This is a genomic window from Streptomyces sp. C36, assembly GCF_040932295.1.
GTDB lineage: Bacteria > Actinomycetota > Actinomycetes > Streptomycetales > Streptomycetaceae > Streptomyces > Streptomyces triculaminicus.
Map to the genome: position 1 here is coordinate 338,791 of NZ_JBFQGI010000005.1, position 57,671 is coordinate 396,461.

At 72.0% G+C, this 57,671-nt stretch carries 44 protein-coding genes, 1 pseudogene and 1 riboswitch (2 of these 46 only partly in view); of the genes and pseudogenes, 24 read left to right on the plus strand and 21 right to left on the minus strand.

Annotated features, from left to right (window positions below):
• The 9 genes from AB4K12_RS17930 to AB4K12_RS17970 form a co-directional block, all read right to left on the minus strand.
• Positions 1-837, minus strand: the 5' portion of a protein-coding gene (locus AB4K12_RS17930) for an adenosylhomocysteinase (RefSeq protein ID WP_368435111.1). It extends 285 nt beyond the left edge of the window; only the first 837 of its 1,122 coding nucleotides appear in the window; it begins with the start codon at positions 835-837; its stop codon lies beyond the left edge, outside the window.
• Positions 838-1,030: 193 nt separating this feature from the next.
• Positions 1,031-1,879, minus strand: a complete 849-nt coding sequence (locus AB4K12_RS17935) for a helix-turn-helix domain-containing protein (RefSeq protein WP_368435112.1) — start codon at positions 1,877-1,879, stop codon at positions 1,031-1,033.
• 12 nt (positions 1,880-1,891) lie between these two features.
• Positions 1,892-2,410: a DUF6879 family protein gene (locus AB4K12_RS17940; RefSeq protein WP_368435113.1), complete on the minus strand. Its 519-nt coding sequence runs from the start codon at positions 2,408-2,410 to the stop codon at positions 1,892-1,894.
• Complete coding sequence (locus tag AB4K12_RS17945; protein ID WP_368435285.1) at positions 2,391-2,708, minus strand: hypothetical protein; 318 nt, start codon at positions 2,706-2,708, stop codon at positions 2,391-2,393. The genes AB4K12_RS17940 and AB4K12_RS17945 overlap by 20 nt, the downstream gene beginning before the upstream one ends.
• A gap of 136 nt (positions 2,709-2,844) precedes the next feature.
• Complete coding sequence (glgB, locus tag AB4K12_RS17950) at positions 2,845-5,100, minus strand: 1,4-alpha-glucan branching enzyme (protein WP_368435286.1); 2,256 nt, start codon at positions 5,098-5,100, stop codon at positions 2,845-2,847.
• Positions 5,101-5,231: 131 nt separating this feature from the next.
• A complete protein-coding gene (locus AB4K12_RS17955) occupies positions 5,232-6,746 on the minus strand; it encodes a maltokinase (RefSeq protein ID WP_368435114.1) in 1,515 nt (504 codons plus the stop codon).
• 372 nt (positions 6,747-7,118) lie between these two features.
• Positions 7,119-8,831 (minus strand): maltose alpha-D-glucosyltransferase, encoded by a 1,713-nt coding sequence (gene treS / locus AB4K12_RS17960; RefSeq protein ID WP_368435115.1) that lies wholly within the window; start codon positions 8,829-8,831, stop codon positions 7,119-7,121.
• Complete coding sequence (locus AB4K12_RS17965) at positions 8,828-10,822, minus strand: alpha-1,4-glucan--maltose-1-phosphate maltosyltransferase (protein ID WP_368435116.1); 1,995 nt, start codon at positions 10,820-10,822, stop codon at positions 8,828-8,830. Before AB4K12_RS17965 ends, treS begins: the two co-directional genes overlap by 4 nt.
• 486 nt (positions 10,823-11,308) lie before the next feature.
• The gene (locus AB4K12_RS17970) at positions 11,309-12,214 is read right to left on the minus strand and encodes a helix-turn-helix domain-containing protein (RefSeq protein ID WP_368435117.1); all 906 of its coding nucleotides are present in this window, start codon (positions 12,212-12,214) and stop codon (positions 11,309-11,311) included.
• Between the two features lie 172 nt (positions 12,215-12,386).
• Here AB4K12_RS17970 and glgP point away from each other — a divergent pair, with 172 nt between their 5' ends.
• The gene (glgP, locus tag AB4K12_RS17975; RefSeq protein ID WP_368435118.1) at positions 12,387-15,014 is read left to right on the plus strand and encodes an alpha-glucan family phosphorylase; all 2,628 of its coding nucleotides are present in this window, start codon (positions 12,387-12,389) and stop codon (positions 15,012-15,014) included.
• 121 nt (positions 15,015-15,135) lie between these two features.
• On the opposite strand, the gene AB4K12_RS17980 is transcribed toward glgP, so the two are convergent.
• From AB4K12_RS17980 to glgX, 4 genes are all read right to left on the minus strand, one after another.
• A complete protein-coding gene (locus AB4K12_RS17980) occupies positions 15,136-17,412 on the minus strand; it encodes a M4 family metallopeptidase (RefSeq protein WP_368435119.1) in 2,277 nt (758 codons plus the stop codon).
• Positions 17,413-17,681: 269 nt separating this feature from the next.
• On the minus strand, positions 17,682-19,475 hold the full coding sequence (locus AB4K12_RS17985; protein WP_368435120.1) for an ABC transporter ATP-binding protein: 1,794 nt from the start codon (positions 19,473-19,475) through the stop codon (positions 17,682-17,684).
• The gene (locus tag AB4K12_RS17990) at positions 19,472-21,280 is read right to left on the minus strand and encodes an ABC transporter ATP-binding protein (RefSeq protein WP_368435121.1); all 1,809 of its coding nucleotides are present in this window, start codon (positions 21,278-21,280) and stop codon (positions 19,472-19,474) included. Before AB4K12_RS17990 ends, AB4K12_RS17985 begins: the two co-directional genes overlap by 4 nt.
• A gap of 34 nt (positions 21,281-21,314) precedes the next feature.
• Positions 21,315-23,600, minus strand: a complete 2,286-nt coding sequence (gene glgX / locus AB4K12_RS17995; RefSeq protein WP_368435122.1) for a glycogen debranching protein GlgX — start codon at positions 23,598-23,600, stop codon at positions 21,315-21,317.
• Positions 23,601-23,783: 183 nt separating this feature from the next.
• Between glgX and AB4K12_RS18000 the strand changes: the two genes are divergently transcribed.
• From AB4K12_RS18000 to AB4K12_RS18025, 6 genes and pseudogenes are all read left to right on the plus strand, one after another.
• A complete protein-coding gene (locus tag AB4K12_RS18000; RefSeq protein ID WP_368435123.1) occupies positions 23,784-24,992 on the plus strand; it encodes an Ig-like domain-containing protein in 1,209 nt (402 codons plus the stop codon).
• A gap of 217 nt (positions 24,993-25,209) precedes the next feature.
• Positions 25,210-26,454, plus strand: a complete 1,245-nt coding sequence (locus tag AB4K12_RS18005; RefSeq protein WP_368435124.1) for an Ig-like domain-containing protein — start codon at positions 25,210-25,212, stop codon at positions 26,452-26,454.
• Positions 26,455-26,706: 252 nt separating this feature from the next.
• Entirely contained in the window at positions 26,707-27,474 is a 768-nt protein-coding gene (locus AB4K12_RS18010) for an enoyl-CoA hydratase/isomerase family protein (protein ID WP_368435125.1), read from the plus strand.
• Positions 27,475-27,698: 224 nt separating this feature from the next.
• Complete coding sequence (locus tag AB4K12_RS18015; RefSeq protein WP_368435287.1) at positions 27,699-28,256, plus strand: ATP-binding protein; 558 nt, start codon at positions 27,699-27,701, stop codon at positions 28,254-28,256.
• Between the two features lie 317 nt (positions 28,257-28,573).
• Positions 28,574-29,026, plus strand: a pseudogene (locus tag AB4K12_RS18020) (N-acetylmuramoyl-L-alanine amidase); the annotation flags it as partial.
• A 51-nt stretch (positions 29,027-29,077) separates the two neighbouring features.
• Complete coding sequence (locus tag AB4K12_RS18025; protein ID WP_368435288.1) at positions 29,078-29,290, plus strand: EF-hand domain-containing protein; 213 nt, start codon at positions 29,078-29,080, stop codon at positions 29,288-29,290.
• 30 nt (positions 29,291-29,320) lie between these two features.
• On the opposite strand, the gene AB4K12_RS18030 is transcribed toward AB4K12_RS18025, so the two are convergent.
• The 5 genes from AB4K12_RS18030 to gcvT form a co-directional block, all read right to left on the minus strand.
• Entirely contained in the window at positions 29,321-29,629 is a 309-nt protein-coding gene (locus AB4K12_RS18030; RefSeq protein WP_368435126.1) for a hypothetical protein, read from the minus strand.
• Between the two features lie 97 nt (positions 29,630-29,726).
• Positions 29,727-31,109, minus strand: coding sequence for an L-serine ammonia-lyase (locus tag AB4K12_RS18035; protein ID WP_362250520.1), 1,383 nt, complete (start codon positions 31,107-31,109; stop codon positions 29,727-29,729).
• Positions 31,110-31,343: 234 nt separating this feature from the next.
• Complete coding sequence (gene glyA / locus AB4K12_RS18040) at positions 31,344-32,606, minus strand: serine hydroxymethyltransferase (protein ID WP_362250517.1); 1,263 nt, start codon at positions 32,604-32,606, stop codon at positions 31,344-31,346.
• Positions 32,607-32,647: 41 nt separating this feature from the next.
• Complete coding sequence (gcvH, locus tag AB4K12_RS18045; protein WP_368435127.1) at positions 32,648-33,025, minus strand: glycine cleavage system protein GcvH; 378 nt, start codon at positions 33,023-33,025, stop codon at positions 32,648-32,650.
• Positions 33,026-33,092: 67 nt separating this feature from the next.
• The gene (gene gcvT, locus AB4K12_RS18050) at positions 33,093-34,208 is read right to left on the minus strand and encodes a glycine cleavage system aminomethyltransferase GcvT (RefSeq protein ID WP_368435128.1); all 1,116 of its coding nucleotides are present in this window, start codon (positions 34,206-34,208) and stop codon (positions 33,093-33,095) included.
• A 169-nt stretch (positions 34,209-34,377) separates the two neighbouring features.
• Positions 34,378-34,482: riboswitch (glycine riboswitch) on the minus strand.
• A 275-nt stretch (positions 34,483-34,757) separates the two neighbouring features.
• Here gcvT and AB4K12_RS18055 point away from each other — a divergent pair.
• The 10 genes from AB4K12_RS18055 to AB4K12_RS18100 all read left to right on the plus strand — a co-directional run bounded on the left by AB4K12_RS18055 (position 34,758) and on the right by AB4K12_RS18100 (position 46,251).
• Complete coding sequence (locus tag AB4K12_RS18055) at positions 34,758-35,336, plus strand: AAA family ATPase (protein WP_368435289.1); 579 nt, start codon at positions 34,758-34,760, stop codon at positions 35,334-35,336.
• 366 nt (positions 35,337-35,702) lie between these two features.
• On the plus strand, positions 35,703-36,473 hold the full coding sequence (locus AB4K12_RS18060; protein ID WP_368435129.1) for an enhanced serine sensitivity protein SseB: 771 nt from the start codon (positions 35,703-35,705) through the stop codon (positions 36,471-36,473).
• Between the two features lie 107 nt (positions 36,474-36,580).
• Complete coding sequence (locus AB4K12_RS18065; protein WP_086571222.1) at positions 36,581-37,369, plus strand: enhanced serine sensitivity protein SseB C-terminal domain-containing protein; 789 nt, start codon at positions 36,581-36,583, stop codon at positions 37,367-37,369.
• Positions 37,370-37,676: 307 nt separating this feature from the next.
• Positions 37,677-38,675: an ABC transporter permease gene (locus tag AB4K12_RS18070; RefSeq protein WP_362250507.1), complete on the plus strand. Its 999-nt coding sequence runs from the start codon at positions 37,677-37,679 to the stop codon at positions 38,673-38,675.
• 115 nt (positions 38,676-38,790) lie between these two features.
• The gene (locus AB4K12_RS18075) at positions 38,791-40,563 is read left to right on the plus strand and encodes an ABC transporter substrate-binding protein (RefSeq protein ID WP_368435130.1); all 1,773 of its coding nucleotides are present in this window, start codon (positions 38,791-38,793) and stop codon (positions 40,561-40,563) included.
• A 117-nt stretch (positions 40,564-40,680) separates the two neighbouring features.
• Positions 40,681-41,679: an ABC transporter permease gene (locus AB4K12_RS18080; protein ID WP_086571215.1), complete on the plus strand. Its 999-nt coding sequence runs from the start codon at positions 40,681-40,683 to the stop codon at positions 41,677-41,679.
• Positions 41,676-42,755, plus strand: a complete 1,080-nt coding sequence (locus AB4K12_RS18085) for an ABC transporter ATP-binding protein (protein ID WP_368435131.1) — start codon at positions 41,676-41,678, stop codon at positions 42,753-42,755. The genes AB4K12_RS18080 and AB4K12_RS18085 overlap by 4 nt, the downstream gene beginning before the upstream one ends.
• Positions 42,756-42,766: 11 nt before the next feature.
• Positions 42,767-43,837 carry an ABC transporter ATP-binding protein gene (locus AB4K12_RS18090; RefSeq protein ID WP_368435132.1) on the plus strand — a complete coding sequence of 357 codons (1,071 nt, stop codon included), beginning with the start codon at positions 42,767-42,769 and terminating at the stop codon, positions 43,835-43,837.
• 105 nt (positions 43,838-43,942) lie between these two features.
• Entirely contained in the window at positions 43,943-45,505 is a 1,563-nt protein-coding gene (locus tag AB4K12_RS18095) for a M1 family metallopeptidase (RefSeq protein WP_368435133.1), read from the plus strand.
• Positions 45,506-45,582: 77 nt separating this feature from the next.
• Entirely contained in the window at positions 45,583-46,251 is a 669-nt protein-coding gene (locus AB4K12_RS18100) for a trimeric intracellular cation channel family protein (protein ID WP_368435134.1), read from the plus strand.
• Positions 46,252-46,341: 90 nt separating this feature from the next.
• On the opposite strand, the gene AB4K12_RS18105 is transcribed toward AB4K12_RS18100, so the two are convergent.
• Positions 46,342-46,932, minus strand: a complete 591-nt coding sequence (locus AB4K12_RS18105; protein ID WP_368435135.1) for a TIGR03086 family metal-binding protein — start codon at positions 46,930-46,932, stop codon at positions 46,342-46,344.
• A 136-nt stretch (positions 46,933-47,068) separates the two neighbouring features.
• Here AB4K12_RS18105 and AB4K12_RS18110 point away from each other — a divergent pair, with 136 nt between their 5' ends.
• The 3 genes from AB4K12_RS18110 to mnmA all read left to right on the plus strand — a co-directional run bounded on the left by AB4K12_RS18110 (position 47,069) and on the right by mnmA (position 50,538).
• The gene (locus tag AB4K12_RS18110) at positions 47,069-48,097 is read left to right on the plus strand and encodes a helix-turn-helix transcriptional regulator (protein ID WP_368435136.1); all 1,029 of its coding nucleotides are present in this window, start codon (positions 47,069-47,071) and stop codon (positions 48,095-48,097) included.
• A 13-nt stretch (positions 48,098-48,110) separates the two neighbouring features.
• The gene (locus AB4K12_RS18115; protein WP_368435137.1) at positions 48,111-49,280 is read left to right on the plus strand and encodes a cysteine desulfurase family protein; all 1,170 of its coding nucleotides are present in this window, start codon (positions 48,111-48,113) and stop codon (positions 49,278-49,280) included.
• 100 nt (positions 49,281-49,380) lie between these two features.
• Positions 49,381-50,538 (plus strand): tRNA 2-thiouridine(34) synthase MnmA, encoded by a 1,158-nt coding sequence (gene mnmA, locus AB4K12_RS18120; protein ID WP_368435138.1) that lies wholly within the window; start codon positions 49,381-49,383, stop codon positions 50,536-50,538.
• A gap of 34 nt (positions 50,539-50,572) precedes the next feature.
• Here mnmA and AB4K12_RS18125 read toward each other — a convergent pair whose 3' ends face one another.
• Positions 50,573-51,178 (minus strand): hypothetical protein, encoded by a 606-nt coding sequence (locus AB4K12_RS18125; RefSeq protein ID WP_368435139.1) that lies wholly within the window; start codon positions 51,176-51,178, stop codon positions 50,573-50,575.
• A gap of 198 nt (positions 51,179-51,376) precedes the next feature.
• Positions 51,377-51,820 carry a hypothetical protein gene (locus AB4K12_RS18130; protein ID WP_368435140.1) on the minus strand — a complete coding sequence of 148 codons (444 nt, stop codon included), beginning with the start codon at positions 51,818-51,820 and terminating at the stop codon, positions 51,377-51,379.
• Between the two features lie 236 nt (positions 51,821-52,056).
• Between AB4K12_RS18130 and AB4K12_RS18135 the strand changes: the two genes are divergently transcribed.
• From AB4K12_RS18135 to AB4K12_RS18150, 4 genes are all read left to right on the plus strand, one after another.
• Entirely contained in the window at positions 52,057-52,755 is a 699-nt protein-coding gene (locus tag AB4K12_RS18135; protein WP_368435141.1) for an SDR family oxidoreductase, read from the plus strand.
• Positions 52,756-52,787: 32 nt separating this feature from the next.
• Complete coding sequence (locus AB4K12_RS18140) at positions 52,788-53,810, plus strand: methionine synthase (RefSeq protein ID WP_368435142.1); 1,023 nt, start codon at positions 52,788-52,790, stop codon at positions 53,808-53,810.
• A gap of 8 nt (positions 53,811-53,818) precedes the next feature.
• Positions 53,819-56,074 (plus strand): NAD-dependent DNA ligase LigA, encoded by a 2,256-nt coding sequence (gene ligA / locus AB4K12_RS18145; protein ID WP_368435143.1) that lies wholly within the window; start codon positions 53,819-53,821, stop codon positions 56,072-56,074.
• Between the two features lie 173 nt (positions 56,075-56,247).
• A protein-coding gene (locus AB4K12_RS18150; RefSeq protein WP_368435144.1) for a putative bifunctional diguanylate cyclase/phosphodiesterase crosses the window boundary here: on the plus strand, positions 56,248-57,671 show its 5' portion. Its footprint extends 694 nt past the window's final position; only the first 1,424 of its 2,118 coding nucleotides appear in the window; its start codon is at positions 56,248-56,250; the stop codon falls past the right edge of the window.

The following is a 57,671-nucleotide window of genomic DNA, read 5'->3' on the forward strand; positions in this document are numbered from 1 at the left end:
CTCGTCCTCGGAGCTGGTCACGGTGGCGACGTACGCACCGTTCCTGAGCAGCGGGAAGTCCTCCCCACGGAGCGAGAGCGCGCCCGTGGCACACAGGATGAGTCCCGCACCGGCCAGTGCCTGGTCCCGGTCCCGGGCGACCCCGAACCCTTGCGAGAGCGCTTGTGCCCGTCGCACGGGGTCGATGTCGTACACCGTGACATGCACGCCCTTGGCGTGCAGGAGTCGGGCAATGCTTGACCCGAGCTTGCCGAACCCGATCACGAGCGCGGGACGCCCGTGCAAGATGTCGCCCCGCCCCCGCAACAGCGCTTCGGCGGAGAAAACGACACTTTGCCCCACGAGGAAGTCCTCCGGATCCTTGAGGGGACTCCGCGCGACCGAGACGACGGGGCACGGCAGCTTCCCGAGCTCGGCGTACCGCTTGTGCCCGTTCTCGGTGTCCTCGACCACGCCGAGTACCCGTCCGGAGAACCGAGCGCACAGCATGTCCAGCGCGGGGGCGAAGTATCCGCCCACATCGAGCAGCACCACATCTTCGCCCGCCGCCCTGGTCTCCAGGTACGTGACCGCGGTGTCCGGATCGGCGAAGGTCTCGCGGGACAGCGCGTCGCACGGTGTCGTCTGTTCGATATCGCGCCGCGCGGCGAGGTTGATGGACTTCGGCTTGGGGAGTACGGCCCGCAGGTCCGACACGGTGCCCACGGCCCGGACGAACGCGGGGCGCTCCGGCAACAGGTGCGTCACCAGTAGCGAGGACGGACGCTCGGGCGGTGCGAACGCCTTTGCGATTTTGCCGAAGTACGTATCGAGCCGTGCACGTTCTGAGGCCTCCACCGGACCCCTCCTTCGTCGGGATGGGACGACGTGCCCCGTCAGCTCTCTCCGGCAAGGGCGAAGGCGCGCGGCAAGTACCGACAGACAGTGCGCGTGGTCACTGGTGAGCGTCCCGCCCTCGCTCGTCCGGACAACGACACGCAGGGAGGGTGGAACCCCGGCCACCAGGAAGTTCTACGAGATTGCACGACGGTTACCGGAGCGCATCCATGGCAGCCGTGACCAGGGTCCGAGCCTTCGCCCCGTAGACTGCCAAATCGGACAGCTCGGCGAAGGTGTCGGCGTACATGGCCACCTCGGTCGGTTGCGTGATGGTCAGGTAGCCGGAGACCAGCTCCACATTGACCTGCGTTTTATCGTAGATCCAGAACCCTTCCACCGGCCAGCGGGCCCGGTCGGATCTCATGGGGACAACACCCACGCTGACGTTCGGGAGTGAACTCACAGCAATGAGGTGGCCAAGTTGACCGATCATGACGTCAGCGCCACCTATGCCGGAACGCAAGACCGATTCCTCGATGAGGAACGCGAAGAGCTTGTCCCCCTCATGCAGGATGCGCTGCCGTTCCATGCGTGCGGCCACTGCATCGGCTACGTCATCAACAAGTCCTCTTCGCCGCTGGATCGCGCGCAGAGCTGCTGCTGTATATGCGTGCGTCTGGACTATTCCAGGAACCAGCCACGACGAGTACGAGCGGAAACGGCGTGTGCGCTCGTACACAGGCAGTCGGGCTTCTTGAGCTTGCCTGAGGCCGGCGCGCTCCATGCGTCGCCATGCGACCCACATGTCTTCAACAGTCCGCAGCGAGGCGATCAGGTCGCCGGTCTGGTTCTCCGCTCCGCATGCCCGGCACCACGCCCGGACGTCTTCCGCTGACGGGGGCGTGCGGGCATTCTCGATGCGAGACGATTTGGACGGATGCCATCCGCACATACGAGCGATGTCGCGTCCGGTCAGCCCGGCATCCCGGCGCAGTTCAGCGAGGCGATTCGCCAACCCTTGCCGGGCCTGCTGGGCACTGGACGATGCGGATGCGGGCATGATGCGTGTTCGTCAGGCGGGCCGGTATTCCTCGTGCGGGATGGCACGTTCCCACGCGGCTTCGTAGGCGGTCGCGTACTGCTTGGCCAAGGCCGGATCGGTGCAGATTTCCATGCCGGGGCCGGTCCACTCCCCATCGCCGCTGAAGTGGTGGAGGATCAACACTTGGTCGTCCATCAACCACCCGTCCAGAGCGGGCAACAGGAGGTCGCGAGCACGGGAGCGGGGCAGCCAGCGAACGATCTCGCCCGCTGTGACGTTGCTGAACGTACCGTCGTACTCGTACCGTACGTAGTCGCTCAACGGCTCCGACACAACTCGCAGACGACGCATGACCACACCCCTGCTGGTTGCCTCGGCCACCACATCCAGCCATGGACGCCACCAGGAAGCCCGGTCCTCCGGGTCGTATCGGCGTCCCGTCTGCCACCGGACGAACTCGGGATCGTCCCGCATGTAGCTGTCTCGCATCTCCAGGTGCATTGCCGAGCGCTGCGCCTTCGCGAGTGCGTCACGTACCGCTGTTGCCACCGTCGTCCTCGCTGTCGTTGTCGCCAGCCTCGCCGGTTGCCTTGTCGGTACGGCTCCCGGCGTCTTCGTGGCATGGGATGAACCGGAGCATGTTGAAAGGCAGGCGGATCACGGTCTCATGCTCGGGAACGTCTGTTGAGTGCCCAGGGACAGACCCAACCTCCTGCGTCTCACGAATCGTTGCCTCGTCAGCCTTCCATGACTGGATGATCAGGTCACCCGTCGCTTCGTCCTGCCAGATGGTCGGTGATCCGTCGTCCGGGGTGTTGGGCCAGATCCCCAGAAACTTCAAGGCCATCGTGCGCTCCTCATCCGAGTAGGTTGCATCGATGAACGCGGTTCCCACAGCCGCAGTTGCTCTCCTTCGACCTGAACCATGACTTCGGAGCTTCGGAGCTTCGGGGCTCCGACCGCCGGGACACGACGGCCCCCCGTCACACCGGCCGCAGCCACACCGTGGCCAGCGGCGGCAACGTCAGGGTGACGCTCGCGGGGCGGCCGTGGCTGCGGACGGCCTCGCCCTTGACCGGGTCCGTGTTGGTGACACCGCTTCCGCCGTAGCGCGCGGCGTCCGTGTTGAGGACCTCCTCCCACACCGTGTCCTGGGCCGGCACGCCCAGCCGGTAGGCGCCGCGGACGACCGGGGAGAAGTTGCTGACGCACAGCAGCGGCGAGCCGTCGGCGGCGTGACGCAGGAAGGCGAAGACGTTGTCCTCGGCGGCGTTGCCGTCGACCCAGGAGAAGCCCTCGGGGACGGTGTCCCGCTCCCACAGCGCCGGGGTCGCGCGGTATCGGGTGTTGAGGTCGCGCACCAGGTCGCGTACGCCGCGGTGGTCGGCCTCGGCGGCGTACGAGGGGTCCAGCAGCCACCAGTCGGGGCCATGGCTCTCCGACCACTCCGCGCCCTGCGCGAACTCCTGCCCCATGAACAGCAGCTGCTTTCCGGGGTGGGCCCACATGAAGCCCAGGAAGGCCCGGTGGTCGGCCCGCTGCCGCCACCAGTCGCCCGGCATCTTCGACACCAGCGAGCGCTTGCCGTGCACGACCTCGTCGTGCGAGATCGGCAGCACGTAGTTCTCGCTGTACGCGTAGACCATGGCGAAGGTCATGTCGCCGTGGTGGTACTTGCGGTGGACCGGCTCCTTGGAGACGTACTCCAGCGAGTCGTGCATCCAGCCCATGTTCCACTTCAGGCCGAACCCCAGCCCTCCGAAGCCCCCGGCGCCCAGCAGGTGGGTGGCACGGGTGACCCCGTCCCAGGCGGTGGACTCCTCGGCGACGGTCACGACGCCGGGGCAACGGCGGTAGACGGTGGCGTTCATCTCCTGCAGGAAGGCGACCGCGTCGAGGTTCTCCCGGCCCCCGTGCTCGTTCGGCGACCACTGGCCCGGGCCCCGGGAGTAGTCGAGGTAGAGCATCGAGGCGACGGCGTCCACGCGCAGGCCGTCGATGTGGAACTCCTCGCACCAGTAGACCGCGTTGGCCACCAGGAAGTTGCGGACCTCCCGGCGCCCGTAGTCGAACTCCAGCGTGCCCCAGTCGGGATGCGCCGCCCGCACCGGGTCCTGCGGCTCGTACAGCGGCCGGCCGTCGAACTCGGCCAGCGCCCAGTCGTCGCGCGGGAAGTGCGCCGGCACCCAGTCCATCAGCACCCCGATCCCGGCCCGGTGCAGGGCGTCGACGAGGTACTTGAAGTCGTCGGGCGTGCCCAGTCGCGCGGTCGGGGCGTAGAAGCCGGTGACCTGGTACCCCCACGAGCCGCCGAAGGGGTGCTCGGCCACCGGCATCAGCTCGACGTGGGTGAAGCCGAGGTCCTTCACATACGCGGGGAGCTGGTCGGCGAGCTGCCGGTAGGTGAGCCCGGGGCGCCAGGAGGCCAGGTGCACCTCGTAGACGGAGAAGGGCGCCTGGTGCACGGGCCGCGCGCCCCGCCGGTCCATCCACGCGCCGTCCCGCCACAGGTGGTGCGAGGCGTGCACGATCGATGCGTTGGCCGGCGGCGCCTCGGTGCGCCGGGCCATCGGGTCGGCCCGCATGCTGTGCGAGCCGTCGGGCCGGGTGATCTGGAACTTGTACAGCGCCCCCTCGCCGACGCCCGGCAGGAACAGCTCCCACACCCCGGTGCCGCCCAGCGAACGCATCGGATGGGCGGTGCCGTCCCAGTAGTTGAAGTCGCCGGCCACGCGCACCCCCCGCGCGTTCGGCGCCCACACCGTGAACCGGGTGCCGGCCACGCCCTCGTGCGTCATCGGCCGGGCACCCAGCGCGTGCCACAGCTGCTCGTGCCGGCCCTCGCCGATCAGGTGCAGGTCCAGCTCGCCCAGGGCGGGCAGGAAGCGGTACGGGTCGTCGAGCTCGGGCTCGGCGTCCTCGTAGGCGACGCGCAGCCGGTAGCCGGGCGGGATCTCGCTCAGCGGCAGCACCGCCGCGAACAGGCCGTCGCCCTCGTCGAACAGCGGGACGCACAGCCCCTCGGCGACCACCGAGACCGAGCGGGCGAAGGGGCGCAGGGTCCGGAACTCCACGCCGCCCGGTACGTGATGCGCCCCCAGCACGCCGTGCGGGTCGTGATGCGCGCCGGCCAGCAGACGGCCGCGCGCGTCATCGTCGAGGGGCACCGCCGGCCGTACGCCCCCGGGCTCGCCCGCCGGCCCGGCGGGCGGCGCTCCGGAGGGCCGGCGGGGCGGCACCCGGCCGGGCCGCGCGGGCAGGAACGTGGCCGGCACGGCCCCCCGCTCGGGGGGCGTCGGCGTGCCGGACGGCGGTCGTGCAGTCACTGGAGGTCCTCCGGGGTCTGGATTCCGGGCGGCGGCATCGGGGATCACACGGGCGTTCCGCCCGCGGCACGGCTGCCCTCCGCGAGCCGGCGGATCGCGGACATCGGGACGGGGAGCCAGTCGGGCCGGTGACGGGCTTCGTAGAGGACCTCGTAGACGGCCTTGTCCGTCTCGTGGGCGCGCAGCAGCCGGGGGTCCTCGCGCGGGTCGTCGGGGTGGGCGGCGGCGTAGCCCTCGCAGAAGGCGGCGCGCGCGGCGTCGGCCCAGCCGGTGCCCGGCGCGCGGCCCACCGCCGCCGCGTAGTCGAAGGAGCGCAGCATCCCCGCGATGTCCCGGGCCGCCGGCTGCGGGCGGCGGCGCTCGGCCAGCGGGACCGCGGGCTCGCCCTCGAAGTCGATCAGGGACCAGCGGCCGTCGGCGGGGGTGCGCAGCGCCTGGCCCAGGTGCAGGTCGCCGTGGATGCGCTGGGCGCGCCAGGTGCGCCCCGCCCCGCCGGGGGCGGCGATGTCGTCGTACGCGGCGCGCAGGGCGGCCCGGTAGGGGCGCAGCGCGGGGACGGCCTCGGCGGCGGCGTCCAGGCGATGGGTCATGGCGGCGGCGAGGGCCTCGAGCCGGTGCCGGTCCAGCGCGGTGGTGGGCAGGGCCTCGGCGAGCGCCAGGTGCACCTCGGCGGTGGCCCGGCCCAGCGCGCGGGCGGGGGCGGTGAAGCCGTCCCCGACGGCCAGCGCGCCCAGCGCCAGCTGCCAGCCGTCGGCGGACCCGGGGAGATAGGGCTGGAGCACCCCGAGCGTCATGGGCTCCGCCCCGGCGTGCTGCGTCTCCGCCCCGGCGCGCTGCGGCTCGGCCTCGAACCAGGCGGCGGGCGCGGGCACGCGTGCGCAGCCGGCGTTCGCGAGTGCGCGGGGCAGTTCGAGATCGGGATTGACGCCGGGGCCGACCCGGCGGAAGAGCTTGAGGATATACGTTTCGCCGTAGACGGCCGAGGAGTTGGACTGCTCGGCGTCCAGCAGCCGGGGGGCCAGGTCCGGCGAAATGACCACCTCCGGTTCGCGGGTGAAACGCAACGGGCCGAGCCGGCCGGGCACCCTCAGCCGCTCCAGCAGCAGGGCGGCCAGCCGGGGGTCGGTGAGCCCCTCGTACACCGCGCGGCCGCGCAGCGGGCCGTCGGTGGGACGGCCGACGAGCGCGGGCGCCAGATGCGGCGGCAGCACGTCCCTGACGCCCAGCAGCAGTTGGTAGCAGTCCTCGCCCGCGCCGTCCTGGCGGGCGCGCACGAGCAGGTGGAGCAGGCCGGGGCCGGCGCCGGAGAGGGGCAGCAGCTCGGTGGCCGAGACGAGGGTGAAGCCGCTGATGGGGCTGCCCTTTCCGGCGAACCAGCGCTGCCGCGGCAGCCACTCCAGGAGCAGCGGCCCCAGCGAGTCGAGCAGTCCCCGCACCTCCTGCGGCCCGCCCCCGTCGCCGGGGGCCCGCGCCCCCTCGGCGGAGGGCGTCGAGGGGCCCGGGTGCGGCCCCGTACGGGTGGTGGTGGCCTCCCGGTGCGGCGGTGCAGCGTCCGACATGGCGTCGCGTCCTTTCCCCGGGGCACACGACGGATGGGGCAAAGTGTCCCGGATTGCGGCTTTGGCCGGTGCATGGTGCGGGACGTGTCGGGCGAGGAATCGTCCGTACGGTCAGCGCCTGCGCCCGGTATGCGGTTCGTGCGACACCCGTGGCCCAGGGCCACGGACCGTGCGGTACGTGCGATACGTGCGGAAGATGCGGTCCGTGTGGAAGGTGCGGTCCGTGCGAGCGGTACGACCGGTGCGCGAGGTACGGGCGGGGAACCACCCCCGGCCCGAGCGCAGTAGTACGAGTGCCCAGGCCCCGGCGGGGAAAACCGCCGGAGCCTCCGTGCGCGGCCGCCCGGTGAGGGCCGCGCACGGGCGCCGAGGTCAGCGCGCGGGCGACGAGGCGTTGCCCCGGAGCCGGAACCAGTAGAAGCCGTGTCCGGCGAGGGTCAGCAGGTACGGCAGCTCCCCGATGGCCGGGAAGCGCACCCCGCCGATCAGCTCGACCGGGTGCCGGCGGTTGAACGCCCGCAGGTCCAGCTCGGTCGGCTGGGCGAAGCGGGAGAAGTTGTTCACGCACAGCACGAGGTCGTCGCCGTGCTCCCGCAGGAACGCCAGCACCGCCGGGTTGCTCGAGGTCAGCTCGGTGTACGAGCCCAGCCCGAACGCGGGGTTCTGCTTCCGGATCTCGATCATCCGGCGGGTCCAGTGCAGCAGTGAGGAGGGGCTGCTCATGGCCGCCTCCACATTGGTGACCTGGTAGCCGTAGACCGGGTCCATGATGGTCGGCAGATAGAGCCGGCCCGGGTCGCAGGAGGAGAAGCCGGCGTTGCGGTCCGGCGTCCACTGCATCGGGGTGCGCACCGCGTCGCGGTCGCCGAGCCAGATGTTGTCGCCCATGCCGATCTCGTCGCCGTAGTAGAGGATCGGCGAGCCGGGCAGGGACAGCAGCAGCGCGGTGAACAGCTCGATCTGGTTGCGGTCGTTGTCGAGCAGCGGGGCCAGCCGTCGGCGGATGCCGATGTTGGCGCGCATCCGCGGGTCCTTGGCGTACTCCGCCCACATGTAGTCGCGCTCTTCGTCCGTGACCATCTCGAGGGTGAGCTCGTCGTGGTTGCGCAGGAAGATGCCCCACTGGCAGCGGGAGGGGATGGCCGGGGTCTTGGCCAGGATTTCCGAGACCGGGTAGCGCGACTCACGGCGTACGGCCATGAAGATGCGCGGCATGACGGGGAAGTGGAACGCCATATGGCATTCGTCGCCGCCCTTGGCGTAGTCGCCGAAGTAGTCGACCACGTCCTCGGGCCACTGGTTGGCCTCCGCCAGCAGCACGGTGTCCGGGTAGTGGGCGTCGATCTCGGCCCGGACACGCTTGAGGAACTCATGGCTGCGCGGGAGGTTCTCGCAGTTGGTGCCCTCCTCGGCGAAGAGGTACGGCACCGCGTCCAGCCGGAAGCCGTCGATGCCCAGGTCCAGCCAGAACCGCAGCGCGGCCAGGATCTCCTCCTGCACGGCCGGGCTCTCGTAGTTGAGGTCCGGCTGGTGGGAGAAGAAGCGGTGCCAGTAGTACTGCTTGCGCACCGGGTCGAAGGTCCAGTTCGAGGTCTCCGTGTCCACGAAGATGATGCGCGCGTCCTGGTACTGCTTGTCGTCGTCGGCCCATACGTAGTAGTCGCCGTACGGACCGTCGGGGTCGGTGCGGGACTGCTGGAACCAGTCGTGCTGGTCGCTCGTATGGTTCATGACAAAGTCGATGATGACGCGCATGCCCCGGGTGTGCGCGGCGTCCACGAACTCCACGAAATCCGCGAGATCACCGAACTCCGGCAGCACCGAGGTGTAGTCGGAGACGTCATAGCCGCCGTCCCGCAGCGGGGACTGGAAGAACGGCGGCAGCCACAGGCAGTCGACGCCCAGCCACTGCAGATAGTCCAGTTTGGCCGTCAGTCCCTTGAGGTCCCCGATGCCGTCCCCGTCGCTGTCCTGGAAGGACCGGACGAGGACCTCGTAGAAGACGGCCCGCTTGAACCAGTCGGGATCCAGGTCCTTCGCGGGAGTGTCCTCGAAGGTGTCCTGGACGGGCTCATTGACGATCATGGTGTGGGTGACCCTCCGATCTGTGAGGACGGTCGCAGCGAGAACACGTGCGCGGGCGCGATCGAACGGCCCGGCTCGAGGCGCACATAGTTGTCCCTGCCCCAGTGATAGGTCTCTCCGGTGAGCTCGTCGCGCACCGGGACGGTCTCGTGCCAGTCGAGGCCGAGTTCCGGCATGTCCAACGAGACCGTCGCCTCCTGGGTGTGGTGGGGGTCGAGGTTGACGACCGTGAGGACGCAGGAGGAGCCGGACCGCTTGGAGTAGGCGATGACGGCGTCGTTGTCGGCGTCATGGAAGCGCAGGTTGCGCAGCCGCCGCAGGGCGGGCTGACGACGCCTCAGCCGGTTGAGGACCGTGATCAGTGGGGCCAGGCTGCGGCCTTCGCGCTCCGCGGACTCCCAGTCGCGCGGGCGCAGTTGGTATTTCTCCGAGTCCAGGTACTCCTCGCTCCCCCGGTGCGCCGGGACGTTCTCGCACAGCTCGTAGCCGGCGTAGACGCCCCAGGTGGGGGAGAGGGTCGCGGCGAGCACGGCCCGGGCCTCGAAGGCGGGCCGGCCGCCGTCCTGGAGATGGGCGTGCAGGATGTCGGGGGTGTTGACGAAGAGGTTGGGGCGCATGCACGCCGCCGAGTCCCGCGAGAGCTCCGTCAGGTACTCGGTCAGCTCGTGCTTGGTGTTGCGCCAGGTGAAGTAGGTGTACGACTGCTGGAAGCCGACCGCCCCCAGCGTGCGCATCATCGCGGGCCGGGTGAAGGCCTCGGCCAGGAAGACCACGTCCGGGTCGGTGCGGCCGATCTCGGCGATGACCCGCTCCCAGAAGACCACCGGCTTGGTGTGCGGATTGTCCACCCGGAAGATCCGCACCCCGCGCGCCATCCAGAACCGCAGCACGCGCAGCGTCTCGGCCAGCAGCCCGTCGAAGTCCTCGTCGAAGGCGAGAGGATAGATGTCCTGGTACTTCTTCGGTGGGTTCTCGGCGTGGGCGATGGTGCCGTCGGCGCGGTGGTGGAACCACTCGGGGTGCTTGCCCACCCACGGGTGGTCGGGCGAGCACTGCAGCGCGAAGTCCAGCGCCACCTCCATCCGCAGCTCGCGCGCCCGCGTGACGAAGTGCTCGAAGTCCGCGAACGTGCCGAGGTCGGGGTGGAGCGCGTCGTGCCCGCCCTCCGGCGAGCCGATGGCCCAGGGGCTGCCCACGTCGTAAGCGCCCGCGGTGAGGGCGTTGTTGGGGCCCTTGCGGAAGGCCGAGCCGATGGGGTGGACGGGCGGGAGGTAGACCACGTCGAAGCCCATGGCGGCCACGGCCGGCAGCCGGTTCGCGGCCGTACGGAACGTCCCGCTGACCGGCCGCCGCCCCTCGCGCACCACCGCGCCCTCCGAGCGCGGGAAGAGCTCGTACCAGGAGCCGAACAGCGCCCGCTCGCGCTCCACCAGGACCGGCACCGGGCGGGTGGTGGTGACCAGCTCGCGCAGCGGATAGCCGGTCAGCGCCGCGACGACCTCCGGATCGAGGGCGGCGTCCAGCCGGGTCGCGGGCGGGCGTTCCGCGTCGCGCAGGGCGTCGACGGCGGCCAGCACCGCCTCCCGCCCCCCGGTCTTGGGCACCCCGGCCGCCGCCCGTTCGTGCAGCCGGGCGCCCTCCTCCAGCACCAGGGCGACGTCGATGCCCGCCGGGATCTTGATCAGCGCGTGTGCCCGCCAGGTGGCGACCGGGTCGCCCCAGGCCTCCACCGCGTACGTCCAGCGGCCCTCGGAGTCCGGGGTGACCTCCGCGCCCCAGCGGTCGGTGCCCGGCGCCAGCTCGCGCATCGGGGACCACGGGCCGCAGCGGCCCGCCGGGCCCCGTAGCACCACGTTCGCGCCGACCGCCTCATGGCCTTCGCGGAACACCGTGGCGGTGACCTCGAAGGTCTCGCCCACCACGGCCTTGACGGGCCTTCGACCGCAGTCGACGAGCGGTCCGAGGTCCAGGACGGGGATGCGACCGATCATGGGATCACCTGGAAATGTGACGGGAATTCGGGCTGGTCTGGCAGGTTCTGTACTTTCTATCCGCTCCGTCGGGGCTCCGGAGGGTGCGGGCATGGCTGCTCCTGTCCGCTTCACTCGGGTGGGCGGTGGGGCCGAAATCAAACATGCTGACGTGCCGGAGGGAGAAGGGAAGACCGCGCCCTGAGCACCGCGGCGGATGGGCGTCTGTGCATACCGGGTGAGCTTTCCCACCGGGCCCGCCCGGGCATGCCCGGACCGTATGAACTACTCGTGCGTAGTTCCCGTGGCACCACGTGCGGAGGGCGGCCGTTCCTCCGTCACCCGTAGGGAGTCTCCCCGCTGGGCCGATCGCGTGCAATGTGACGAAAGGCGGTAAACGAAACCCCGTCAGGGAACCCGGCGCCGGACATCACCTTCGAAGGCCGCGACGGCATTTGGCCTTGGACAGTGCTGCTGTAGGCGGGACGTAATTTCGCCTAGTACTTTTCAGGGAGCCCCGGTGGCGCCGATGGCGGCGCGCGCACCGCCCGCGCGCACGGCCGGCCGCGCACCCGCCGCCGTGAGCAGCCGCAGCGCCGCCTCGGAGCCCGAGCCCGGCTCCGCGCTGAACGCCAGCAGGCCCTGGCCGCCGGTGCCGGGCAGCCGCAGCATCTCGAACGACAGGTCCAGGGACCCCACCACGGGATGGTGGAAGGACTTCACCCCCGAGGTGCACGCCCGCACCGGATGCCGCGCCCACAGCGCCGCGAACCGCGGGCTCCTCATCGTCAGCTCGCCGATCAGCTCCGCCAGCCGGCGGTCCTCCGGGTGCTCGCCGGCCGTCAGCCGCAGCGCGGAGACCGCCCGCCGCGCCTCCTTCTCCCACTCGGGGTACAGCTCGTGGGCGTGCGGGTCGAGGAAGAACAGCCGCTGGGTGTTGGGGCGCTCCTCCGGCCGGCCGGGCGCGCCGAAGTCCAGGTGGCCCGCCAGCAGCGCGTGCGCCAGCGGATTCCAGGCCAGCACGTCGAAGCGGTGGTCGAGGACGAGCGCCGGCACCGCGTCCATCGCCGCGATCAGCTGCCGCACCCCGGGCCCCGCCGTCGCCGGCCGGTCGGCCGCGCGCCGCGCCGCCCGCCCGGGCCGGGCCAGATTGCGCAGGTGGGTGTGCTCGTCGGGGCTCAGCCGCAGGGCCCGCGCGATGGCGTCCAGCACCTCGTCGGAGGCGTTCGCGGACTGGCCCTGCTCCAGCCGGGTGTAATACGCCACGCTCACGCCCGCCAGCATCGCCAGCTCCTCCCGGCGCAGGCCCGGCACGCGGCGCGTACGTCCGTACGACACCACGCCCACGTCCTCGGGCCGCAGCGCGGCACGACGGGTGCGCAGGAAGTCCCCCAACCCGGCTGGTGTGTCCATGCGACCAGTCAACAGCAGTCGCGGCCCGTCAGCCTGACCCTGCCGGGGTCAGGCTCGCCAGGTCCGCCGGGGCCCGTCCGGCTCGCCGGACCCGCCGGTCCCGTCAGGCGGAAGGGGGCACTTGTCCCGCTTGAGCGGCACGGCGCGGCCCCGCGCCGCTACCGTCGTGACCGTGAAGGCCATTCGTCGATTCAGCGTGCGTCCCGTCCTTCCGGAGCCCCTACGACCGCTCAGCGAGCTGGCGCGCAATCTGCGCTGGTCCTGGCATCCCGAGACCCGCGAGCTGTTCCAGTCCCTCGACCCCGAGGGGTGGCGGGCCGCCGCCGGCGACCCGCTGCGCCTGCTGGGGTCGGTCTCCGCCGACCGGCTGGCCGTCCTGGCCGAGGACCGCCGCTTCCGGCGGCGGCTCGCGGCGGCCTCCGATGATCTCCACGACTACATGACCGGCCGCCGGTGGTACCAGGAACAGCCCGAAGGACTGCCCGCCGCCGTCGCCTACTTCTCCCCCGAGTTCGGCATCACCGCGGCCCTCCCGCAGTACAGCGGCGGCCTCGGCATCCTCGCCGGCGACCACCTGAAGTCCGCCAGCGACCTCGGCGTCCCCCTCATCGGCGTCGGACTGCTCTACCGCCACGGCTACTTCCGGCAGTCCCTCTCCCGCGAGGGCTGGCAGCAGGAGCACTACCCCCTCCTCGACCCCAACGAGCTCCCGCTGTCCCTGCTCCGCGAGCCCGACGGCACCCCCAGCCGGGTCACCCTCGCCCTCCCCGGCGGCCGCCGGCTGCTCGCCTCCATCTGGAAGGCCCAGGTGGGCCGGGTGCCGCTGCTGCTCCTCGATTCCGACGTGGAGGACAACGGCCCCGGCGAGCGCGACGTCACCGACCGGCTCTACGGCGGCGGCAGCGAGCACCGGCTGCTGCAGGAGATGCTGCTGGGCATCGGCGGGGTCCGCGCGGTGCGGGCGTACTGCCGCATCAGTGGCCACCCCGAGCCCGAGGTCTTCCACACCAACGAGGGCCACGCCGGCTTCCTGGGCCTCGAACGCATCCGCGAGCTCGCCGAACAGGGAGCCGATTTCGACGCCGCGCTGGAATGCGTACGCGCCGGCGCCGTCTTCACCACCCACACCCCCGTCCCCGCCGGCATCGACCGCTTCGAGGCCGCCCTGGTCGCCCGGCACTTCGGCGAGGGCGGCGAACTGTCCGGCATCGACGTCGACCGTGTCCTGGAGCTGGGCCGCGAGGACTACCCCGGCGGCCAGGACGGACTGTTCAACATGGCCGTCATGGGACTGCGCCTGGCCCAGCGGGCCAACGGCGTCTCCACCCTGCACGGCCAGGTCAGCCGGGAGATGTTCGCCGGGCTGTGGCCCGGCTTCGACCCCGAGGAGGTGCCGATCACCTCCATCACCAACGGCGTCCACGCCCCCACCTGGGTCGCCCCCGAGGTCTTCCGGCTCGGCGCCCGGCGGATCGGCGTGGCCCGGGCCGAGGACGCCCTGGCCGTCGGCGGCTCCGAACGCTGGGACTCGGTGGCCGACATCTCCGACGCCGACATCTGGGAGCTGCGCCGCACCCTGCGCGAGCAGCTGGTGGAGGAGGTCCGCCGAAGGCTGCGCGCCTCCTGGCGGGAGCGCGGCGCCGGCAGCGCCGAGCTGGGCTGGATCGACGGGGTGCTCGACCCCGACGTCCTCACCATCGGCTTCGCCCGGCGCGTCCCGTCGTACAAGCGCCTGACGCTGATGCTGCGCGACCGCGAGCGCCTGACCGAGCTCCTGCTGCACCCCGAGCGCCCCGTCCAGATCGTCGTCGCGGGCAAGGCCCACCCGGCCGACGACAGCGGCAAGCGGCTCGTCCAGGAGCTCGTCCGCTTCGCCGACGACGCCCGCGTCCGCCACCGCCTGGTCTTCCTGCCCGACTACGGCATGGCCATGGCCCAGCGGCTCTACCCCGGCTGCGACGTCTGGCTCAACAACCCGCTGCGCCCCCTGGAGGCGTGCGGCACCTCGGGCATGAAGGCCGCGCTCAACGGCTGTCTCAACCTGTCCGTCCTGGACGGCTGGTGGGACGAGTGGTACGAACCGGACTTCGGCTGGGCCATCCCCACCGCCGACGGCGCGGCCATGGACGACGACCGTCGCGACGACCTGGAGGCGGCGGCGCTCTACGACCTGCTGGACCAGCGGGTGGCGCCGCGCTTCTACGACCGGGGCGCGGGCGGGCTGCCCGGGCGCTGGATCGAGATGGTCCGGGGGACGCTGGCCACCCTCGGCCCGAAGGTCCTCGCCGGGCGCATGGTGCGCGAGTACGTCGAGCGGCTGTACGCGCCCGCCGCCGAGGCCCACCGGGCGCTGGAGCCCCACGCGGCGAGCGAGCTGGCCGCCTGGAAGGCCCGGGTGCGGGCGGCGTGGCCGGCCGTGGCGGTCGACCACGTCGAGGCCGTCTCCGACGGCCCGCTCAACGGCCACGCGGAGCTGGGCTCCACGGTCTCGCTGCGGGTGAGCGTGACCCTCGGGGAGCTGGACCCCTCGGACGTGGAGGTGCAGGCCGTGGCCGGCCGGGTGGACCAGGCCGACCGGCTGACCCGGACGGTCGCCTTCCCGCTCAAGGCCACCGGGGCCCCGGGCCTGGACGGCCGGCGGCTCTACGAAGGGCCGCTGACCCTGGATCGCACCGGGCCCTTCGGCTACACCGTGCGCATCCTGCCCGCCCACCGCCTGCTGGCCGGCGGCGCGGAGCTGGGGCTGGTGGCGGTGCCGTCCGAGGCCGTCGGCGAGGCCGCCGGGGTGCTGATGCGGTGACGGCGGAACCGCGCTGACGACGGAACGATGAAGGGCGCCGTCCGGGGGAGGAGGACTCACCCCGGGCGGCGCCCGGTTCAGGGGTTACGGCGGGTTACGCCGGGTTGTGGCGGGAAGGCGCTCAGAAGGAGAGCTTCCAGCCGTTGACCGTGCCGTCGTCGCCGGAGTAGACGTCCTGCACCTGGAGCTTCCAGGTCCCGGTCGCCGAGGCGCCGGAGGCGTCCACGGTGTAGGTCTCCTTGACGTCCGCGGCGGAGTCCCAGGCGTCGGCGTCCTTGAGGTTCCACGTCTTGCCGTCGGGGGCGACCAGGTCGATCTTGAGGTCACCGCGGTAGGTGTGGGTGATGTTCACGTCCACCTTCAGCGCCGAGGAGCCGCTGCCGCTGCGGGTCACGACGATCGGCGACGTGACGGCCTCGCCGGCGTCCGGGATCGCGACCGGGGTGGTGTTCTCGAAGACGCTGCCGCCGCCCGTGGTGTTCACGGTCCACTTGAAGGAGACGGTGCCGGTCTTGCCGCCCGCGTCCTTCACCGTCACGGTCACGTTGCTGGTGCCCGTGGCGGTCGGGGTGCCGGTGATCAGGCCGGTCGAGGCGTTGATGGACAGCCCGGCGGGCAGGCCGGCGGCCGAGTAGGTCAGGGAGCCCGTGGTGGAGCTGGACGCCTTGATCTGCAGGGAGACGGCGGTGTTGACGATCGAGGTCTGGTCGCCGGGGCTGGTGACCGAGACGCCGGAGGAGAGCCTGCCGCCGACGCTGATGCCCGCCCACGCGTTGGCGACGTTGTTGTACGTCTCGCTGCCGACGCCGAAGAGCTCACCGGCGGCCCACAGCGTCGCGTCGCGCGCGCCCGCGTAGTTGGTGTTGGACTGCATGCGCTGGGTCAGCGCCTTGAACCAGATCTTCGCGGCGTTGTCCCGGCCGATGCCGGTGACCGGCTGCCCGTCCGCGGTCGGGGAGTCGTACTTGACCCCGTTGACCGTCTTGGGGCCGCTGCCCTCGGAGGCCAGGTAGAACCAGTGGTTGGCCGGGCCCGACGAGTAGTGCACGTCGATGCCGCCGAGGCCGGAGTACCAGCTGTCCTTCGACTGGCCGTCCTTGCTGGGCTTGTCCATGTAGCGCAGCGGGGAACCGTTGCCCCGGATGTCGATCTTCTCGCCGACCAGGTAGTCGCCCGGGTCGCTGGGGTTGTTGGCCCAGAACTCCACGGCCGCGGCGAAGATGTCGGAGGTCGCCTCGTTCAGACCGCCGGACTCGCCGCTGTAGGTGAGGTTGGCGGTGGCCGAGGTGACGCCGTGCGTCATCTCGTGCGCGGCCACGTCGATCGAGGTCAGCGGCTTGGCGTTGTTCTGCCCGTCGCCGTAGGTCATGCAGAAGCAGCTGTCGGACCAGAAGGCGTTGACGTAGCTGTTGCCGTAGTGGACCCGGCTGTACGCGCCCTTGCCGTCGCCCTTGATGCCGCTGCGGCCGTGCACGTTCTTGTAGTAGTCCCAGGTCAGCTGGGCGCCGTAGTGCGCGTCGACGCCGGCCGTGGCCGGGTCGCCGGTGGTGCCGTTGCCCCAGACGTCGTCCGAGTCGGTGAAGAGGGTGCCGGTGCCGGACGTCCCCTTGTTGAGGTTGTACGTCTTATGCCCGCCGCGCGAGTTGTCGGTCATCGTGTACGACGGGGCGGTGCCGATGGTGACCTGGCCGCTGTACTGGCTGTTGCCGGTGCCCTGCTTGACGCCCTGGAACTCGAAGAGCTTCTTGCCGGTCTTCGCGTCGGTGATGACGTGCAGCTCGTTGGGCGTGCCGTCGTGCTGCAGGCCGCCGACGACGGTCTCGTACGCCAGCACGGGCGTGCCGTTCGCGGCCCAGACGACCTTGCGCGGCGCCCGATCGGCCTTGTCGGCCTTCGAGCCCTGGGCCCGGGCGGCCTTGACGGCGTCCTTCTCGGCCGTGGCGGCGGCGAAGGACGGCGACGTCGTCGACAGGGCCATCCGCGCCTTGGAGGCCTTGGCCACGGTCTTGACCTGGCCGCCCTTGGTGGCGTCGACCACGAGGTCGCCGCCGAGCACGGGCAGGCCGTCGTAGGTGCGCTCGTAGCGGGTGTGGACGGTCCCGTTGACGTCACGGGAGACGTCCCGCACGACGAGCTGCTCCTTGGCGCCGAGGCCGAGGGTCTTGGCGGTGTCCGCCTTGGTGGCGTTGGCCTCGCGTATGAGCTCCGCGCGCTGCGACGGGGTGAGCTTGGCGGGCAGGGCGCCGGGGTCGGCCTTGGCGACGATCTGGCGGCCGGAGGCCCTGCCGTCGTCCTGGCGGGCGGTCGCGGTGCCGGCCTGGGTGCCCACGGCGAGCATGGCGGTGACGGCGACGAGTGCGCCGGTGGCGACGGCACGCTTTGGGGGGGTGGGTCTCACACTGACTCCTTCTGCGGTGGCCACGACATGGGTGGGGTGGCCGGTGGGCGACCGGGCGGCGAGATGCCGGCCGGGCAGAGCACGGCAGAACACAATGGAGAAAGGGGGGAAAGAAGAAGCGGGCTGCCGCGGGAGGGTGGGGATGTGGGGGTGCGCCGCGCCAGTTGAGGTGAAGAGTGCCACCGCGGCCCAGCGGGTGTCAGGAGCGCGTCAACAAGTTGGCCGGAACCTGTCCGTTGGCCAAAGATCGATGTCCGTATAACGGTCGCTCAGACGAGGCTGTCCCGCCAGGCCCGGTGCAGGTCAGCGAACTGACCGTCGGCCGCGACGAGTTCGGCCGGACGGCCGTCCTCCACTATGCGGCCGTCGGCCATCACCAGCACCCGGTCCGCGATCTCCACGGTTGACAGCCGGTGCGCGATGACAACGGCCGTCCGTCCGCGCAGCACCGTGCGCATGGCGTGCTGCACCGCCCGCTCGCCCGGGATGTCCAGCGAGGACGTCGCCTCGTCCAGGATCAGCACGGCCGGGTCGGCCAGCAGGGCGCGGGCGAAGGAGATCAGCTGACGCTGGCCCGCCGAGACCCGGCCGCCGCGCTTGCGGACGTCGGTGTCGTAGCCCTCCGGCAGGGCCGCGATGAAGTCGTGCGCCCCGATGGCCCGGGCCGCGGCCTCGATCTGCGCGCGGCTCGCGTCCGGGCGGCCGACCGCGATGTTCTCGGCGACCGTGCCGGAGAACAGGAACGCCTCCTGCGTCACCATCACCACCTCCCGCCGCAGCCGCGCCCCGGCGAGGTCGCGCAGCGGCACGCCGTCCAGCAGCACCCGGCCCTCGACCGGGTCGTAGAACCGGGCCAGGAGCTTGGCGAGGGTGGACTTGCCCGCGCCCGTGGCGCCCACGACCGCCACCGTCCGCCCGGCCCGCAGCGTCAGGTCGAAGCGGGGCAGCACCTCGTCGCCCGCGCGGTAGGCGAAGCGCACGCCCTCGAAGACCACCTCGCGGCCGGCGCCGCCGTCCCCCCGCCCGGGCAGCGCCGTGGGCACGGCGGGCTCCGGCACCGAGGGGCGCTGCGCCAGCAGCCCGGCGATCTTCTCCAGGGACGCGGCCGCCGACTGGTAGGAGTTCAGGAACATCCCCAGCCGGTCGATCGGGTCGTACAGCCGCCGCAGATAGAGCACCGAGGCGGCCAGCACGCCGAGCTCCAGGCGGCCCTCGGCCACCCGGTACGCGTCCCACACCACGATCGAGGCCACCGCGATGTTGGCCGTCAGCCGGGAGGAGAGCACATAGCGGGCCATCGTCACGGAGGTCGCGGCGTTGGTCCGACGGTGCTCGAGGTTGAGCCGCTCGAAGTGCGCGTCGTTGACGGCCTCGCGGCGGAACGCCTGGACGGGCCGGATGCCGTTCATGGTCTCCGTGAACTTCACGATGACCGCGGCGATGGCCGTCGAGCGCGCGCGGTGCACCACGATCGAGCGGCGGCGGTAGCCGCGCACCAGCAGGGCCAGCGGGACGAAGGAGGCCATGGCCGCGGCGCCGGTGCCCGGGTCCAGATACAGCAGGGTGGCGGTGACGTAGAGCACCGACAGCACGACGCCGATCAGCTCCTGCAGGCCGTCGTTCAGCAGCTCGCGGATCGACTCGACGTCGGTGGTCGCGCGCGAGACCAGCCGGCCGGAGGTGTAGCGCTCGTGGAAGCCGACGCTGAGCGCCTGGCCGTGCCGGAAGATCCGGCCCCGCAGGTCCAGCAGCGCGTCCTGGCCGACGCGCGCGGTCAGCCGGACCACGGCGTACCGCATCAGCCCGGCGGCCAGGGCGCACAGCAGATAGCAGGCGCCGGCGGCGGCCGCCGGGCCGTAGTCGTGCTGCCGGGCGGCCGGCACGCCCCGGTCGATGGCGTACGCGACGAGCAGCGGCCCGGCCTGCACGGCGGCCTGCTGGAGCAGCAGCAGGACCACCGTGAGGCGGACCCGGCCGCGGGCCGGGGCGAGCAGCGAGCGCAGCAGGGCGGCCGAGGCGCCCTGGGGGGCGGGCAGGACGTCGTGGTCGTCGGGGGCGGTCATGGGCGGCGCTCCGGGCCTGACATGAGCGAGGCGTACTCCCTGTTGCCGCGGAGGAGTTCGTGGTGGGTGCCCACCGCGGCGATCCGGCCGCCGGAGAGCAGCGCGACGCGGTCGGCGAGCAGGACCGTGGAGGGCCGGTGGGCCACGACCAGGGCGGTGGTGGTCGCCAGCACCTCCCGCAGGGCCGACTCGACCAGGGCCTCGGTGTGCACGTCGAGGGCCGAGAGCGGGTCGTCGAGGATCAGGTAGCGCGGGCTGCCGACGACCGCGCGGGCCAGCGCGAGGCGCTGGCGCTGCCCGCCGGACAGGCTCAGGCCCAGCTCGCCGACCTGGGTGCGATGGCCGTCGGGAAGGGCGTGCACGAAGCCGGCCTGGGCGACGGCCAGGGCCCGCCGCAGCTCCGCCTCGCCGGCGCCGGCCGCGCCCATCAGGACGTTCTCCCCGGCGCTGGCGGAGAAGAGGGTGGGCTCCTCGAAGGCGACGGACACCAGCTCGCGCAGCCGCGCCCGGGGCAGGGCGGTGATCTCCCGGCCGTCCAGGGTGATCCGCCCGGCGGTGGCGTCGTGGAGGCGGGGGATGAGGGCGGTCAGCGTGGTCTTGCCGCTGCCCGTGGTGCCGACGAGGGCCATGGTCTCGCCGGGCCGGATGTGCAGGTCGACGCCGCGCAGGACGGGCGGCGCGGCCGCCGGCGCGTCGGGGTAGCGGAACTCCACGCCCGTGAGGCGCAGTCCGCGGTCCCGGACGGTCGCCGGCCCGGTGCGGCGCCCGGCGGCGGCCCCGGCCTCCGGTGCGGCGTCGGGCGGGGCCTGGGGGGCGTCCATCACCTCGAAGAAGCGGTCGGTGGCGGCCGCCGCGTCGTTGCAAATCGCGAGCAGGAAGCCGATCGACTCGACGGGCCAGCGCAGCGCCAGGGCCGTCGACAGGAACGCCACCAGCGTCCCCGCGGTCAGGTCGCCGTCGGCGACCTGGACCACCCCGAGCACCAGCGCCGCCCCGATCGCGAGCTCCGGCAGGGCCGTGACCAGCCCCCAGAGCCGTCCCAGCAGGCTCGCCTTGCGCAGCTCGGACTCCCGCAGCAGGGCGGACTGCCGGGCGAAGGCGCCCTCCTGGGCGCGGTGCCGGCCGAAGCCCTTGATGACGCGGATGCCCAGGACGCTCTCCTCGGCGATCGTCGTCAGGTCCCCGACCCGGTCCTGCGAGGTCCGGGCGGCGCGGGAGTAGCGCTCCTCGAAGAGCGAGCACAGCACGATCAGCGGCACGACGGGCGCCAGCAGCACCAGCCCCAGCGTCCACTTCTGCAGCAGCAGGACGGCGAATCCCACCAGGATCGTCACCCCGTTGACCAGCAGGAAGGTCAGCGGGAACGCCAGGAAGATCCGTACGAGCATCAGGTCGGTCGTGGCCCGCGAGAGCAGTTGCCCCGACGGCCAGCGGTCGTGGAAGGAGACGGGCAGCCGCTGCAGACGGTGGTAGAAGGCGGAGCGCATCCGGGCCTCCACACCCGCCAGCGGCCCGGCCACCAGGATGCGGCGCGCCCCGGCCAGCCCGGCCTCCGCGACGCCGAGCAGCGCCACCACCAGCCCGCCCAGCCACACCCCCGGCGGATCGCGGTCGGCCACCGGCCCGTCCACGATCCACTTCAGGGCCAGCGGGATCACCAGGCCGAAACACGACGCCAGCACGGCGCAGAGCGCGGCCACGAGCAGGGTGCCGCGCACCGGGCGCACATACGGCCACAGGCGCGCCAGCGAACGCACGGTGGAACGACGTCCGCCGGGCTGAGGCGCTTCGCGGTTTGCCGTCATCAGGGCCGAGACTACGGTCGGCCGGCGCCGGCGCTCACTCGGTTTTCGGACCTCGCTCCGTCGGCTCCGTCTCCGGCGCCTCCCCGTCCCGCACCACCCGCCACAGCAGCACCGAACGCGCCCGCACGGAGATCCGGCTCCCCGCCTCCCTGCGCAGGCCGGGGGCCGTGTGCTGGTCCTCCAGAGCGGTGTTCACCAGCAGCTCGTACGCCGTCGCCCACGGCGGCCCCGGCAGGGTGAAGCGCAAGGGGCGCGGCCCGGCGTGCAGCACGGCGAGGAAGCTGTCGTCGGTCACCGGTGCGCCCCGCCGGTCGCGCTGCGGGATGTCCCGGCCCGACAGGTACATCCCCAGCGTCGCGGCGGGCGCGTACCAGTCGGCCTCGGTCATCTCCGTGCCGCCCGGCGTGAACCACGCCAGGTCGCGCAGCCCGTCCGCCCCCCGCGGCCGCCCGGAGAAGAACGACCGGCTGCGCAGCACGGGGTGGGCGCGGCGCAGGGCGAGCAGGCGGGCGCACAGGTCCCGCAGCGCCCGCCAGCCGGGGTCGGCGGTCAGCGACCAGTCGACCCAGCCGGTCTCGTTGTCCTGGCAGTAGGCGTTGTTGTTGCCGCCCTGGGTGCGGCCCATCTCGTCGCCCGCCACCAGCATCGGCACGCCCGTGGACAGCAGGAGCGTCGTCAGCAGGTTGCGGATCTGCCGCCGGCGCAGGGCGAGCACCCGGGGGTCGGCACTCTCCCCCTCGGCGCCGCAGTTCCACGAGCGGTTGTCGCCCGTCCCGTCGCGGTTGCCCTCGCCGTTGGCCTCGTTGTGCTTGCGTTCGTAGCTCACCAGGTCGCGCAGGGTGAAGCCGTCGTGCGCGGTGACGAAGTTGATGGAGGCGTACGGGCGCCGGCCGCCCCAGGCGTAGAGATCGCTCGAGCCGGACAGCCGGTAGCCCAGGTCCCGTACGTCCGGCAGGGCTCCCCGCCAGAAGTCCCGCACGGCGTCGCGGTAGCGGTCGTTCCACTCCGTCCACAGGGGCGGGAAGGCGCCCACCTGATAGCCGCCGGAGCCCACGTCCCAGGGCTCGGCTATCAGCTTGACCCGCCGCAGCACGGGGTCCTGGGCGATGACGGCGAGGAAGGGGGAGAGCATGTCCGGCCCATCGGCGGCGCGCATCGTTCGGACCAGCGCCGCCGCCAGGTCGAAGCGGAAGCCGTCGACGCCCATCTCCGTCACCCAGTAGCGCAGCGAGTCGGTGATCAGCCGCAGCACGTTGGGCCGCACCACGTGGAGGGTGTTGCCGCAGCCGGTGTAGTCGGCGTAGCGGCGCGGGTCGCCCTGCAGGCGGTAGTAGCGGCGGTTGTCGACGCCGCGCAGCGACAGCGTCGGGCCGAGCTCGCCGCTCTCGGCGGTGTGGTTGTAGACCACGTCGAGGACGACCTCGATGCCGGCCGCGTGCAGGGCGCGGACCATCCGCTTGAACTCGCCCACCTGCTCGCCGCGCGTCCCCGAGGAGGCGTAGGCGGCGTGCGGGGCGAAGTAGCCGATGGAGTTGTACCCCCAGTAGTTGCGCAGGCCGCGCCGCAGCAGGTGGTCCTCGTGGGCGAACTGATGCACCGGCAGCAGTTCCACGGCGGTCACCCCCAGCCCGACCAGGTGCTCGATCGCGGCGGGGTGCGCGAGCCCGGCGTAGGTGCCGCGCAGGTGCTCGGGGACGCCCGGGTGACGCCTCGTGAAGCCGCGTACGTGCAGCTCGTAGATGACCGAGTCGGGCCAGGGCGTCTTGGGCCGGTGGTCGTCCGACCAGTCGTCGTCATCGGCGACGACCACGCCCTTGGGGACGAAAGGGGCCGAGTCCCGCTCGTCGCGCACGGTGTCGGCGATCTGCTGCTGCGGCCAGTCGCGCACATGTCCGTACAGCTCGGCGGGGAGCGCGCCGTCGCCCCCGCCCGCGGTGAATTCGCCGTCGACCGCGCGGGCGTAGGGGTCCAGCAGGAGCTTGGCCGGGTTCCAGCGGGCGCCCGTCCAGGGATCCCAGCGGCCGTGGACGCGGTAGCCGTAGCGCCGGCCGGGCAGCACACCGGGGACGAAGCCGTGCCACACCTCGTGCGTCAACTCCGTCAGCGGGTGACGCGTTTCGCCGCCGCCGTCCGCGTCGTCGAACAGGCACAGCTCCACGGCCTCCGCGCCGCCGGCCCACAGCGCGAAGTTCGTGCCCGCCACGCCGCCCGTGGCGTCGCCGGCCTCCTTGAAGCGGGCCCCGAGCGGTTCCGGGCTGCCCGGCCACACGTCGGTGAACCCGGCGTACCGGCGGGGCTCTTGCTCGGGTGCGCTCGACACGTGTTCGCCTCCGGCGGCTCTCGGGTAGCGCGCCGGGCACCCGGCTTCCCGGGACCGGGTGTCTGGCGATTTCGTCCTTCTCCCCGTTCTTCCCAGATCCACGCATGCGCTCACACGTGTGATCGGGCGCAGCAAGCGAGTGCAGCCTCGTTTCCCGCGGCCACGCGCGTCGTTGGGCCGGGTGTGACAGTTGCCCTCTCGCGCGCGGCACGGGGAATCGCCCTGCTGGCGATGATCCTGGCCGCGCTCGCCGGGTGCACCGTCGTCGCGCCGAAGACCCGTCTGATGGTGGACGACGCCCGGCCGACGAGCGAACTGATCCGCATCACCCCGCGCGACCGCGCGGGCAACGTCCCGGCCGCCGGGCGCTTCGAGGTGCGCTCGCCCGAGGGGACGCTCGAGCGGGTCACGGTCGCGGAGTTCCAGGACGGCGCCCGGCGGACGGTGCCCGGGCGGATCTCCGGCGACGGGCACAGCTGGCGGCCCGCGCCCGGCGGCCTCGGGCTCGCCGCCCGCTACACGGTGGACGTCGTCGCCCGGGACCCCTCCGGCCACCGTGCGGTCCGGCACAGCGTGTTCACCACGTATGTCCCGGAGCATCGTTTCCTCGGCTACTTCACGCCCGAGCCCTACACCACGGTCGGCACCGGCATGATCGTTTCCTTCGCCTTCAGCCGGCCCATCACCGACCGGGCCGCCGTCGAGCGCGCCATCCGCGTCACCTCCCGCCCGCCGGTGGAGATCGCGGCCCACTGGTTCGGCTCCTCGCGCCTGGACTTCCGGCCCCGCGAGTACTGGAAGCCGGGTACGGACGTCACCCTCGACCTGCGACTGCGCGATGTGCGCGGTGCGCAGGGCGTGTACGGCAGCCAGTGGAAGACCGTCGGGTTCCGCGTCGGCCGCAGCCAGGTCAGCACCGTCGACGCCGCCGCCCACACCATGACGGTCGTCCGTGACGGCAGGCCGCCGGAGACCGTGCCGGTCACCGCGGGCGGGCCGGGCAGCGACACGTACAACGGCAGGATGGTGATCACCGAGAAGTCCCCGGTGACCCGGATGAACGGGGACACGGTGGGCTTCGGCGGCGAGTACGACATCTCGGACGTACCGCACGCCATGCGGCTCACCGCCTCGGGAACCTTCCTGCACGGCAACTACTGGGCCGACCCCTCCGTCTTCGGCACGCAGAACGTCAGTCACGGCTGCATCGGGCTGCCCGACGCCCAGGGCGGCGACCCGTCGAGCCCCGCCGGCCGGTTCTACGACACCTCGCTGATCGGCGACGTCGTCGAGGTCGTCCGCTCCCCGGAGCGCGTGGTCGCCCCCGACAACGGCCTCGGTGGCTGGAACATGTCGTGGGATCAGTGGCGTGCGGGTTCGGCGCTCGGCTGAGCCCCCGGTTTGACCTGGCTGGAATCTGCCGCTTCACTTCGGTCACCGCCCTCACCACAGGCGCACGGTTCGTATCACCGACCCCATTTGGGACCGAACGGTGACATTCACCAGATCAGCGTTGTCGGTGGCGTGTGGTTATCTATCGACAACGCGCGGAGTGCCGCGCTCGGGGGCGCCGCGTGGCCGCGGGCCGTGCGAGGGGAGAAGAACCGTTTTGAAGGTGCAGCCGATATCGGGGAGCCGGGGCCGCCGCGTGGGGCTGTCCGCCCTGCTGCTCGGAACGGTGCTGACGCTGGTCAGCGCCTGTGACGGCGGCGGTTCGGACAACGGCGGCAAGAACGGCGAGAAGGTCGCCAAGGGCCCGTCGGACGCGGTCGTGAACATCGCGCCCACGGATGGCGCCAAGGACGTCGCGACCAGCGGCGCGCTCAAGGTGTCGGCGGACAAGGGCAGCCTGACGTCCGTCAAGGTGGCCGACGCCAAGGGCAACACGATCGACGGCAAGATAACCGGCGGTGGCGCGGCCTGGGAGCCGTCCAGCCACCTCGCGGCCTCCACGAAGTACACCGTGGACGCGATCGCCAAGGACGAGAAGGGCCGTCCGTCCGCGAAGCACGCGGCGTTCACCACCCTCACCCCGCAGAACACGTTCGTCGGCTACTTCACGCCGGAGGACGGCACCACGGTCGGCGTGGGCATGCCCGTCTCGGTCAATTTCAGCCGCGGCATCACCGACCCCAAGGCCGTCGAACGAGCCATCAAGGTGACCGCCGAGCCGTCGGTTCCGGTCAAGGCCCACTGGTTCGGCAACGACCGCATCGACTTCCGCCCCGAGAAGTACTGGGCGGCCGGCACCAAGGTGACGGTCAACCTGAACCTCGACGGCGTCCAGGGCCGCGAGGGCGTGTACGGCTCGCAGACCAAGACCGTGAAGTTCACGGTCGGCCGCAGCCAGGTCAGCACGGTCGACGCCAAGTCCCACCAGATGACGGTCGAGCGCGACGGCAAGGTCATCAAGACCATCCCGATATCCTCCGGCGCCCCCGCCAACCCCACGTACAACGGCCAGATGGTCATCAGCGAGAAGCACGAGGTGACGCGCATGAACGGCGCCACCGTCGGCTTCACCAAGGGTGACGGCAAGGGCGAGTACGACATCCCGGACGTGCCGCACGCGATGCGCCTGTCCACCTCCGGCACCTTCCTGCACGGCAACTACTGGTCCGGCTCCTCCACCTTCGGCGCGGAGAACGCCAGCCACGGCTGCGTGGGCCTGGAGGACCAGCGCGGCGGCGGCGACCCGAACATGCCGGCGGCCTGGTTCTTCAACAACTCCATGGTCGGCGACGTCGTCATCGTGAAGAACTCCGATGACAAAACGATCCAGCCGGACAACGGCCTCAACGGCTGGAACCTCCCGTGGTCGGAGTGGGGCAAGAGCAGCCCCCAGGCCGACTGACGGGCCCAGCGTTCGGAACCGGGCGGCCCGGTGCACTTGTGACCAAGTGCACCGGGCCGCCCGGGGTTAGGGGGTGTCCGATGGGTCGGTGCGGGCCCCACGACGCCTGGCACGGCGCCTCGCCGCGTTGTCGCATCACCCGAGTACGCCCAGTACGCGGGAGATGCTCCGCCTTGCGATCCACCGCACCAGACGCCGCGGGGCCCGCACCGACCCATCGGACACCCCCTGCCCCCCACTAACCTAAGCCTCATGACTGTGCATCTTGAGGTCGCCGAGGGCGTCGGTACCGTCCGGCTGGACCGACCGCCGATGAACGCGCTGGACATCGCCATGCAGGACCGGCTCCGCGAGCTCGCCGACGAGCTGACCCGCCGCGACGACGTCCGCGCCGTGGTCATCTGGGGCGGGGAGAAGGTGTTCGCGGCCGGCGCGGACATCAAGGAGATGCGGGACATGGACCACGCGGCCATGGTCGCGCGGTCGCGCGGGCTGCAGGACTCCTTCACCGCCGTCGCCCGCATCCCCAAGCCCGTGGTCGCGGCCGTCACCGGCTACGCCCTCGGCGGCGGCTGCGAGCTCGCGCTGTGCGCCGACTTCCGCATCGCCGCCGACAACGCCAAGCTCGGCCAGCCCGAGATCCTGCTGGGCCTCATCCCGGGCGCCGGCGGCACCCAGCGGCTGTCCCGGCTCGTGGGCCCGTCCAAGGCCAAGGACCTCATCTTCACCGGCCGTCAGGTCAGGGCCGACGAGGCGCTCGCCCTGGGCCTGGTGGACCGCGTGGTCCCGGCGGCGGACGTGTACGCCGAGGCGCACGCCTGGGCCGCCCGGCTCGCCACCGGACCCGCCATCGCGCTGCGCGCGGCGAAGGAGGCCGTGGACGCGGGCCTGGAGACCGACATCGACACCGGGCTCGCCATCGAGCGCAACTGGTTCGCGGGGCTGTTCGCCACCGAGGACCGGGAGATCGGTATGCGCAGCTTCGTCGAGGACGGTCCCGGAAAGGCCAAGTTCGTCTGAGACGCCGCAGGTTGAGATGACATGCCCCGGAGCCGTGGATTCCGGGGCATGCCTCGTGTGGGGGAATTCCGGCAGGGGCGACCCGTCCCGGATGCGGCCTTCCTCCGCCCGCCCGGCGATCTTTTCCACCCCCGGGGTCGCCGCAGGTCAGTCAGGTTTTCCGGATTGGCCTGCGGCCTCTGGCATATGTCGGACGGCCGCCACGGAAGCGCGAGCTCCGCTCCATCGAATCCCGGCGTTCCCCTCCCCGTCGCCGTGATGACGGCCATGATGGGGGCATGGCGGGCCTGGAGGGAACGGAGCAGCCGCGGCAGCGGGTCGGAACGACCCCCGCGCGGTGGTCCCCGGCGGTTGAGGACGAGCTGGCGCTCAAGGCGCTGGAGCTGTTCGGCGACCCTACGCTCGGCGAGGTGCGGCTGCCGTCGCGCCCCGAGTCCGCAGTGGCCGCACGGCGGCTGACCCAGTCGGTCGTCATGCGCCACTGGGGCCTGTCGGAACGGCTCACCGAGCACGCGGTCCTGCTCGTCTCCGAGCTCGTGGGCAACGCCGTACGCCACACCGGAGCCCGCCATTTCGGGCTGCGGATGCTGCGCCGGCGCGGGTGGCTGCGCATCGAGGTGCGTGACCCCTCCCGGGGGCTGCCCTGTCTGCTGCCGGTGCGGGAGATGGACGTCAGCGGGCGGGGGCTGTTCCTGGTGGACAAGCTCTCCGACCGCTGGGGGGTGGACCTGCTGGCGCGCGGCAAGACCACCTGGTTCGAGATGCGCGTGGCCGACCGCTGACGGACCGGTCCCCGGCAGGCCCGAAAACGAAGAGACCCCCAACCGCCGTCATGCGGCGGAGCGGGGGTCTCTTCGGCTGGCCGCGGAAAAATGGGGTGTGTTCCGCGGCGAGATGACGACCTGGCCCGGGTCAATGGGGGTCGTTGGCTCGACTATGACATGCGGTGTGTTCAAGAGCCAAAGCGAGAGGCCAGTAATCCAAGGTGACCTCCGCCACCGACCTTGAAATCCATGTATAAACCAGCGGTATCTCTTATCTTTATGTAAACGTTTGGATACGGGAGGCCCCAATGGAGCGCGTGTTTCCCCCCGTCCGCTGGATCCCGGCGGACGACGCCAACCACACGGTCTCCGACCGTCCCCGCGCCCACCCGGTCGACTTCGTCGTGGTGCACGTGACGGAGGAGACCTTCGCGGACACCCGCAGGATCTTCCAGGACCCCCGGGCGAAGGTGTCGGCCCACTATCTGGTGGGCTCGGCGGACGGCCGCGTCGCGCAGTTCGTCCGGGAGAAGGACATCGCCTGGCACGCGGGCAACTGGGACTACAACACCCGCAGCATCGGCATCGAGCACGAGGGCTGGCCCGACCGGCCCGAGTACTTCACCGACGCCCTCTACGACGCCTCCGCGCGCCTGGCCGCCGCCGTCTGCACCCGCTACGGCATCCCCGTCACCCGGGACCGCGTCATCGGCCACAGCGAGGTGCCCGGGGCCACCCACACCGACCCCGGTCCGCACTGGGACTGGGACCGTTATCTGGACCTGGTGGCCCGGCAGCTAATCTGTGCCGGTCCCACCACCACTCAAGGGGAGGCCCACATGGCTGACATCGAGGCAGCACGCACCGCTTTCAACCGATTCGACGTCGACGGCGACGGATTCATCACCGCCACCGAGTACAAGAGCGTCATGGCTCAGCTCGGCGACCACAACGTCACCGAGACCGTGGCCCAGGCCATCATCAACAAGAAGGACGGCAACGGCGACGGCGTCCTGTCCTTCGACGAGTTCTGGGCCTCCCTGAACCACTGATCCGGACGTGTTACGCCCGAGGGCCCCGGGTCAGCGCCAGCCCCTACGCTGCGCGCCGGCCCGGCGCCGGCGGTCGTTGCACAGCAGACACCGCCCCCAGCCGGGCGGCAGCGGGTCCTTGTCGTCCCCGTACAGCGGGTCCACCGGGCCCCTGGGGTGCTCCGCGCAGCCCGTGGCCCCCGCCCCCGCCCGCAGCGAGCCGGCAGCCGTCAGCGCCCGCCGCAGCGCGTCCACGAGCTGGTCGGCCTCATGGGGGGCGGGCGTGGCGTCGAGGGAGAAGGCGATGTCCGAGGCGGTGGTGAGCGCGCTCTGGAGTTCGCGCAGGTTTGCGTAACTCATGCCCGTGAGCCTACGGGGCACCACTGACAACGCCGGGCGGCCCCCTCTCGGGCCACCCGGCGTCAGCGCGTTCAACGCGCCCGTGAATCCCGGAGCGTCAGCACTCGATGACGTTCACGGCGAGGCCGCCGCGTGCCGTCTCCTTGTACTTGACCTTCATGTCCGCGCCGGTCTCCTTCATGGTCTTGATGACCTTGTCGAGGGAGACGTGGTGCCGGCCGTCGCCGCGCAGGGCCATGCGGGCGGCGGTGACGGCCTTGGCGGCGGCCATGCCGTTGCGCTCGATGCAGGGGATCTGCACCAGACCGCCGACCGGGTCGCAGGTCAGGCCGAGGTTGTGCTCCATGCCGATCTCGGCGGCGTTCTCGACCTGCTCCGGGGTGCCGCCCATGACCTCGGCGAGGCCGCCGGAGGCCATCGAGCAGGCGGAGCCGACCTCGCCCTGGCAGCCGACCTCGGCGCCGGAGATGGAGGCGTTCTCCTTGAAGAGCATGCCGATGGCGCCCGCGGCGAGCAGGAAGCGCACGATGCCGTCCTCGTCCGCGCCCGGGACGAAGTTCATGTAGTAGTGCAGCACGGCCGGGATGATGCCCGCGGCGCCGTTGGTGGGGGCGGTGACGACCCGGCCGCCGGCGGCGTTCTCCTCGTTGACGGCCATGGCGTAGACCGTGATCCACTCCATCGCGCGGGCCTGGGCGTCGCCCTCGGCGCGCAGCTGGCGGGCGGTGCTGGCGGCGCGGCGGCGGACCTTCAGGCCACCGGGCAGGATGCCCTCGCGGGACATGCCGCGGTTCACGCAGCCCTGCATCACGCGCCAGATCTCCAGGAGGCCCTCGCGGATCTCCGTCTCCGTGCGCCAGGCCTTCTCGTTCTCCATCATCATCGCGGAGATCGACAGACCCGACTCGCGGGACATGCGCAGCAGCTCGTCACCGGTGCGGAAGGGGTACTTCAGCACCGTGTCGTCCAGGACGATCCGGTCCGCGCCCACCGCGTCCTCGTCGACGACGAAGCCGCCGCCGACCGAGTAGTAGGTCTTCTCCAGCAGCGGGGCACCGGTCTCGTCGTAGGCGAAGAGCGTCATGCCGTTCGCGTGGTACGGCAGGGACCGGCGGCGGTGCAGGATCAGCTGGGTGGAGTCGTCGAAGTCGATCTCGTGGTCGGAGCCGATCTCGGAGCCGAGCAGCCGCAGCCGCTTGGTGGTGCGGATGCGCTCGACCTCGTCGTCGGCGGTCTCCACGTCGACGGTGCGGGGCGAGTGGCCCTCCAGGCCGAGCAGCACGGCCTTGGGCGTGCCGTGGCCGTGGCCGGTGGCACCGAGGGAGCCGAAGAGCTCCGCTCTCACGGAGGTGGTCTGCGCGAGCAGCCCGTCCTTCTTCAGGCGCCCCACGAACATGCGGGCGGCGCGCATCGGGCCGACCGTGTGGGAGCTGGACGGGCCTATGCCGATCGAGAAGAGATCGAATACGGAGATGGCCACGGTGGCAGCTCCTCTGGGTCGGTGGTACGGGTGGTACAGGGGGGTGGTGCGGTGGTGCGGGGCACCGCGCCCACCTCTCAGTGTGCGCGATGCCGGCCGCTCGCCGTGGTGGGTGTTCTCACACGGCGGCGCCGGGGCAGGAGGCGACGGGCCCCGGTCGTGACGCGGGGCACCGGGCACACCTCGCAGCGTGCCCAGTGCCCCGCACCGACCGGTGAATCCCGTGCGTCGGCCCTACTTCAGCCCGGGGTACAGCGGGTGCTTCGCCGCCAGGGCGGTGACGCGGCCGCGCAGGCCCTCGACGTCGAAGCCCGGCTTGAGGGCCTCGGCGATGATGTCGGCGACCTCACGGAAGTCCTCCGCCTGGAAGCCTCGCGTCGCCAGCGCCGGGGTGCCGATCCGCAGGCCCGAGGTGACCATCGGGGGACGCGGGTCGTTCGGGATGGCGTTGCGGTTGACCGTGATGCCCACCTCGTGGAGGCGGTCCTCGGCCTGCTGGCCGTCCAGCTCGGAGTTGCGCAGGTCCACCAGGACCAGGTGCACGTCCGTGCCGCCGGACAGGACGGAGACGCCCACCTCGGCGACGTCGTCGCGAACCAGGCGCTCGGCCAGGATCTTCGCGCCCTCCAGCGTACGCTGCTGGCGCTCCTTGAACTCCTCGCTCGCCGCGACCTTGAAGGACACCGCCTTCGCCGCGATCACGTGCTCGAGCGGGCCACCCTGCTGACCGGGGAAGACCGCGGAGTTGATCTTCTTGGCCAGCTCGGCCGTGGAGAGGATCACACCGCCGCGGGGGCCGCCCAGGGTCTTGTGGGTGGTGGTGGTGACGACATGGGCGTGCGGCACCGGGTTGGGGTGCAGACCCGCGGCGACCAGGCCCGCGAAGTGGGCCATGTCGACCATCAGGTACGCACCGACCTCGTCGGCGATCCGGCGGAAGGCCGCGAAGTCCAGCTGACGCGGGTAGGCGGACCAGCCGGCGACGATCAGCTTCGGGCGGTGCTCCTTGGCGAGGCGCTCGACCTCGTCCATGTCGACCCGGTTGGTCTGCTCGTCGACGTGGTAGGCGACCACGTTGTAGAGCTTGCCGGAGAAGTTGATCTTCATGCCGTGGGTCAGGTGCCCGCCGTGGGCGAGGTTCAGACCCAGGATGGTGTCGCCGGGGCTGAGCAGGGCGAACATGGCCGCGGCGTTGGCCTGCGCGCCGGAGTGCGGCTGCACGTTGGCGTGCTCGGCGCCGAAGAGCGCCTTGATGCGGTCGATCGCGATCTGCTCGACGACGTCGACGTGCTCGCAGCCGCCGTAGTAGCGGCGGCCCGGGTAGCCCTCGGCGTACTTGTTGGTGAGGACCGAGCCCTGGGCCTCCATGACCGCGACCGGAGCGAAGTTCTCCGAGGCGATCATCTCGAGGGTGGACTGCTGGCGGTGGAGTTCGGCGTCGACAGCGGCGGCGACGTCGGGGTCGAGCTCATGGAGGGAGCTGTTCAGAAGCGACATGAGTTCTTCCTGGACTTCCTGGCGGGAGGAGGTGGGCGGGATCAGCCGGCGAAGGCGGTGTACTCGTCGGCGGTCAGCAGGTCCGCCGGCTCGTCCGTGATCTTCACCTTGAACAGCCAGCCGCCCTCGAAGGGGGCGGAGTTCACCAGCGAGGGGTCGTCCACGACGTCCTGGTTGGCCTCGACGACCTCGCCGGTCACCGGGGCGTAGAGGTCGCTGACCGACTTGGTGGACTCCAGCTCACCACAGGTCTCACCCGCGGCGACCGCGTCACCGACGGCCGGGAGCTGGGCGTAGACGACATCACCGAGCGCGTTGGCCGCGAATTCCGTGATGCCGACGGTCGCCACACCGTTCTCGTCGGTGGCCGACAGCCACTCGTGCTCCTTGGTGTAGCGCAGCTGCTGGGGGTTGCTCATGGCTAGATTCTCCTGTACGCGCGAGAGTGCTTGTGCAAGGGGTCTTGACAGATGAGATGAGAGGGTTTCAGCGGGTCCGCTTGTAGAAGGGCAGAGCGACGACCTCGTAGGGCTCGTGGGCGCCGCGAATGTCCACGGCCACCCCTTCCGTACCCGGCGCCGCGTGCGCCGCGTCCACGTAGGCGATCGCGATCGGCTTGCCGAGGGTGGGGGAGGGGGCGCCCGAGGTGACCTCGCCGACGACCTCGCCGCCGACGGTGACCGCGAATCCGGCCCGCGGCACCCGGCGGCCCTGGGCGACCAGCCCGACCAGCTTGCGCGGCGGCGCGCTCGCGGCCCGCTCGGCGGCGGCCTCGAGCGCCGCCCGGCCCACGAAGTCACCCTCCTTGTCGAACTTCACGACCCGGCCCAGCCCCGCGTCGAACGGGGTGGTGGCGGTGGTCAGCTCGTGCCCGTACAGCGGCATGCCCGCCTCCAGGCGCAGCGTGTCACGGCAGGAGAGGCCGCAGGGGACCAGGCCGGCGTCCGCGCCCGCCTCGGTCAGCGCCTGCCACAGCTTCTCGGCGTCGCCGGGGGCGACGAACAGCTCGAAGCCGTCCTCGCCGGTGTAGCCGGTACGGGCGATCAGCGCGGGCACGCCCGCGACGGTGCCCGGAAGGCCCGCGTAGTACTTCAGCCCGTCCAGGTCGGCGTCCGTCACGGACTTCAGGATGCCGGGGGAAGCCGGTCCCTGGACGGCGATCAGCGCGTAGGCGTCGCGGTCGTCGCGGACGGTCGTCTCGAAGCCCGCGGCGCGCTCGGTGAGCGCGTCCAGCACCACCTGGGCGTTGGAGGCGTTGGCCACGACCATGTACTCCTGCTCGGCCAGGCGGTAGACGATCAGGTCGTCCAGGATGCCGCCCTCGGCGTCGCAGATCATGGTGTAGCGCGCGCGGCCGACGGCGAGCGCCGAGAGGTTGCCGACGAGGGCGTAGTCCAGGGCCTGGCCCGCCTGGGGGCCCGTAAGGGTGATCTCGCCCATGTGGGAGAGGTCGAAGAGCCCGGCGCGGGTGCGGACGGCGACGTGCTCGTCGCGCTCGCTGCCGTAGCGCAGGGGCATGTCCCAGCCCGCGAAGTCGGTCATCATCGCGCCGAGGGCGCGGTGCAGCGCGTCGAGGGCGGTGTGGCGGGGGGCGTTCGTCATGGTCAGGCTCCCGGGCAGTCAGTCGCGGAGGAATACCTCGAAAGGCGGCCTCCCCATCTGTCATCGGAACCTGAGAGGTTCACCGAGAGCTCCATGAGGGGAGTTCTCGGCTTGCACCTTGGGTGGGGCCGCCACCGCACCGCGGCGGGGGCCCGCTTTTCAGATCTGCCTCACCCGCGCGGTACGGGGCCTGAGAGATTCAAGGGAGGAACTTGCTCCTTCGGCGCCCAGCGCACACGGTGTGTGCCGCCTGGGACTCTCCCGCGCGGATTCGAGCGGCCGGTATGCAGTTGGTTGCGCTGGGTCATGCACGGTCGTGCACGATCCGGGTGGTGCGTGGGGTGCTGCTGGCGCGCACATCATTGCACGTAAGGGCGTATGAAGGACTGCCCCCGGTCCCATGAATTGGATTACCTTTTCTTTACGTTCCATGGGTAGGGGGCAGGGAACGACGGGGGAGGGAAGGCGATCACAGTGCGTACGCGTACGGACGTGCAGGCGGCTGCCGGCAGAAAGGCGCCCACGGCGCCGGCGGTGCGCCCGGCGGGGGTGCTCGACCTACGTGGCCGCACGGCCGCGGAACTGCGCTACCCGCTCGGCGACCTGCTCGTGGTCTCCGGGCTGCCCGGCAGCGGAAAATCCACGCTGATGCGGCGCGTGGTGGCCGCGGCGGACGGCCGGGGCGCGCCCGTGCGGCGGGTGGACTCCCAGGACGCGCGCGAGCGCGTGGAACGACGGATGCCGCGCCGCGTGCCGTACGCGGCCTACCGGCCTTTCGCGCGCCTCGTCCACTACGCGTCCCTGTGGCGCGCCCTGCGCTCGGAGCAGAGCGTCGTCGTCCACGACTGCGGCCAGCGCAGCGTGGTGCGCCGCTGGCTCGCCCGTGAGGCGCGGCGGCGGGGTGGGTCGGTGCACGTCCTGCTCCTCGCCGTCGACCCGGTGACTGCCCTGGCCGGGCAGGCGGCGCGGGGGCGGGGCGTCTCGGCCTACGCCTTCGCGCGCCATCGGCGCGCGATGGCCGGCCTGACGGCCGCGGCGGCGGCGGGCCGCCGGCCCGCTGGGGCGGAGTCGGTGACGGTCCTGGACCGCCGGGGCGCTGACGCGCTGTTGGCGATCACGTTCGGCTAGGTGCCCGGCACCGGGGGTACGGGTACGGGTGCGGCCCGGTGGTCGGGGTTTGTGCCCACCCGTTCCGCCCAGCGGAACGATTGCCCACAAACCGGCGGGCGATTGCCCACCCGCCCGCAACCCCACCCACCCACCCGCCCACCCGTGGGTGCGATCCGGCCGGAGGGGTCGGGGTGGGAGGGGCCGGGCCCTGGGAGGGACGTCAGGGTTATTTGCGGCCCAAGTGCGGGGTGACCAAGCCGGTAGAGGGCTCCGGGCCGTAAATAATCCAGTCCCGTAAGGGCCCGGCCCCTCCCGCCCCGGCCCCGCCCCACCGACGCACCCCGCACCACCCCAGCCCAGGCGCAGCCGTTAAGGTGCTGGGCCATGAGCAACCCCGAACCGCACGGCGCCGCCGCCGGCTGGCCCGGTAACGAACTCGAAGAGGTGCTGGCCGCCTCACTGGGCGCGGCCGGGCCCGAGGCCGGCGGCCGCATCGTCGAGGCGCTGGGGCGCAGCAGCGTGTGGATACCGCTGCCGGGCGGCGGCGGGCCGGACAGCGCCGGCCTGGACCTGCCCACGCTCGAACTGAACGGCGCCGCCTACGTGCCGGTGTTCACCTCGCACGCGGAGTTCCTGCGGGTGATGGGCGAGCAGATGTCGTTCGCCGTGGCCCCCGCCGTCGAGTTCGCGCGCGGCCTGCCCCCGCAGGTGGGGATCGTCCTCAACCCCGAGGGCACGGTCGGGGCCCCGCTGCCGCCGCCGGCGGTCGCCGAGCTGTGCCGGGCCGGCCGCATCCTCCTCGAGGGTGAGCCGTCGGGCGGCCGGGTGCGTCTCTTCGAGCCGGACTGGCAGGAGGAGCCGACGGCTTTCCTGGCGGCGGCCGGGCTGGAGTTCGCCGGACAGCGGCAGGTGGTGCGTACGGCCCGCCGCGCGCTGGCGAGCGTGGAGGGCGGGGAGCCCGCGCTGTTCGTGGGCGTGGAGCTGGAGCTGCCCGATCCGGCGGGCCGGACGGCCGCGCTGGAGGCCCTCGGCCGGGCGCTGGGCGAGGCCCCCGTGCCCTGGCCCGTTCAACTGGTGTTCCTGGACGTCGCACGCGATCCCGTGGCCGACTGGATGCGGGACCGGCTGCGTCCGTTCTACGACCGTGACCTGTGAACAGCGCGGACAGCTCTCTTGCCCGCGGCCCCGGCCTCGTAAGCTGGTTGGATGACCGTACGGGGTGACGGGACCCGTAAGGCGGCCGAGAGAGAAGGCGGACCCAGGTGAGCGCGGGCGCGGAGAGCGGCGTGGAGCAGGTGCTGCGCCAGGTGGCGCCCGGCCGGTACGACACCTATGAGGCGCTGTTGCGCGCTCTCGCCGAGGGCCGGGTGTGGATGCTGCTGTGGCACGGGCAGGCCGGCTCGCCCGACGCGCAGTACGGCAACATGCAGGTCGACGGGCTGGGTTACGCGCCCTGTGTGACGTCCGCCCAGGAGCTCGCCGCCAGCGGCTGGAACCGCGCCCACGAGGTCGTCACGGGCCGGGACGTGGCGGCGACCCTCTACCCCGACCGCTGGGGCCTGTGGCTCAACCCGCACGCGCCCGGCGGCGGCGTCGGCATTCCCTGGCCGGACCTGCGCCGGATCACCGCGGGCCTGGACCGGCTGCCGGCCGGCCCCCTGCGGCTGAGCGAACCGGCGGTGGACATTCCGCAGTTCTACGCCCTGCTCGGGCAGAACGCCCACCGCACGCCCGCGGTCCGGGCGCTGCGCCGTGCCTGGGTGCAGCCCGCGCTGGGCTCGCCGTACCTGGCGATCGGGCTGGACCTGTACGACACCTCTCCGGCGGCCGTGGAGTCGGTGCGGTTGATGATGCAGCAGTCGATCGGGGTGGTCCCGGAGGGGCTGCCGGTGTCGACGGTGTCGATGGCGGACGAGTACGACCCGGTCGCCATGTGGATGCGGGCCAACGCCCGTCCCTTCTTCGACCGTGACGCCTACGGCGGCGCCGCCGCGCCGACGGGTGGCTACGGCTACCCCCCGCAGCAGGGCTGGCAGGCCGGCGCGTACTGACCGCCGGACGGCGCCCCACTGTCCGTATAACGGAACCTTCCTACGCACATCACGGTTGCGCATCCATTGCCGACGACGTCTGGCGGGTGATCGGCGCCACATTGAAGACTCCCGCCAACAAGGGCCGACGGCCCCGACGACCCGCGCTGTGGCGCGGGCCGCACGACCCGCTCCGCACGACCCGCTCCGCGTGAACGTCCTCGCACCACCGCACAAATCGCACCACTCGCACCAGTGATGTGAACCTCCGCCTTCGCGGCGGAGGGCGTTGGGCCGGCGGCATCCGGCCGAGAGGGGTCCACCAGACATGACGGCACCACTGCACGATACGGGCGCGGCAGGGGCCGCCGCCGTCGATGTCGCCGCCGACGTGCCCGGCAAGGCCATCGAGGGGCGTTCCCCGTGGCGCATCGCCTGGATGCGCCTCAAACGCGACAGGGTGGCGCTCGCCGGCGGGGTCGTCGTCCTGCTGCTCATCCTGGTGGCGGCCTTCGCCCCGCTCATCGTGGGGCTGCTGGGGCACCCGCCGAACGAATTCCATGAAGAAACGATTGATCCGTTCTTCAGCACCCCCAAGGGGTCCTGGGGAGGCATCAGTTCGGACTTCCTCTTCGGCGTCGAGCCGGGCAACGGCCGCGACGTCTTCAGCCGGGTCGTCTACGGCGCCCGGGTCTCGCTGCTCGTGGCCTTCCTCTCGGCGCTCGTCGCGGTGGCGCTCGGCACGGTGTTCGGGATCGTCGCCGGCTACTTCGGCGGCTGGGTCGACGCCGTCGTCAGCCGGGTGATGGACCTGCTGCTCGCCTTCCCCCAGCTGCTGTTCATCATCGCGCTGGTGTCCGTGGTGCCCAACTCGCTGTGGGGACTGCAGGGGTCGGGCGTGCGGATGGCCGTGCTGATCGCCGTGATCGGCTTCTTCGGCTGGCCGTACGTGGGGCGCATCGTGCGCGGCCAGACCCTCTCGCTGCGGGAGCGGGAGTACGTGGAGGCGGCGCGCAGCCTGGGCGCGGGCCGCGGCTACATCCTCTTCCGCGAGCTGCTGCCCAACCTGGTGGCGCCCATCACCGTCTACACCACCCTGATGATCCCGACCAACGTGCTCACCGAGGCCGCGCTGAGCTTCCTGGGCGCGGGGGTCAAACCGCCGACCGCCTCCTGGGGACAGATGCTCTCCAAGGCCGTCACGACCTACGAGGCCGACCCGATGTTCATGATCATCCCGGGTGTGGCCATCTTCGTCACCGTGCTGGCGTTCAACCTCTTCGGCGACGGCGTGCGCGACGCGCTGGACCCGAAGGGCTCGCGCTAGCCGCCCGCACCACCGCCCGCTTCCGGTCGTACACCGCCCCTGTCGTCCCGTCAGGAGGCCGTTCCCGAACACCGCCGGCCCCCGGGCCGGCGACAATCACGGAGGTCGCGACATCTTGGCAACCCAGAGAAACTCCCGGCGCGCACTCGCCGCGGGGGCGGCCCTCGTGGTCGCGGCCCTGGTCGGCACCACCGCCTGCGGCGGCGGTGGCGGCAAGGACGGCAAGCACGGTGGCAAGGCCCCGGGGTTCAACGCCGGCATCGACAAGGTGGCGAGCGCCTCCGACAAGAAGGGCGGCGAGCTGCGGTTCATCGGCACCCAGGACGCCGACTCCTGGGACCCGCAGCGCGGCTACTACGGCTTCATGTGGGACTTCGCCCGCTTCTACACCCGCACGCTGGTCACCCCGAAGGCGGCGCCCGGCAAGGAGAGCCGGGCCGTCGTCCCCGACATGGCCACCGACACCGGCAAGGTCTCGGCCGACAAGAAGACCTACACCTTCACCCTCAGGGATGGCCTGACCTGGGAGGACGGCCAGCCGGTCACGTCCAAGCACATCAAGTACGGCATCGAGCGCACCTGGGCCCAGGACAAGATCTCCGGCGGCCCGCTGTGGCTCATGCAGGCCCTCGACCCGGACAAGACCTACAAGGGCCCGTACAAGGACGACAGCCCCGACAAGCTCGGGCTGAAGGCGATCGAGACGCCGGATGACAAGACCATCGTCTTCAAGCTGCCCAAGGCCAACGGCGACTTCCCGCAGATGCTGGCGCTGCCCGCCGCCGCCCCCGTGCGCCCGGACAAGGACACCGCGGAGAAGTACGGGCAGAAGCCGTTCTCCAGCGGCCCCTACCGGTGGGTGTCGTACACCCCCAACAAGGGCCTGGAGCTGGTGCGCAACGAGAAGTGGAAGCGGGAGTCCGACCCCGTCCGCAAGGCGCTGCCCGACAAGATCACGGTCAAGCTCTCCACCAACGCCGACGACATGGACAACCGCCTGATCGCCGGCGACTACGACCTCGACATCAACGCCACCGGCATGGGCTCGGCCGGCCGCCAGAAGGCCCTGCAGTCGGCCAAGGCGAACGTCGACAACCCCCAGACCGGCTTCATCCGCTACGCGGTCTTCCCCCAGACCGTGGCGCCGTTCGACAACGAGCACTGCCGCAAGGCCGTCATCTACGCCGCCGACCACACCTCGCTGCAGACCGCCCGCGGCGGCCCCGACGCGGGCGGCGACCTCGCCACCGGCATGATCCCGCCGTCGGTGGAGGGCTACGACCCCGGCTACGACCCGTTCCAGCTCAAGCAGGGCAAGCCCGACCTCGGCAAGGCCAAGGAGGAGCTGAAGGCCTGCGGCAAGCCGGAGGGCTTCAAGACCACCATCGCCGTCCGCAACAACAAGCCGCCGGAGATCGCCACCGCCGAGTCGCTGCAGGCGGCGCTGAAGAAGGTCGGCATCCAGAGCGACATCGACCAGTACGACGGCGCCCAGACCACCGGCATCATCGGGGCGCCCAAGAACGTCAAGTCCAAGGGCTACGGCATCATCATCATGGGCTGGGGCGCCGACTTCCCCAGCGGCCAGGGCTTCCTGCAGCCCCTGACCGACGGCCGGTTCATCCTCGACAGCGGCAACAACAACTACGGCGAGATCAACGACCCCGCGATCAACAAGCTCTACGACCAGGCCATCGCGGAGACCGACCCGGCCAAGGCCGGGAAGCTCTTCCAGGAGGCCAACAAGAAGGTCACCGAGGGCGGCTGGTACCTGCCCTTCGTCTTCGAGAAGAACATCATCTGGCGCAGCTCGCGGCTGACCAACGTCTACACCTCCGACGCCTACAACGGCCGCTACGACTACGCCTCGCTGGGCGTCGCCAAGTGACCGTCCGTCCGCTCAGCCGGCACACCCGCCGCCAGGCCCCGAAGGGCAGGTGAGGGCCGCGCGCGGCGGCCCCGGGGACCGTCACGGTTCCCGGGGCCGGCCGCCGGGCCGACCGCAGTGTTCGCATACATCGTCAGGCGGCTGGTCGCCGTCATCGTGATGCTGCTCGTGGTCACCCTGGTGACCTTCGGCATCTTCTTCGCCATCCCCAAGCTCACCGGTTCCGACCCGGCCCTGCTGTACGTCGGCAAGCAGGCGGACCCCGAGACCATCGAGGGCATCAGGCAGAAGCTGGAGCTCGGCGACCCCGTCCTGGTCCAGTTCTGGCACTTCGTCTCCGGCATCGTCGCCGGCCGCGACTACACCGGCGGCGGCACCTCGGTCCACTGCGACGTGCCCTGCTTCGGCTACTCCTTCCGCACCGAGCAGGACATCTGGCCGGTGCTCCAGGACCGGCTGCCGGTGACCCTCTCGCTCGCCGCCGGCGCCTGCGTGCTGTGGCTGCTGGGCGGAGTGATCACGGGCGTCGTCTCCGCGCTCAAGCGGGGCAGCCTGTGGGACCGCGCGGCCATGACCGTCGCCCTCGGCGGCGTCTCGCTGCCGATCTACTTCACCGGCCTGCTCTCGCTCGCGGTCTTCTCCTACGGACTGGGCTGGCTCGACGGCGAGTACGTCGACTTCGCCGAGAGCCCGGGGGAGTGGTTCGGCGGTCTCATCCTGCCCTGGGTCACCCTCGCCTTCCTCTACGCCGCCATGTACGCCCGCCTCACCAGGGCCACCATGCTGGAGATCCTCGGCGAGGACTACATCCGCACCGCCCGCGCCAAGGGACTGCGGGAGCCGGTCGTCATCGGCAAGCACGCCATGCGCTCCACCATGACCCCCGTGCTGACCATCCTCGGCATGGACCTCGGCGCCCTCGTCGGCGGCGCGATCCTCACCGAGACCACCTTCAACCTGCCCGGCCTCGGTCAGGCGGCCGTGAAGGCGATCGGCGACCGCGACCTGCCGCTGATCCTCGGCGTGACGCTCATCGCCGCAGCCGCGGTCGTCCTGGCCAACCTCGTGGTGGACCTCCTGTACGCCGTGATCGACCCCCGAGTGAGGCTCTCGTGACGACCGCACCCGTACCCGCCCCCGGACCCCCGCCGGACGCGTTCCTCGAGGTGCGCGACCTGCGCATCCACTTCCCCACCGACGACGGCCTGGTCAGGAGCGTCGACGGGCTCTCCTTCCGGCTGGAGAAGGGCCGCACCCTCGGCATCGTCGGCGAGTCCGGCTCCGGGAAGTCCGTCACCTCGCTGGGCATCATGGGCCTGCACACCGTCGGCCAGTACGGCCGCCGCCGGGCCCGGATCAGCGGCGAGATCTGGCTGGACGGCAAGGAACTGATGAGCGCCGACCCCGACGAGGTGCGGCGGCTGCGCGGCCGCGAGATGGCGATGATCTTCCAGGACCCGCTGTCGGCCATGCACCCCTACTTCACCGTCGGCGCCCAGATCGTCGAGGCCTACCGCGTCCACCACGACGTCGACAAGAAGACCGCCCGCAAGCGCGCCGTCGAGCTGCTGGACCGCGTCGGCATCCCGCAGCCCGACCAGCGGGCCGACGACTACCCCCACCAGTTCTCCGGCGGCATGCGCCAGCGCGCGATGATCGCGATGGCCCTGGTCAACAACCCCGAGCTGCTCATCGCGGACGAGCCCACCACCGCCCTGGACGTCACCGTCCAGGCGCAGATCCTCGACCTCATCCGCGACCTGCAGCAGGAGTTCGGCTCCGCCGTCATCATCATCACCCACGACCTGGGGGTCGTCGCCGAGCTCGCCGACGACATCCTGGTGATGTACGGCGGCCGCTGCGTCGAGCGCGGCCCCGCCGAGCAGGTCTTCCACCGGCCCCAGCACCCCTACACCTGGGGCCTGCTGGGCTCGATGCCGCGCATCGACCGCGAGCAGACCGAGCGGCTGATCCCCGTCAAGGGCTCGCCGCCCAGCCTGATCGACGTGCCGCCCGGCTGCGCCTTCAGCCCGCGCTGCCCCTACGCCGACGTCCCCGCCGGCGGGATCACCCGTACCGAGCGGCCGGAGCTCGCCCTGGTGCCGGGCACGGACGGGCACCACTCCGCCTGCCACATGACGCACGAGGAACGGGCGCGGATCTGGACCGAAGAGATCGCGCCGAAGCTGTGAAGGGTCATGAGATGACGATTCCCGGGCAGCCGTCCGCGTCGCCGGAGCCGGCCGCGCCGCTGCTGAAGGTCGACGGCCTGGTCAAGCACTTCCCCATCACCAAGGGCCTGCTGCGCCGCCGGACGGGCGCGGTGCAGGCCGTCGACGGCCTGACCTTCGACGTCCGGCCCGGGGAGACCCTGGGCGTCGTCGGCGAGTCCGGCTGCGGCAAGTCGACCATGGGCCGGCTGATCACCCGGCTGCTCGAACCCACCGCCGGGCGCATCGAGTTCGAGGGGCGGGACATCACCCACCTCGGCGTCGCCGGGATGCGCCCGATGCGCCGCGACGTCCAGATGATCTTCCAGGACCCGTACTCCTCGCTGAACCCCCGGCACACCGTCGGCACGATCGTCGGCGCGCCGTTCCGCCTGCAGGGCATCACGCCCGAGGGCGGGGTGAAGAAGGAGGTCCAGCGGCTGCTGGGGCTCGTGGGCCTCAACCCCGAGCACTACAACCGCTATCCGCACGAGTTCTCCGGCGGCCAGCGCCAGCGCATCGGCATCGCCCGCGCCCTGGCCCTCAAGCCGAAGCTCGTGGTCGCGGACGAGCCCGTCTCCGCGCTGGACGTCTCCATCCAGGCCCAGGTGGTCAACCTGCTGGACGACCTCCAGGAGGAGCTGGGGCTGACGTACGTCATCATCGCCCACGACCTGTCGGTCATCCGGCACGTCTCGGACCGTATCGCGGTGATGTACCTGGGCAAGATCGTCGAGCTCGCCGACCGCACCCCGCTCTACACCGCGCCCCTGCACCCGTACACCCGGGCCCTGCTGTCCGCCGTGCCCGTGCCGGACCCCGCGCGGCGCACCCGGCGGACGGGGGAGCCCTCCGGCGGCGGGGGGCGGATCCTGCTCAAGGGCGACGTGCCCTCGCCGATCTCGCCGCCGTCCGGATGCCGCTTCCACACCCGCTGCTGGAAGGCGACCGAGATCTGCGCACGCGAGGAGCCGCCGCTGCTGACGCTGAGGCCGGGACACGCGGCTGCCTGCCACCACCCGGAGGACGGCGGCGACTCCGGAGCGCGAGGTGCGGTCACCTGAGAGTCATGACAGGCTGAGGCCAGGCGTGAGCCCGTGGGGAAGGGGGAGGGTGCGGAGTCGGTGCGGCCGCCGCACGCGGGAATCGCGCGGTCGAAGGGACGGCTCATGGCACTCTCCCCCGCGATACGCCGGCTTCTGCCCGCCCGGGACTTCCTACGGCGGCGTCTGCCCGGCCGGGACTCCCTACGGCGGCTTCTGCCCGGCCGGGACTCCCTACGCAGGTGTCTGTCCGGCAAGGGCTTCATACGCCGGCGGGGGCCGGTCCGGCTCCTCGCCCTCGCCACGGCGGCGGCGACCGCCGGCGCGATAGCCGCCGGCCCCGCCTCCGTCCCCCGCCCCGGTCACCCGCTCGGCCCCGGCTCGGCGGGCATCGGCGACGCCTACTTCCCGGGCCTGGGCAACGGCGGCTTCGACGTCCGCCACTACGACCTCGACATCCGCTACACCCCGGACAGCGGCCGCCTCGACGGGCGGACGACCGTCACCGCCCGCGCCACCCGGGGCCTGACCTCCTTCCACCTGGACCTGCAGCAGCTCAGGGCCGCCTCGGTCGAGGTGAACGGCCTGCCCGCCGCCTTCACCCAGGAGGGCGCCGAGCTGAGGATCCGCCCGATGCTCCCGATCCCCAAGGGGCGCGCCTTCACCACCACCGTCGCCTACGGAGGCGTCCCCCGGCCGCTCACCGGCCCCATTGTCTTCGGCTCCAAGTACGGCTGGATGAGGACCAAGGACGGCGTCTTCGTCGCCTGCGAGCCCAACGCGGCCTCCACCTGGTTCCCCTCCAGCGACCACCCCTCCGACAAGGCGACCTTCGACATCCGGATCAGGGCGCCCAAGGGCCTGACGGCCGTCTCGAACGGCCGGCTCCTGGCCACGCACGACCGCGGCTCCACCACCGTCGCCCACTGGCGGGAGACCCGGCCCATGGCGCCCTACCTCGCCACCGCCACCATCGGGAAGTTCGACGTCAAGAAGGGCACCACGCCCGGCGGCATCCCCATCTACGTCGCCACCGACCCCGCCCTGGCCGGCGGCCAGATCGACTTCTACGGGCTGACGGCCGAGGCCACGGACTACTGGTCGCGGATCTTCGGCCCCTACCCCTTCGAGGAGACCGGCGCGATCGTCGACGACATCCCCGAGGCCGGCTTCTCCCTGGAGACCCAGACCAAGCCCGTCTACTCGGCCGTCCGCGACGAGTCCACGATCGTCCACGAGGTCGCCCACCAGTGGTTCGGCAACTCCGTCTCGGTCGAGCGGTGGAAGGACGTATGGCTCAACGAGGGCTTCGCCACCTACGCCGAGTGGCTGTGGGCCGAGCACAAGGGGCGCAAGAGCACCCACCGGTCCTTCCTCGAGGCCTACAACGAACGCAAGCCCGAGGACCCCTTCTGGAAGATCGACATCGCCGATCCGCAGCGGGAGACCATGCTCTCGCGGGCCGTCTACTTCCGGGGCGCGATGACCCTGCAGATGCTCCGCGAGCGCGTCGGCGACAAGGCCTTCTTCACGCTGCTGCGCAAGTGGACCAAGCTGCACCGGCACGGCAACGTCCGCACCGCCCAGTTCATCGGCCTCGCCGAGGGCGTCTCCGGCAAGGACCTGGGCCCTCTCTTCGACACCTGGCTCTCCAGCCGGAACCGGCCCACGTTGCCGTCCGGGCGCTAGAGGGTCTCCGACGGGCCGCCTCCCGGCCCCCGGACCGGCTTGTCAGGGACACCGCCCGCGGCGAGTAAGAATGTCTGGTGCTCTCCGATCTGTTCAGCCCCTCCGTCCAGCATTCGCTCGACCTCGCCGGGATCTTCGTCTTCGCCATCTCGGGCGCGCTGCTCGCCGTCCGCAAGAACTTCGACGTCTTCGGCATGGCGGTGCTGGCGGAGGTCACGGCCCTGGGCGGCGGGCTGCTCCGGGACCTGATCATCGGAGCCGTACCGCCCGCCGCCTTCACCGACCTGGGGTACTTCCTCACCCCGCTGGTCGCCACCGTGATCGTCTTCTTCCTCCACCCCGAGGTCGAGCGGATCACCAAGGCCGTGAACGTCTTCGACGCCGCCGGCCTCGGGCTCTTCTGCGTGGCGGGCACCGTCAAGGCCTACACGTACGGGCTCGGGCTCACCTTCGCCGCGACCCTGGGGCTCGCCACCGCCGTCGGCGGCGGCGTGCTGCGCGACATCCTCGCCCACGAGGTGCCCTCGCTGCTGCGCTGGGACCGCGACCTGTACGCCGTGCCGGCCATGGTGGGCGCCACGATGGCCGCACTGCTCCTGCGCTTCGACGCGCTCAACGTCTCCACCAGCATGCTCTCGGCCGCCACCGCGTTCGTCCTGCGCCTGCTGGCCATGCACTACAACTGGCGGGCGCCGCGCGCCTGGCACCGGCGCAGCGCGGCCACCGAGGATGCCGCCGCCGGATAGCCGCCCGAAGTAACGATTCACCGGGCCCGCCGCCCGTCACCCGCCGCCGATCCGCCCGCCGCCGGACAAGGGCCGGGCGTACCGTTTCCGCTAGCGCACCGGCCGCCCCAGCCAGGCCGCGAGGCGGGTGTACACGTCCGCCCCCTCGGGCGCCGGCCGCACCGGCCCGAACGGCACGCCCTCGCCCCGCCGCTCGGCAGGCAGGAACTGCTGGGCCCAGTCCAGGACGGGCTCAGCGAGCTCCTGGTCCAGCGGCAGCGGGTGCCCGAGCGCCTCGGACAGGTCCCAGGTGTGCGTGACCGTCTCCAGCACCATCCCCGACGCGAGGTAGCCCCGGCCCGGGAGCTTCCCCCACGGCAGGTCCACCACCCGGTCCAGCGCCGCGTCGTCGGCCCAGCCGGCCGCCAGGCGCGCCCGCGCCTCGTCGTACGCGCTCCCCCAGGCGTCGTCCGCGACGTCCGTCGGCGGCCGGCCCCACACCACGTCGCCGGTCTCGCCGATCGCCGCCCCGTCGCGCGCACCCACCACCAGATGCGCGAGCAGGGCGCGGACGTCGAACTCCGCACACGGCGTGGGGTCGCCGAGCCGGTCCGCCGGCACGGCGTGGACCAGCGCCGACAACTGGGCGGTGGCACGGTCGAGGAGGGGGCGGGGGTCGAAGGCGGTGTCGGTGGCGTTCACGGGCTGCTCCCTGTCCGAGGTGGTCGAATCCGGCCGGGGCGACCCGGCCAGGACAGAGCTTGCGCGCATAAGCTGACACCTGCCGTCATGTTTTCCCGCGATCGTGAACGGTGTGCCGGACGGCATGCTGGGCGGCGTGAAATCCGATCGTCTGCTGTCGATACTCCTGCTGCTCCAGACCCGCACCCGGGTGCCCGCCGCGGAGCTGGCCAAGCGCCTGGAAGTCTCCGTGCGCACCATCTACCGCGACGTCGAATCGCTGTCCGCCTCCGGCGTGCCCGTCTACGCCGAGCGCGGCCGGCACGGCGGCATCGCGCTGCTCCCGGGCTTCCGCACCGACGTCACCGGCCTCACCGCCGACGAGGCGCGCGCCCTGTTCGTCCTCGCCGCCCCCGGCACGCACTCCGCCCTCGGCCTGGAGGGCGCCCTCGGCTCCGCGCTGCGCAAGGTCATGGCCGCCCTGCCCGCCCCGCACCGCCCCGCCGCCGAGGCCACCAGCCGCCGCGTCCTCGTCGACCCCGTCCGCTGGCTGAGCACCCCGGCCCCCGCCCCGGCCGTCGACGTGGAGGACCTGCACACCGCCGTCCTCACCGACCGCCGGCTGCGCCTGCGCTACCGGCACGGCGGCCAGAGCGACCCGCGCACCTACACCGTCGACCCCTACGGCCTCGTCGCCAAGGCCGGCGTCTGGTACCTCGTGGCGGACCGGCGGGGGCGCCCGCAGCTGTTCCGGGCGGACCGCGTCGCCGCCATGACCCTCACCGACGCGCCCGTCCGCCGGCGCGTGGGCGTGGAGCTGGCGGACGTCTGGGACGTGCTGCGCCGCGGCGTCGAGCAGCGGCCGGCGGAGCTCGTGGTCACCGCCCACGTCCGGCGCTCCCGCCTCGACATGTTCCTGCGCATGGTGGGCCCCCAGCTCACCGGACCGCCCTCCGACGGCGACCCGGCCACCGTGGAGCTCGCCCTGCCCGAGGCCCGCTCCGCGCGGGCGCTGCTGGCCTTCGGGCCGGATGTGGAGGTGCTCTCCCCGCAGGCCGTGCGCGAGGACCTGGCCCAGCTGGCCGCGGCTGTCATGGCGCAGTACGCACCCGCCGCGGGCGGCACCGGGCCCGGCCGCGCGGGGGAGGGGGGAAGGCCCGCTACCGGCCCGGGCCCCAGCTCGTAGAATCGTGCCCACCATGGCCTACCTCGACCACGCCGCCACCACCCCGATGCTTCCGGAGGCGGTCCAGGCGATGACCGCCCAGCTGCCCCTCGCCGGAAACGCCTCCTCGCTGCACGCCGCCGGGCGCCGTGCCCGCCGTACCGTCGAGGAGGCGCGCGAGTCGCTCGCCGCGTCGCTCGGCGCGCGGCCCAGCGAGGTGGTCTTCACCGCGGGCGGCACCGAAGCCGACAACCTGGCCGTCAAGGGCCTGTTCTGGGCTCGCCGCGCCGCCGACCCGGCCCGTACCCGCGTCCTGGCCAGCCCCGTGGAGCACCACGCCGTGCTCGACGCCGTCGACTGGCTCGCCACCCACGAGGGGGCGACCGTCGAGTACCTGCCGGTCGACTCCTACGGGCGGGTGCACCCCGACGCGCTGCGCGAGGCGATAGCCCGCGAGCCCGGCGACGTCGCCCTCGCCACGGTCATGTGGGCCAACAACGAGATCGGCACGATCATGCCGGTGCGGGAACTGGCGGCCGTCGCCGCCGAATTCGACGTGCCGCTGCACTCCGACGCGGTCCAGGCCTTCGGCCAGCTGGACGTGGACTTCGCCGCCTCGGGGCTGGCCGCCATGACCGTCAGCGGCCACAAGATCGGCGGCCCGTACGGCATCGGCGCGCTGCTGCTGGGCCGCCGGTACGCGCCCGTACCGCTGCTGCACGGCGGCGGCCAGGAGCGGCACGTGCGCTCCGGAACGCTGGACGTGCCCGCCGTCGCCGCCTTCGCGGTCGCGGGCACGCTGGCCGCCGAGCGCCGCGAGGGCTTCGCGCACGAGGTCGGGGCGCTGCGGGACCGGCTGGTCGAGGGCGTACGAGCGGCCGTGCCGGACGCCGTGCTCGGCGGCGACCCGGACCCGGCGGGCCGCCTTCCGGCCAACGCCCACTTCGCCTTCCCCGGCTGCGAGGGCGACTCCCTCCTGCTGCTGCTGGACGCCCAGGGCATCGAATGCTCCACCGGCTCGGCCTGCACGGCCGGGGTGGCCCAGCCCAGCCACGTCGTGCTCGCCACCGGGACGGATCCGGAGCTGGCGCGCGGGACGCTGCGGTTCTCCTTGGGGCACACGTCGACGGAAGCGGACGTCGCCGCGGTGGTCGAGGCCATCGGCCCGGTGGTGGAACGGGCGCGGACGGCGGGGCTGAGCTGAAATTCAGCCCGTCCGGCGATTGAGGACACGCGGCGGAGCCGCGTCCTGGGGGCCGAGGGGGCGCGGCCCCTCCGGAAACGCCCCGTACCCTGGTAGGGCTATGACTGACTTCCCGGGTGCCCCCGACCTCACAGCCCCCCGCAAGGGGCTCCGCGTACTCGCCGCCATGTCCGGCGGCGTCGACTCCGCCGTCGCCGCGGCCCGCGCGGCCGAGGCGGGCCACGAGGTGACGGGCGTGCATCTGGCGCTGTCCGCGAACCCGCAGTCCTTCCGTACGGGCGCCCGCGGCTGCTGCACGATCGAGGACTCGCGCGACGCCCGCCGCGCCGCCGACGTCATCGGCATCCCCTTCTACTGCTGGGACCTCGCCGAGCGCTTCCGCGAGGACGTGGTCGAGGACTTCGTCGCCGAGTATGAGGCCGGGCGCACCCCGAACCCCTGCCTGCGCTGCAACGAGAAGATCAAGTTCGCCGCGCTGCTGGACAAGGCCCTCGCGCTGGGCTTCGACGCCGTCTGCACCGGCCACTACGCCACGGTCGTGCTCAACGAGGACGGCACCCGCGAGCTGCACCGCGCCAGCGACATGGCCAAGGACCAGTCCTACGTCCTGGGCGTCCTGGACGAGCGGCAGCTGGCCCACGCGATGTTCCCGCTGGGCGACACGATCACCACCAAGGACGAGATCCGCGCCGAGGCGGAGCGCCGGGGCCTGGCGGTCGCGAAGAAGCCCGACAGCCACGACATCTGCTTCATCGCCGACGGCGACACCCAGGGCTTCCTGGCCAAGCGCCTGGGCAAGGCGGAGGGCGACATCGTCGACGAGTCGGGCGCCAAGCTCGGCACGCACGAGGGCGCGTACGGCTTCACCATCGGCCAGCGCAAGGGCCTGCGCATCGGCCACCCGGCCCCGGACGGCAAGCCGCGCTACGTCCTGGACATCTCCCCGGTGAACAACACGGTCACCGTGGGCCCGGTGGAGGCCCTGGACGTGACGGCCCTGACCGCCATCAAGCCCCGCTGGTGCGGGGTGGCCCCGCAGGGCCCCGGCACCTACACCGCCCAGCTGCGCGCGCACGGCGGCGAGACCGAGGTGACGGCGGAGCTGGTGGACGGCGAGCTGCGGGTGGGCTTCGCGGAGCCGGTGCGCGGTGTGGCGCCCGGCCAGGCGATCGTCCTCTACGACGGCACGCGCGTGGTCGGCTCGGCGACGATCGCGTCGACGGTGCGGGCCACGACGGACGCGGCCCGCACCGCCTGACGGCTTCCTGGCGGCATTACGCCGCCCGACCGCTTCAGCCCGCGGTCCGCGTCACGCTGGAGACCTCGCAGCGGACCGTGCCCGACGTGCCCGCCTTCGGAACGAACGGCTGGGAGACGTCGAGCGTGTCCGTCTTGCCGGGGCCGACCCACGGGATGGACGGGTTGCGGGTGCCCAGGAGCTCGCGGTCCGGGCCGTAGAACTTCACCGTGAGGCGGTAGTCGTACTTCTGCGTGGCGCTGCTGTTGGTGGCCTCGATCTTCGCGGTGATGCCGAGGCGGTCGGTGTACTCGCAGCTGCGGATCTTGATGTCGCGCATGGCGCTGTTGCCGCTGCCGCTGCCACCGCCGATCGTGGACGTACCGCCCGAGGTGGTGGAGTCGCCCGACGTGCCGGAGGTGGTGGTGCCGCCCGAGGTGGTGCCACCGGTCGTCGTGCCGCCGCCGAAGGTGCCGCCGGAGCTGCTGTCGCCGCCGGTGGTGGTGCCACCCGAGGTGGTGGTGGACGAACCGCCCGAGGAGGAGCTGCTGCTGTGGCTGGAACCGCCGCCGCAGCTGCCGCCGTGGTGCCCACGGGCTCCGGTCAGGGCGACGACGCAGATACCGAAGATGGCGGCCGCGCGGACATGACGAAGCTTCACGCTGAGAACTCCCCCGATGAAGTGGCTTGAAGACGTTGTTGCTTTGACGAGCGCACGTCACGCTAACAACGTTCTTACATGGCGCCAAATCCCGGCGGGGCCTTGCGACTTCTGTGACATGGCCGCGACATAACTGGTCCTGAAATGGGGCGGGGGGTCGCCGAAATCAGGTCATTGGCCGCCATGTCCGGCGGGCGCTCAGCCCGTGCTGCGCGACACGGTGGCGACCTCGCACTTGGCGCCGCCGGCGGACGCGCCCGCCTTGGCGGTGTAGGGGGCCGACACGTCGGCGGTGTCCATGCGACCGGGACGGACCAGGAGGAAGGACGCCTTCTGCTCGGTCAGCGGCTTGCCGTCCGGGGCCGTGAGCTTCACGGTGACGTCGTAGTTGAAGGTCGACGACGCGCTGGCGTTCGTGGCGCTCACCGTGGCCGTGACGCCCTTCTTGTCCGCGTACGCGCACTCGGAGATCTCGACGTCCTTGCGGGCGTCGCGCGCGTCGTCGAGGCCCGCCGAGCTCCCGGCGGCGGATTTCTGCTCCGACTCCGCTGAAGACTCCTGACCGCCCGACCCGCCGCTGCAGCCGCTCGCTCCGGTGAGGGTGAGGACGGCGATTCCGAACGCGACGGCGGGGCGGATCATACGAAGCTTCACAGTGGCTGCTCTCGCTGGACGACAGGAACGGCGAGCGGCGTCCGATACCGGCGCCCTCGACGAGTCCGTCACGCTAGGCAACCCGTCCACGGACCGCCATACCGGCGGTAACACTGTGACGCAGTCGCGACCTAACAGATCCCGGAACCTGATCAGAGATGGCCGAAAACAGTCCATAGTGTCCGGGTCCGGTCCATGGGCCCGCGCTAGGGCAAGCTGGGGGCATGGCAACACATCTGATCACCGGTTCCGGCTCGGGCATCGGCGAGGCGGTCGCCCGGCGGCTGCACGAGCGCGGCGACGAACTGTGGCTCGTGGCGCGCGACGCGGGCCGGGCCAAGGAGCTGGCCGCCCGCTTCCCCGGGGCCCGCACCCTCGTGGCCGACCTGGCCAACCCCGACCGCCTCTCCTGGGCGCTCAGCCACCAGGACGTGCCCGACCGCCTCGACTCGCTGCTGCACATCGCCGGCGTCTCCGACCTCGGCCCCATCGGCGAGCTCACCACGAAGACCTGGAACCGCACCCTCGCCGTCAACCTGGTCACCCCGGCGGAGCTCACCCGCCTGATGCTGCCCCAGCTGCGGCTGTCGCGCGGCCACGTGGTCTTCCTCAACTCCGGCGCGGGACTCAACGCGCGCGGCGAGTGGGGCGCGTACGCCGCGAGCAAGCACGGGCTCAAGGCGCTGGCCGACTCCCTGCGCGCCGAGGAGCACACCAACGGCCTGCGCGTCACCAGCGTCTACCCGGGCCGCGTGGCGACCCCCATGCAGGCGGACGTGCAGCGGCAGGAGGGCGACGAGTACACCCCGGGCAAGTGGATCGACCCCGCCTCCGTCGCCACGACCGTGCTGCTCGCGCTCGACCTGCCGCGCGACGCGGAGGTCCACGACCTGACCGTGCGCCCGGGGTACTCCGGAGGCTGATCTCCGGGCGCCGGGTTGCGTACCCTTCCTGGGTGAGCGAGAAGAACAAGGCGATGTGGGGTGCCGGCACCGCGACCGGCGTCGGTTCGATGCCGGGGACGGACGCCCGGGAGGCCGCCAAGACCGTCACGGGATCCCTGGAGACGCTGCCGCACCTGCCGGAGCTGCCCGCGCGCGGGCCCGGCGCGGACATGATCGGCCGGACGGCCGGGATGCTGGTGGAGGTCTTCGCCCACGTGGAGCCCAGCGGCTGGCGCATCAGCGACCGGCCCGGGCGCGACACCCGCCGCGCCCGCTCCTGGCTGGGCGAGGACCTGGACGCGCTCGAGGAGTTCACCCAGGGCTACGAGGGTCCGCTCAAGGTCTCGGCCGTCGGCCCGTGGACCCTGGCGACCGCGCTGGAGCTGCGCGGCGGCGAGGCGGCGCTGAGCGACGCCGGGGCGTGCCGGGACCTCACCGCCTCCCTCGCCGAGGGGCTGCGGGGCCACCTCGCGGAGCTGCGCCGCCGGATCCCGGGGGCGCACCTGGTGCTGCAGCTGGACGAGCCCTCGCTGCCCGCCGTGCTGCGCGGGCAGGTGCGGTCCGCCAGTGGCTACCGCACGTACCGCGCGGTGGACCGGGCCGTGGTCGAGGGCGCTCTCAGGGAGCTGGCCGCGGTGGCGGAGCGGGAGGCGGGCGGACGCCTCGTCGTGCATTCGTGCGCTCCCGGTGTGCCGTTCGCGCTGCTGCGGCGCGCGGGCGTCACCGGCGTCTCGTTCGATTTCTCGCTGCTCACCGAGCGTGAGGACGACGCGATCGGTGAGACGGTCGAGGCCGGTACCACGCTGTTCGCGGGCGTGGTGCCCGGCGTGGACGGCCCATTGTCAGACCCTGCCGGTAGCGTCATGGGTGTCAGGACGCTGTGGCGCAGGCTGGGGCTGTCGCCGGGGACTCTCGCGGAGTCCGTGGTGGTCACCCCGTCGTGCGGGCTCGCGGGTGCTTCGCCCGCATATGCCCGTACGGCCCTCGCCCACTGCGTCCGGGCGGCGAAATCACTTGCGGACAACCCTGAGTGACGGCGCTCATGGAGCAACGGGAGGACGAGACGGTGGCTGTCGAACAGCAAGGCGAAGAGCTCGAAGCGCTCGCGGCGCAGGCCGCGGTGCCCGCGAAGGCGCGGGAGAAGCACGCACTGCTGGCCGAGCAGGTCGAGGAGCACCGCTTCCGCTACTACGTGAAGGACGCCCCCGTCGTCAGCGACGCCGAGTTCGACACGCTCCTGCGCGAACTGGAGGCGCTGGAGGAGGAGTATCCGCCGCTGCGCACCCCCGACTCGCCCACCCAGAAGGTGGCGGGGGCGTATCAGACGGAGTTCACCTCCGTCGAGCACCGCGAGCGCATGCTCTCCCTCGACAACGCCTTCGACGACGAGGAGCTGGCCGCCTGGGCCGACCGCATCGCCAAGGACATCGGCTCCGGCGCCGGCTACCACTTCCTGTGCGAGCTGAAGGTCGACGGCCTCGCCGTCAACCTCACGTACGAGAACGGCCGGCTCACCCGTGCCGCCACCCGCGGCGACGGCCGCACCGGCGAGGACATCACGCCGAACATCCGCACCATCGACGAGATCCCCGAGCGGCTCAAGGGCGACCGCGTCCCCGCCCTCGTCGAGGTGCGCGGCGAGGTCTACTTCCCGATGGAGAAGTTCGAGGAGCTCAACGCCCGCCTGGTGGAGGCGGGCAAGGCCCCCTTCGCCAACCCGCGCAACGCGGCGGCGGGCTCCCTGCGGCAGAAGGACCCGCGCGTCACCGCCACCCGCCCGCTGCACATGGTGGTGCACGGCGTCGGCGCCCGCGAGGGCTTCGACATCGAGCGCCAGTCCCAGGCCTACGAGCTGCTGCGCGAGTGGGGCCTGCCGACCGCCGCCCACGCCCAGGTGGTCGACTCCCTCGACGACGTCCGTACGTTCATCGCGCACTACGGGCAGCCGAAGGTCCGGCACTCCATGGAGCACGAGATCGACGGCGTCGTCGTCAAGCTCGACGAGATCCCCCTGCAGGGGCGGCTCGGCTCCACCGCGCGGGCCCCGCGCTGGGCCATCGCCTGGAAGTACCCGCCCGAGGAGGTCAACACCAAGCTCCTCGACATCCGCGTCGGCGTCGGCCGTACCGGGCGGGTGACCCCGCAGGCGGTCTTCGAGCCCGTCACGGTCGCCGGTTCCGAGGTCGAGTTCGCCACCCTGCACAACCAGGACGTCGTCAAGGCCAAGGGCGTCCTCATCGGTGACACCGTCGTCATCCGCAAGGCGGGCGACGTGATCCCCGAGGTCCTCGGGCCCGTCGTCGACCTCCGCGACGGCACCGAGCGGGAGTTCGTGATGCCCGCCGAGTGCCCGGAGTGCGGGACGGGACTGCGCCCGATGAAGGAGGGGGACATCGACCTGCGGTGCCCCAACGCCCGCTCGTGCCCGGCCCAGATCCGCGAGCGGCTCTACTACCTGGTCGGCCGCGAGTGCCTCGACATCGAGAACTTCGGCTACGTGGCGGCCAGCGCCCTCACCCAGCCCCTGGAGCCCGCCAGCCCGCCCATGGTGAACGAGGGTGACCTCTTCGGCCTGACCATCGACGAGCTGCTGCCCATCAAGTCGTACGTCCGCGACCCCGACAGCGGCCTGCCCAAGCGCGACCCCAAGACGGGCGAGGCGAAGATCGTCACCTTCTTCGCCAACCAGAAGGGCGAGCCGAAGAAGAACGCCCTCGCCATGCTGGAGAACATCCAGGCCGCCAAGGAGCGCCCGCTCGCCCGCGTCATCAACGGGCTGTCCATCCGCCATGTGGGCCCCGTCGCCGCGGCCGCGCTGGCCCGCGAGTTCCGCTCGATCGACCGCATCGCCGAGGCGAGCGAGGAGGAGCTCGCCGCCGTGGACGGCGTCCAGGCCACCATCGCCACCGCGGTCCGGGAGTGGTTCGCCGAGGACTGGCACCGCGAGATCATCGAGAAGTGGAAAGCCGCCGGCGTCCGGATGGAGGAGGAGGCGGGCGAGGACGAGGGGCCGCGTCCGCTGGCCGGACTCACCGTCGTCGTCACCGGAACGCTCACGGGCTACACCCGCGACGCCGCCAAGGAGGCGCTGCAGGGGCAGGGAGCGAAGGTGACCGGTTCGGTCTCGAAGAAGACCGACTTCGTGGTGGTCGGCGACAATCCCGGTTCGAAGTTCGACAAGGCGATGCAGCTGAAGGTCCCCGTCCTGGAAGAGGACGGCTTCGCCGTCCTGCTGAGCGACGGCCCCGAGGCGGCGCGCGCGGCCGCCGTGCCCCAGGAGGTCACCCCCGCGGAGTAATGCCCGCATAGTCAGTGGGCATTACCCCTACAGCGCATACCAGATGGCTCCAGAAGGCCGGAACGCATTCGGGCAACCGCTGCCGATCGCTGCCCGCCGTAGCCTTCTGCGGCCTACTGTTGGGATGTGCGCCTGCCGTGGCGCGGGCACCGCCGGCTGTGAGAGGGACGGGCATGAAACCCACCGACAGCGCCGAACCGGAATCCCGGCTGCGCCGGCTCTCCTCGCCCGCGCTGCCGACGACCTGTCTGGCGCTGGCCGCGCTGGCGCTCGGCGGGGGCACCTTCCACGCCCTCACCTCGGGCCGGGCGCTCTTCCCCGGCGGGGCCGTCGGCTGGTCGCTGGCGACGCTCACCGCGCTCATCGTCGTCCATCTCGTCGCCCTGGGCCGCGACCGCTGGTGGGGCGGCACCGGATCCGGTGCCGCCCTCACCCTGGCCGTCCTGCTGCTCTACGGCTGGCTCCCGGCCGTCCTGATCAGCATCGCCGTCGTCACCCTGGTGGCGGCCGCCCGGCGGCACCGCTGGCGGCAGGCCTTACTCCACGGCGCGGTCGACATCCTCGGCATCGCCGCCGCCGGGGTCTCGCTCGTCGCCTGGGGCGTCAGCGCCTCCGTCGAGGACCCCTGGCTCCCCGACACCTGGCGGCTCGCCGCCGCCCCCAGGATCGCCCTCGCGGCCTTCCTCTACCTCGCCGTCACCCGCGCCCTGCTCTGGTACTCGATGGCCCCGCGCTCCTCGCTCGCCAGCATCGCCCGCACCGCCCTCGTACGGCAGGCACTCGTGGGCATCGCCCTGCTCGGCATCGCCCCGCTGATCGCCGTCGTCGCCGACCACTCGCCCCTGCTGCTGCCGCTCTTCGCGGTGCCCCTGATCGCGCTGGACTCCACCCTGTGGATCGCCCGCGCCCGGGCCGAGGAGCAGCTGCGCGACCCCCTCACCGGCCTGCACAACCGCGAATGGCTGCTGCAGCGCACCTGGAACGCCCTGGACGAAGCCGAACAGGCGGGCGAGCGGGCCGCGCTGGTCCTGATCGACCTCGACCGCTTCCGGTCCGTCAACGACACCCTCGGCCATCTCGCCGGCGACCGGCTCCTGCTGCAGATAGCGGAACGCCTCCTCCTGGCCCTCCCGCGCGACGCGGAGGCCGCCCGCCTCGGCGGAGACGAGTTCGCGGTGCTGCTGCCCACCACCGACTCCCTCACCAGCGCCCAGCGCGTGGCCCGCGACCTCGTCGCCGACCTCGGCTCCCCGCTGGACCTCGACGGGCTCACCCTCGTCCTCGAGGCCAGCGCCGGCGTCGCCGTCTACCCCGACCACGCCCTCGACGCGGAGGGGCTGCTGCGCCGCGCCGACGTGGCGATGTACCAGGCCAAGCGCGACCGCAGCGGCGTCGAGGTCTACGAGGCCCGCCGCGACGGCAACACCCCCGACCGGCTGGGCCTGTTGGGCGACCTGCGCCGTGCGCTGGACGCCGGCGACGTCGAGCTGCACTACCAGCCCAAGGTCGGCTTCGACGGCCATGTGGAGGGGCTGGAGGCCCTGGTGCGCTGGGTGCACCCCGAGCGCGGCCGCGTCTCCCCGGACGAGTTCATCGC

Bases quoted from the DNA above. Each gene is read 5' to 3' on its own strand.
- AB4K12_RS17935 (WP_368435112.1), bottom strand. From the start codon at position 1,879: ATGCCCGCATCCGCATCGTCCAGTGCCCAGCAGGCCCGGCAAGGGTTG.
- AB4K12_RS17945 (WP_368435285.1), bottom strand. From the start codon at position 2,708: ATGGCCTTGAAGTTTCTGGGGATCTGGCCCAACACCCCGGACGACGGA.
- AB4K12_RS17955 (WP_368435114.1), bottom strand. From the start codon at position 6,746: ATGTCGGACGCTGCACCGCCGCACCGGGAGGCCACCACCACCCGTACG.
- treS (WP_368435115.1), bottom strand. From the start codon at position 8,831: ATGATCGTCAATGAGCCCGTCCAGGACACCTTCGAGGACACTCCCGCG.
- AB4K12_RS17965 (WP_368435116.1), bottom strand. From the start codon at position 10,822: ATGATCGGTCGCATCCCCGTCCTGGACCTCGGACCGCTCGTCGACTGC.
- AB4K12_RS17970 (WP_368435117.1), bottom strand. From the start codon at position 12,214: ATGGACACACCAGCCGGGTTGGGGGACTTCCTGCGCACCCGTCGTGCC.
- AB4K12_RS17985 (WP_368435120.1), bottom strand. From the start codon at position 19,475: ATGACCGCCCCCGACGACCACGACGTCCTGCCCGCCCCCCAGGGCGCC.
- AB4K12_RS17990 (WP_368435121.1), bottom strand. From the start codon at position 21,280: ATGACGGCAAACCGCGAAGCGCCTCAGCCCGGCGGACGTCGTTCCACC.
- AB4K12_RS18010 (WP_368435125.1), top strand. From the start codon at position 26,707: ATGACTGTGCATCTTGAGGTCGCCGAGGGCGTCGGTACCGTCCGGCTG.
- AB4K12_RS18025 (WP_368435288.1), top strand. From the start codon at position 29,078: ATGGCTGACATCGAGGCAGCACGCACCGCTTTCAACCGATTCGACGTC.
- AB4K12_RS18030 (WP_368435126.1), bottom strand. From the start codon at position 29,629: ATGAGTTACGCAAACCTGCGCGAACTCCAGAGCGCGCTCACCACCGCC.
- glyA (WP_362250517.1), bottom strand. From the start codon at position 32,606: ATGTCGCTTCTGAACAGCTCCCTCCATGAGCTCGACCCCGACGTCGCC.
- gcvH (WP_368435127.1), bottom strand. From the start codon at position 33,025: ATGAGCAACCCCCAGCAGCTGCGCTACACCAAGGAGCACGAGTGGCTG.
- gcvT (WP_368435128.1), bottom strand. From the start codon at position 34,208: ATGACGAACGCCCCCCGCCACACCGCCCTCGACGCGCTGCACCGCGCC.
- AB4K12_RS18060 (WP_368435129.1), top strand. From the start codon at position 35,703: ATGAGCAACCCCGAACCGCACGGCGCCGCCGCCGGCTGGCCCGGTAAC.
- AB4K12_RS18070 (WP_362250507.1), top strand. From the start codon at position 37,677: ATGACGGCACCACTGCACGATACGGGCGCGGCAGGGGCCGCCGCCGTC.
- AB4K12_RS18090 (WP_368435132.1), top strand. From the start codon at position 42,767: ATGACGATTCCCGGGCAGCCGTCCGCGTCGCCGGAGCCGGCCGCGCCG.
- AB4K12_RS18095 (WP_368435133.1), top strand. From the start codon at position 43,943: ATGGCACTCTCCCCCGCGATACGCCGGCTTCTGCCCGCCCGGGACTTC.
- AB4K12_RS18115 (WP_368435137.1), top strand. From the start codon at position 48,111: ATGGCCTACCTCGACCACGCCGCCACCACCCCGATGCTTCCGGAGGCG.
- mnmA (WP_368435138.1), top strand. From the start codon at position 49,381: ATGACTGACTTCCCGGGTGCCCCCGACCTCACAGCCCCCCGCAAGGGG.
- AB4K12_RS18130 (WP_368435140.1), bottom strand. From the start codon at position 51,820: ATGATCCGCCCCGCCGTCGCGTTCGGAATCGCCGTCCTCACCCTCACC.
- AB4K12_RS18135 (WP_368435141.1), top strand. From the start codon at position 52,057: ATGGCAACACATCTGATCACCGGTTCCGGCTCGGGCATCGGCGAGGCG.
- ligA (WP_368435143.1), top strand. From the start codon at position 53,819: ATGGAGCAACGGGAGGACGAGACGGTGGCTGTCGAACAGCAAGGCGAA.